Origin of the sequence: Vibrio sp. CK2-1 (assembly GCF_021726515.1) — a bacterium.
Lineage (GTDB): Bacteria > Pseudomonadota > Gammaproteobacteria > Enterobacterales > Vibrionaceae > Vibrio.
The window spans coordinates 173,015-228,694 of the sequence record NZ_JAKKCJ010000002.1; the positions used below are offsets into that span (position 1 = coordinate 173,015).

Consider the following 55,680-nt stretch of genomic DNA (forward strand, 5'->3'; position numbering starts at 1 on the left):
GCTACTTGAGAATGCTGCAAGTGATATGGCGACCATTTCTGGTCAAAAGCCACTTATCACTAAAGCACGCAAATCTGTTGCTGGTTTCAAAATTCGTGAAGGCTACCCAATTGGTTGTAAAGTAACCTTGCGTGGCGAGCGTATGTGGGATTTCTTTGAGCGTTTGATTTCTATCGCTCTTCCACGAGTACGTGATTTCCGTGGTGTTAGCGCTAAGTCTTTTGACGGACGCGGTAACTACAGCATGGGCGTTCGCGAGCAAATCATCTTCCCGGAAATCGACTACGATAAAGTCGATCGTGTACGCGGTCTTGATATTACTATCACGACGTCTGCAAACACTGATGAGGAAGGCCGAGCTCTGCTGGCTGCCTTTAACTTCCCATTCCGCAAATAAGGTGAAGGGTTACTGTTATGGCTAAACAATCAATGAAAGCACGTGAAACTAAACGTGCAAAGCTTGTAGCACAATACGCTGAAAAGCGTGCTGCGCTTAAAGCAACAATCAGTGATGTTAACGCATCTGAAGAAGATCGTTGGAACGCAGTTCTTAAACTGCAAGCTCTTCCACGTGATTCAAGTGCATCGCGTCAGCGCAACCGTTGCAACCAAACTGGTCGTCCACACGGTTACCTACGTAAATTCGGTCTAAGCCGTATCAAAGTTCGTGAAGCTTGCATGAAAGGCGAGATTCCTGGACTTCGTAAGGCTAGCTGGTAATTGCCACTTAATCATTTGGAGTAAATCATATGAGCATGCAAGATCCGATTTCGGATATGCTGACCCGCATTCGTAACGGTCAGGCAGCAAACAAAGTTGCTGTGAAAATGCCTTCTTCAAAGCTTAAAGTTGCAATTGCTACTTTACTAAAAGCTGAAGGCTACATCGCTGACTTCGCTGTTGAAGGCGAAGTAAAACCAGAGCTAGAAGTTACTCTTAAGTACTTCCAAGCAAAACCAGTAATCGAGCAAATCCAACGTGTTTCACGTCCTGGTCTACGCGTCTACAAGAAAAAAGACGAGTTACCATCAGTGATGGGCGGTTTGGGTGTTGCTGTTGTTTCCACTTCCAAGGGTCTGATGTCTGACCGTGCTGCTCGTAAAGCAGGTCTTGGCGGTGAAATCATCTGTTACGTAGCTTAAGGAGTAGAATATGTCTCGTGTTGCTAAAGCACCTGTCGCTATTCCAGCTGGCGTAGAGGTGAAACTGAATGGTCAAGAAGTTACTGTTAAAGGTGCTAAAGGTGAGTTAACTCGCGTTTTACACAATGCAGTAGTGATCGCTCAGGAAGAAAACAACCTGACTTTCGGTCCACGTGAAGGTGTAGTGAATGCTTGGGCTCAAGCAGGTACTGCGCGTGCACTTGTAAACAACATGGTTGTTGGTGTTACTGAAGGCTTTACGAAGAAGCTAGTTCTTAAGGGTGTAGGTTACCGTGCTGCTATTAAAGGCAACTCTGTAGCTCTAACTCTAGGCTTCTCTCATCCTGTAGAGCATGAATTGCCTTCAGGTGTTAAAGCTGAATGTCCAAGCCAAACTGAAATCGTATTAACTGCTTGTGATAAGCAATTAGTCGGTCAAGTTGCTGCTGACATTCGTTCTTACCGTGAGCCTGAGCCTTATAAAGGCAAAGGTGTTCGTTACGCAGATGAAAATGTGCGTACTAAAGAAGCTAAGAAGAAGTAAGGTAACACTATGGATAAGAAAGCATCTCGCATCCGTCGTGCTACACGTGCACGTCGTAAGATTGCTGAGCTAGGTGCAAACCGCCTAGTAGTACACCGTACTCCGCGTCATGTGTACGCTCAGGTTATCGCACCAAACGGCTCTGTGGTTATCGCTTCTGCTTCTACTGTAGAAAAGGCGATCCGTGAGCAAGTTAAGAATACTGGTAACGTTGACGCTGCTAAAGCTGTAGGTAAAGCTATTGCTGAGCGCGCTATCGAAAAAGGCATCTCAGATGTGGCTTTCGATCGTTCTGGTTTCCAATACCACGGTCGAGTGGCGGCACTTGCAGATTCTGCACGTGAAGCTGGTCTGAAATTCTAAGGTAGGGTTGGAAGATGGCTAAACAAGAACAACAAGCTTCAGATTTGAATGAAAAGCTAATCGCTGTTAACCGTGTTTCTAAAACGGTTAAAGGTGGTCGAATCTTTAGCTTTACTGCACTAACTGTAGTTGGTGACGGTAATGGTCGCGTTGGTTTCGGTTACGGCAAAGCTCGTGAAGTACCAGCTGCGATTCAAAAAGCAATGGAAAAAGCGCGTCGTAACATGGTTACTATCGCACTTAACGAAGGCACTCTTCACCACTCGGTGAAAGGTCGCCACACAGGCTCTAAAGTTTACATGCAACCAGCTTCTGAAGGTACAGGTATCATTGCCGGTGGTGCAATGCGTGCAGTACTTGAAGTTGTAGGTGTTCATAACGTACTTGCGAAAGCGTACGGTTCTACGAACCCTATCAACATCGTTCGTGCAACGATCGATGGTTTGAGCGGCATGAAGTCACCAGAAATGGTTGCTGCTAAACGTGGTCTAACTGTTGAATCTATTTCGGAGTAAGAACACATGGCAACTATTAAAGTAACTCAAACTAAAAGCTCAATTGGACGCCTACCAAAGCACAAAGCTACTTTGCGTGGACTAGGCCTTCGTAAAATCAACCACACTGTAGAACTTGAAGATACTCCGTGCGTGCGCGGCATGATCAACAAAGTTCACTACATGGTTAAAGTTGGGGAGTAATCAGAATGCGTTTGAATACTCTATCACCGGCTGCGGGTTCTAAACCTTCTAAGAAGCGTTTAGGTCGTGGTATCGGTTCTGGACTAGGTAAAACTGGTGGCCGCGGTCACAAAGGTCAAAAATCACGTTCTGGCGGCTCTGTTCGTCCAGGTTTTGAAGGTGGTCAAATGCCTTTGAAACAACGTCTACCAAAATTCGGTTTCACTTCTCGTAAGAGCCTAGTGACTGCTGAAGTTCGTCTAGCTGAGCTAGCGAAAGTAACGGCTGACGTTATCGATCTTGACAGCTTGAAAGCTGCTAACGTAATCACTAAGAACATCGAGTTTGTTAAAGTTGTTCTTTCTGGTGAAATCAGCAAGCCAGTAACTGTTAAAGGTCTACGTGTGACTAAAGGTGCTGTAGCTGCTATCGAAGCTGCTGGCGGTAAAATCGAAGCTTAATCTTCGAAGGATAGGTACAGATGGCTAAAAAACCAGGACAAGATTTCAGTACTGCTAAACAGGGTACTGGTGAATTAAAATCGCGTTTATTATTCGTAATCCTCGCGCTTTTGGTATTCCGAGCTGGCTCTTTTGTGCCGATTCCTGGTATTGATGCGGCTGTACTTGCCGATTTGTTCGAACAGCAAAAAGGTACCATCATTGAAATGTTTAACATGTTCTCTGGTGGTGCTCTTTCGCGTGCATCTATATTAGCGTTGGGCATCATGCCGTATATTTCGGCCTCGATTGTTGTCCAATTGCTAACTGTAGTTCATCCAGCGTTAGCGGAACTCAAGAAAGAGGGTGAAGCAGGCCGTCGTAAGATAAGCCGATACACACGCTATGGCACGCTTGTACTAGCAACTTTCCAAGCAATTGGTATTGCAACTGGTCTGCCGAATATGGTCCAAAATCTGGTCGTTATCGATCAAACCATGTTCACAATCATTGCTACCATCAGTTTAGTAACCGGCACCATGTTCTTAATGTGGTTAGGTGAACAAATTACTGAGCGCGGAATTGGTAACGGTATCTCGTTGATTATTTTCACGGGTATTGTTGCTGGGTTGCCAGCTGCAATCGGACATACAATTGAGCAAGCGCGTCAAGGTGAATTGAACGTGCTTCTTCTATTGTTAATCGCTGTGGTTGCGTTCGCTGTTATTTATTTCGTTGTTTTCATGGAACGTGGTCAACGTCGTATTGTCGTTAACTATGCGAAGCGTCAACAAGGTCGTAAAGTGTTTGCAGCACAAAGTACGCATTTACCATTGAAGATAAACATGGCGGGTGTAATCCCTGCTATATTTGCTTCAAGTATTATCCTGTTTCCAGGTACTCTAGCTCAATGGCTTGGCCAGAACGGTGAGAGTAAAACATTTGGTTGGTTAACGGACGTGTCTTTGGCACTAAGCCCAGGTCAACCTTTGTATATAATACTTTATGCGACAGCAATTATTTTCTTCTGTTTCTTTTATACAGCGATGGTGTTTAACCCTCGTGAAACAGCAGATAATTTGAAGAAGTCCGGTGCATTCGTACCCGGCATCCGCCCAGGTGAGCAGACAGCTAGATATATAGATAAAGTAATGACTCGTTTAACACTCGTTGGTGCTTTATATATTACCTTTATTTGTCTAGTCCCACAGTTTATGATGACCGCGTGGAACGTTAAGTTCTATTTCGGTGGTACTTCACTACTTATCGTAGTGGTAGTAATCATGGACTTTATGGCACAGGTACAGACTCATCTGATGTCTCAACAGTATGATTCTGTGTTGAAAAAAGCGAATCTGAAAGGCTATAACCGCTAATAACAGCGAGTATAGTTCAGATTTCATTACGGAGTTTAGCAATGAAAGTTCGTGCTTCCGTTAAAAAAATCTGCCGTAACTGTAAAGTTATCAAGCGCAACGGTGTTGTGCGTGTAATTTGCAGTGAGCCAAAGCATAAACAACGCCAAGGCTAATTAGCAGAAATTTTTACTTGAAATATGAGGGCAGGCCGAGTATATTCCTCGGCCTACCTTTTGCGTGCAAAAGAAGTAGTATGCCGCTGCGTATCCTCGACGGGCTTTGCAGCGGATAATTCTTTATATAAGTACTAGGAGTGAATAGTGGCCCGTATAGCAGGCATTAACATTCCTGATCATAAACACGCTGTTATCGCATTAACTGCGATCTACGGCATCGGTAAAACTCGTTCTCAAGCTATCCTAGCTGAGCTGAGTATTGCTGAAGATGTTAAGATCAGTGAACTAACTGAAGAGCAGATTGATCAACTGCGTGATGGTGTAGCTAAATACACTGTAGAAGGTGATCTACGTCGTGAAGTATCGATGAACATCAAGCGTCTTATGGACCTTGGCTGTTACCGCGGTCTTCGTCATCGTCGCAGTCTACCACTACGTGGACAGCGTACTAAAACCAACGCACGCACTCGTAAGGGTCCGCGCAAGCCGATCAAAAAATAATCGGATAAGGTAGAGAGTACAATGGCAAAACAACCAACACGCACGCGTAAACGCGTTCGCAAGCAAGTAGCAGATGGCGTAGCGCACATCCATGCTTCTTTTAACAACACAATCGTGACCATCACTGACCGTCAAGGTAATGCTCTTTCATGGGCTACTGCAGGTGGTTCAGGTTTCCGTGGTTCTCGTAAATCTACGCCGTTCGCTGCACAGGTTGCTGCTGAACGCGCAGGTGAAATGGCCAAAGAATATGGCCTAAAGAACTTGGAAGTTATGGTTAAGGGCCCTGGTCCTGGTCGTGAGTCTACTATCCGTGCTTTAAACGCATTGGGTTACCGCATCACTAACATCGTTGATGCAACTCCGATCCCTCATAACGGTTGTCGTCCACCTAAGAAACGTCGCGTTTAATTCGTTTCTAGGAATATTGGAGAAAGATCATGGCAAGATATTTGGGCCCTAAGCTGAAGCTTAGTCGTCGTGAAGGTACTGACTTATTCCTTAAGTCAGGTGTCCGCGCGATCGATACCAAGTGTAAAATTGATAACGCACCAGGTGTACACGGCGCTCGTCGCGGTCGTCTATCTGAGTTTGGCGTTCAGCTTCGTGAGAAGCAAAAAGTTCGTCGTATGTACGGCGTTCTAGAAAAACAATTCCGCAACTACTACAAAGAAGCTGCACGCCTTAAAGGCAATACAGGTGCAAACCTGCTTCAACTTCTTGAAGGTCGTTTAGATAATGTTGTTTACCGTATGGGTTTTGGTGCGACTCGCGCTGAATCACGTCAACTAGTTAGCCACAAAGCTATCTTAGTAAACGGCAAAGTAGTTAACGTTCCTTCATTCAAAGTTACGGCTAACGACGTTGTTTCTATCCGTGAGAAAGCTAAACAGCAATCACGTATTAAAGCTGCTCTAGAAGTTGCTGAACAACGCGAAAAACCAACTTGGATTGAAGTAGATGCTAGCAAGATGGAAGGTACTTTCAAACGTATCCCAGAGCGTTCTGATCTATCTGCTGACATCAACGAACACTTGATCGTCGAACTTTACTCTAAGTAAGGTTTAAACAAAAGAGAGGACACAATGCAGGGTTCTGTAACAGAATTTCTTAAGCCACGTCTTGTTGACATCGAACAGATCAGCACGACACATGCAAAAGTAACTCTTGAGCCTTTAGAGCGTGGTTTTGGCCACACTTTAGGTAATGCACTTCGCCGTATTCTTCTATCTTCTATGCCAGGTTGTGCTGTAACAGAAGTTGAGATTGAAGGCGTTCTACACGAGTACAGCACCAAAGAAGGCGTTCAAGAAGATATCCTTGAGATCCTTCTTAACCTGAAAGGTCTTGCTGTGAGCGTTGCCGAAGGCAAAGATGAAGTGTTTATTACACTAAAAAAATCAGGCTCGGGCCCTGTTGTTGCAGGTGACATCATCCATGATGGTGATGTAGAGATCGCTAACCCAGAACACGTTATTTGTCACCTAACGGATGACAAAGCTGAAATCGCTATGCGTATTAAAGTTCAACGTGGTCGTGGTTACGTTCCGTCTTCAGCTCGTATCCATACTGAAGAAGATGAGCGTCCAATCGGTCGTCTACTTGTTGATGCTACATACAGCCCGGTTGATAAAATCGCCTACGCTGTAGAAGCAGCACGTGTAGAACAACGTACTGACTTAGACAAGCTTGTTATCGATATGGAAACAAATGGCACTTTAGAACCTGAGGAAGCTATCCGTCGTGCAGCTACAATTTTAGCTGAGCAATTGGATGCATTCGTAGATCTTCGTGATGTACGTGTTCCAGAAGAGAAAGAAGAGAAGCCGGAGTTCGATCCTATTCTACTGCGTCCTGTAGACGATCTTGAACTAACAGTTCGCTCTGCTAACTGCTTGAAAGCAGAAGCGATTCACTACATCGGTGATCTTGTACAGCGTACTGAGGTTGAGCTTCTTAAAACGCCAAACCTTGGTAAGAAGTCTTTAACAGAGATTAAAGATGTTCTAGCGTCGCGCGGTCTGTCTCTAGGTATGCGCCTAGAAAACTGGCCACCAGCGTCGATTGCTGAAGATTAATTGATATTAGTTAGAAGGATTAGGTCATGCGCCATCGTAAGAGTGGTCGTCAACTCAACCGCAACAGCAGCCATCGTAAAGCGATGTTTAGCAACATGGCTAGCTCTCTAGTTCGTCATGAAGTTATCAAGACAACTTTGCCTAAGGCAAAAGAGCTTCGCCGCGTAGTTGAGCCTTTGATTACACTAGCTAAGACTGACAGCGTTGCTAACCGTCGTCTAGCATTTGCTCGCACTCGTGATAACGAAGTTGTAGCAAAATTATTTAATGAATTAGGTCCACGTTTTGCTGCCCGTCAAGGCGGTTACACTCGTATCCTAAAAGCTGGCTTCCGTACCGGTGATAAAGCGCCAATGGCATACATTGAGCTTGTTGACCGTCCAGAAGCAGCAGCTGAAGAAGCTGCTGAATAAGCAAAAAGTTAAATAAATAAAAAACGCCGAGTATTAATTACTCGGCGTTTTTTTATGTCTAAAATATAAAGTGAACGATTAATACTAAGCGTAATAAGTAACGATCTTATTAGCTTGTTAAAAACTCGCTAACTAGGTTATAAAATTAGCTATTTCCAAAGGCTAGTTAATGAGCTTAACAGTCCATTACTTGCCCCTTCTTCACCTAAATAATCCAGTACGATTGGTACATACTGTTCTACCATCGAGCTATCTAGGCCTAATTTTTCGAAAGCACTCTTTACTGCTGCCATGCTATCTAGTGTGCTACCTGCTGATTTGGCACTGTCTAAAATACCACTCAGGTTAGACGATAATCCTGAAAACTCTTCTCCAGTACTACCAGATAATTCATTTGAAGCAATTGCTAATAGAGCTCCTGCTCCACCGGCAGCTTGCTCGGTAGACACCCCTAATTGATCTTTTAGTGAGTTGACTAATTCGCTGCTACTTTGTGCTTGAGAAGCAAGTTTAGTTACAGCATCGGTGTTTTCTTCTCCTAGTCCAAATAATGCATAGCTTGGTGATGAGATGACAAGGCTGGCGGAGATAAGGGTAAGGGCGAGCTTTTTCATAACTGAATTCCATTTGTATTGATGTAGAATCTAGTTATAACTGTTTTTTATGTATAAAAAAAGCAGCGATCGCTGCTTTTATACTTATTAACAATCTAAAAACACTTGTTATAGGATAGCTAGAAGCTCAACTTCAAATACTAGAGCTGCAAAAGGAGGGATTGCTGCACCTGCGCCACGCTCACCGTAAGCAAGATCTTGTGGGATGTACAGTTTCCATTTTGAACCAACAGGCATAAGCTGTAGTGCTTCAACCCAACCAGCGATAACGCCAGTTACTGGGAATTCTGCAGGTTGACCGCGAGATACAGAGCTATCAAATACAGTACCGTCAGTTAATTGACCGTGGTAGTGTACGCGTACTTGCTTGTCTGATGTTGGGATTTCACCAGTACCTTCAGTGATTACTTCGTATTGAAGACCAGACTCTAGAACCGTTACTTCAGAACGTAGAGCATTGTCTTTTAAGAATACTTCGCCATCTGCCGCAGCTGCTTTAGCCGCTTCAGCGCGTAATGCTTCAGCGCGAGTATGAAGCTCACGAAGTGCATTGTTAATTTCATCAACTTCGATTTCAGGCATGTCACCTGTTAATGATGTTGCGATACCTTTAGCGATAGCGGCAACATTTAGACCTTCTAGGCCACTTCCTGCAAGTTGTTGACCCATTTGAAGACCAATACCGTAACTTGCTTTTTGTTCAATAGTTTCTAATTTAACGTCAGACATGCGAATCTCTTGTTTGCTTAAATGAAGCACTAAGAATATCAGTTCTGATTCATAGATGAAACTTTGTTAGCAATACGAGGTTAACAGTTACAGCTATAGAAAATTTTGTAATATACTGACAAAACGATTAGTTTATTGAATATCCTTGACGCAAATAACATTAGGATGATGCAACGTGAACCAACGTAAAAAAAATAACCAAAGCCGTACACAAGTCATAAAGGATAAGTTTATCCAATCAGAGCTTGTGATTAGAGTTATTGATGCTTGGCATTCTTTGCCTAAATTGCATCAGCGTATTTTGATGGTGCTTATTCCACTAGTCATTGTCTTGCTGTTACTTCCTAGTGAAAAATCCCCAGAACCTCAAACTCAAGAGGTTAGCGCTAAGCCAGATAAGCCGTCACGTATGACGGTGCCTTTGGTGATTAACGGTGAAGAAACGGCAGCAACCAAACCTAAGCCGAAAGTTGAGAAAAGTGAAAAGCGTGTACAGCTAAGTGGGCCTGAGGCGGATGCAGAAGATAAACCCGAGCGTAAGGTGAGCAATAATGCAGGGCCTGAACCTTGGAATGACTACACAGTACAGAAAGGTGATACCCTTTCGCAGATCTTCCGCAACAATGATTTGCCACTATCTGATTTGAATCAATTGGTTGAAATTCAAGGTAAGGATAAACCGCTGAGCCACATTCAACATGGTCAATTGGTGCGGTTTAAACTCACTAATCGTGGTGATTTAGATATTCTAAGAATAGAAAAAGAAGATGGCCCAGTAATGTTTTTCCGTTTATCTAGCGGCGGCTTTGCACGTAGTACTCCACAGTAACTTACGACTGCTAGACACTTCTTGTCATATCAATATGAGGAATATCATCTTCTAGGTATTCCTCTGAAACCTTCTTGAATCCATGTTTAGCATAATACTGCTCAAGATGAGATTGTGCGCCAATGGTAATATCAACATCTCCCCATAATTGAACACTATACTCAATCGCGGTTTGAATCAGTTGATGTCCTAAGCCGTTACCGCGGTGATTTATATCCGTGGCTACTCTTCCAATACTGGCATTATCAAAGCTTATGCCTTTTTTAAGCAAACGAGCGCAAGCAATTAATTGATTGTCTTGGTAGCCTAACAGTTGATAAACCCCTTCAAGTTGATCTTTGCCATCGAGCTCTGGATAAGGGCATGTTTGCTCAACCACAAACACATCTACACGTAGTTTTAGTAATTGGTAGAGTTCGTGAGTAGTAAGTTGGTCGAAAGATTTACAAATCCATTGCATAAAAACACTTCTCTTTGGCTTAGTCGGTCAGTAAGACAAACTAAGATAATCGACTCAAGCGCCCAGTCAAGCTATATCCCACCTGTATTTGTCGTCTATTTGTTTTCATTTATAAATGTCTTTTATATTCCCTTAGCAGTTATTCGAATAAAAAATGAAATTTTAGCATTTCAGGTAATAACATCTGATCGTCATAATGATTGCCTAATAAGCATTCAGTCGAGAAGAGCTAGTAGTATGGATACGATCACTTTATTCCCAAACAGGAAGGGAAGCAGCGCAGCAGCAAATCAAGCTAGCCAAACAAAGAGCTTGCTGAATTTTAGTCATAGTCAATTGAAGCAAGGTCAAGTTGCGCTAATTGGTGCGGGGCCTGGTGATGCTGAGCTTTTAACCTTGAAAGCTTTGTCTTACCTACAACAAGCGGATGTAGTGCTGTATGACTACTTGGTCTCCGATGAAATTATGGCGCTTATTCCTAGTGATACCATTTTAGTTTGCGTCGGTAAGAAAGCGGGACATCACAGTGTGCCTCAGCATAAAACCAATCAGCTATTAGTCGACTTTGCACAGCAAGGCTACAAGGTCGCCCGCATTAAAGGTGGCGATCCATTTATGTTTGGTCGTGGCGGTGAAGAGCTGGAAGTGCTTGCAGATGCAGGTATTGGTTTTGAAGTTATTCCTGGCATTACCGCGGCGGCAGGTGCGACTGCTTATGCTGGGATCCCGCTGACACATCGTGACTACGCCCAATCCGCCATGTTTATCACTGGCCATTTAAAATCTGAAGATGATCAGATGGAGTGGTCGACACTTGCTCGTGGCCATCAAACTCTCGTGATCTATATGGGCTTGATGAAGTCTTCTCATATCCAGCAGCAATTGATTGAAAATGGTCGAGCAACCAATACCCCAATTGCCATCATTGAACGCGGAACGCAAGCCAAACAAAAAGTGCTTATTGGAACATTATCCGAGTTAGCGAGCCTCGCCGAGCATGCTCAATCACCGTCTTTAATTGTGATTGGTGAAGTGGTGAACCTGTCATCAAAGCTTTCTTGGTTTGGCTCTCAAGCTCAACAACAAAATTCAACTCAGCCGATCGCGATTTAGCTCTAGTTAGGAGCCGCATCGTTGAATATTAAACGCATTTAGCGCAAGGACATGAATCATGGAACAAGAACGTTTAACCCATTTACAGCAACTTGAGGCGGAGAGTATTCATATTATCCGTGAAGTTGCTGCCGAGTTTGATAATCCGGTAATGATGTATTCAATCGGTAAAGATTCAGCGGTTATGCTGCATCTGGCACGTAAAGCTTTTTATCCTGGCAAGATCCCTTTCCCACTTTTGCATGTGGATACCGATTGGAAATTCAAAGAAATGATTGAATTTCGTGATCGCACCGCGAAGAAATATGGCTTTGATTTATTGGTGCACAAGAATCCAGAAGGGCTAGAGATGGGTTGTAATCCCTTCGTTCATGGCTCATCGAAACATACCGATATCATGAAAACCCAAGGCTTGAAGCAAGCATTAAACAAATATGGTTTTGATGCAGCATTTGGTGGCGCTCGCCGTGATGAAGAAAAGTCTCGTGCTAAAGAGCGTGTCTACTCATTCCGCGATAAGCACCATACTTGGGACCCGAAAAACCAGCGCCCAGAGCTTTGGCATACTTATAACGGCCAGGTGAATAAAGGCGAAAGTATTCGTGTATTCCCACTTTCAAACTGGACGGAATTGGATATTTGGCAATACATCTACCTAGAAAATATTGAGATTGTTCCTCTGTACCTTTCAGCTGTAAGACCTGTGGTTAATCGTGACGGCATGCTGATCATGGTTGATGATGAGCGTTTTCAATTCGAAGAAGGTGAGAAGGTTGAGCATAAGAGTGTGCGTTTCCGTACTTTAGGTTGCTATCCATTAACTGGCGCGATCGAATCGGAGGCGGCGACTTTGCCAGAGATCATTCAAGAAATGTTGGTGGCGACATCCAGTGAACGTCAGGGCCGAGCGATCGACCATGATCAGTCAGGATCGATGGAATTGAAAAAACGCCAAGGCTACTTCTAAGCCAGTTAAGTTATCAAAAGGATTTTATTATGAACGCAGTTATTGAAGCCGAACTGGCTGAATTGGGTATCGAAGGTTATCTCACCCAGCATCAATATAAATCATTGATGCGTTTTTTAACCTGTGGCTCTGTTGATGATGGCAAAAGTACCTTAATCGGTCGCCTGCTCCACGATTCAAAGCAGATTTATGAAGATCAATTAGCCGCAGTAAATAGCGATAGCCAACGTGTTGGTACTACTGGTGAGCGACCTGACCTAGCATTACTAGTCGATGGGTTACAAGCCGAACGTGAACAAGGCATCACTATTGATGTCGCGTATCGTTATTTCTCAACCAAGAAACGTAAATTCATCATTGCCGATACTCCGGGCCATGAGCAATACACCCGTAATATGGCAACCGGTGCTTCGACTTGTGATGTTGCCGTGATCTTGATTGATGCCCGTAAAGGGGTATTAGATCAAACTCGTCGTCATTCATTTATTTCCAGTTTATTAGGAATTCGCCACTTTGTGGTTGCGGTTAATAAAATGGATTTGGTGGAATACTCTGAACAACGTTTTAACGATATCCGTGAAGAATACTTAGAGTTCTCGAAGAATCTCAATGCAGATATCAACATTCAACTGATCCCGATTTCCGCATTGGAAGGCGATAACGTTGTCGATCAGACTGAGAATCTCGCTTGGTATCAAGGTCAGCCATTACTGAAAATCTTAGAAGATATCGATTTAAGCCAAGAACATACTCAAGGTGAGTTCCGCTTACCGGTGCAATATGTCAATCGCCCTAATCTCGATTTCCGTGGTTTTGCTGGCACCATTGCCAATGGCACGATTGCTGTTGGTGATAGTGTGACCGCTCTGCCTTCTGGTAAAAGCTCTAAAGTTGCTCGCATTGTTACCTTTGATGGTGATTTAGACTCTGCTCGAGCAGGCCAAGCGATAACCGTTACTTTAGAAGATGAAATTGATATTAGCCGTGGTGACTTATTAGTGCCAACAGGCGCGACCATCAAAGCCACTAATCAGTTTTTAGCCGACGTAGTATGGATGACCGATCAGCCTTTCGCTGCGGGTCGTCAATACGATATTAAAGTGGCTGGTAAACAAACGGTAGGGCAACTGGAGTCGATTAAGCACCAATACGATATCAACAAGTTAGAAGAGTTTGATGCGACGGAATTGCCATTAAATGGTATTGGTTTATGTGAAATATCATTAACTGAAACCGTTGCTTTGGATAAATACACTGACTGTGCAGATACCGGTGGTTTTATCATTATCGATCGCTTAACCAACGTTACTGTTGGTGCAGGTATGGTGCGTGAGCGTTTAACCGAGCAGCAAGCAACAACGCCTGCTTCATCAAGCTTTGAAGTTGAACTCAATGCGCTGATCCGCAAGCATTTCCCGCATTGGGGAGCGAAAGATATTAGCCAGCTTTTTGATTCGTCTTCTCTTAACGATCAAAAGAAGTAAGGCAAGGTGATGGTGGAGTTTGCCATGTGGGATAAATGGTTGGTGTTACTGCTGTTGATCGCCATTATTGGTAGTTTAATCTTCACCAAGATTAAGCCGAGCTTTATTTTCGCTACCGCCGCGTTAGTCGCTTTTATGACTGGCGCGGTGGATCTTGACGGCATAGCAAAGAACTTTACGAACTCATCATTATTGACGTTAGTACTGTTGATCTTAGCCTCATGTGCCTTAGAGAAAACCCGTTTGATCAGTTGGATCAGTCGCCATATTTCATCAGGTCGATTGGGTAGTGTAGTAGCCAAGCTTGGTTTTTCGACGGCTTTTCTTTCTTCTTTTACCAATAATACTGCGGTAGTGGTGGCCTTGATTGGTGCGATTAAGCGTAATAACTCTCATGCCCCATCGCGATTATTAATTCCATTATCTTACGCCGCAATTCTTGGTGGTACTTTAACTTTAATTGGCACTTCGACCAATTTAATTATTAATAGCTTTGTCGTGGATGCTGGATTGCCGAGCCTTGGCTTTTTTGCTCCAACCTGCATTGGCTTAGCGATTTTAGTGGTTGGCGTTTTAGTACTGATTCCATTGAGTTATTTACTGCCACATAGCGATTCGCATGAGCAAGATGATCTCCCTTATTTTTTAGAGGCGCGAGTGGAAGCCGGATCGCCTTTAATCGGTAAAAGTATTGCGCAAAATCACTTGAGAGCGTTACGTAAGTTATTTTTAGCTGAAGTGATCCGAGATGGAGTGACTATCGCATCGGTGACGCCAGATCTGGTATTGCTCGAAAATGATCGTCTGTTGTTTTGTGGTGACGTTGAAAGTGTTGCCACATTACAAGAGATCCCCGGCATTACCTTATTTGGCCAGCATCACCTGAACGGACAAAGCTTCATTGAGGTAGTGGTGAGCCAGTCGGCTTCAATTTGTAATAAGACTTTAAAGTCGAGCCAATTCCGTGATCGTTTTGATGCGGTAGTCGTGGCGATTCGTCGCGGTCACGAGCGTTTAGAAGGTGGCTTAGGCAATGTAAAACTGGCCGCTGGCGATACCCTAGTCTTGGTTCCAGGCAAAGGCTTTCATTCTGCGCGTCAAGATCATGGCAAAGAGTTTGTGTTGATCAACGATCTTGATTCGAGTGCCAAGCTAGATAGAACTAAATCAGCGATTGCTTTGTTCGGTTTTGCCGCGGTTATAGGGCTATCACTGGTAGGAGCGATTCCGATTATCAAAGGATTAGCTGGCTATATTGTAGTGATGTTAGTGCTCGGGGCGGTGGGCATTAGTGAACTCAGACGTCGTTTCCCTATCGATATTGTGGTGATCGTGGGATCTGCTTTGTGTTTGGCGCAGCTCATGATGTCTTCAGGTTTATCTAAACAAATGGGGGACTTGTTCATTTATTTGTTTAATGGTGGTGGGCCAATGGGCGCAGTGATTGCCACCTATTTACTGACGCTTATTTTAACCGAGTTGATTACTAATAATGCCGCGGCCGCGTTAGCTTTTCCGATTGGTTATAGTATGGCGATAGGTTATGGCGTCGATCCAATGCCGTTTATTATGGCGGTATTGTTTGGGGCGAGCGCCAGCTTTATTTCGCCTTATGGCTATCAAACCAACCTATTGGTTTACAGTGTCGGTAATTACCATATTAACGATTTTATTAAGATAGGAGTGCCAATCTCGATTGTTTATTCGATCGTGACATTGACGCTAATCCCTTATTTCTTCCCTTTTTAACGCTGACTCTTCGATATGAATCGTAAGGCTAGGCTAAGTAGCATGGAATCTATTAATGACTGTTTTGAATAAAGATGAAAATGTCATTTGGCACCAGCATCAGGTGACCAAGCAAACGCGATCTGAATTAAAAAAGCAAAAGCCAGTGGTGCTTTGGTTTACTGGTTTATCGGGTGCGGGAAAATCGACGGTTGCTGGGGCATTAGAGTCTCAATTGGCTAGCTTGGGCTATCACACCTATTTGCTGGATGGCGATAATGTGCGCCATGGCTTATGCAGTGATTTAGGCTTTTCCTCTCAAGATCGCCGAGAAAATATTCGTCGTATTGGTGAGCTAGCTAAACTAATGGCTGATGCCGGTTTGATTGTACTGTCGGCGTTTATTTCTCCACATCGCGCTGAACGCCAAATGGTGCGTGACTTACTACCCGATGGTGAGTTTATCGAAGTGTTCGTTAATGCGCCTTTAGAAGTGTGTGAAAAACGCGATCCGAAAGGTTTATACAAGAAAGCGAGAGCCGGTGAGATCCCAAATTTCACAGGTATTGATTCTGAGTATCAAGCGCCACAAAATCCTGAAATTGATTTGCCAGCAGGCGATAAATCATTGGATGAGCTGGTGGAGATTTGTCTACATCAGTTACGAGAGAGAGCGATAATTGCTTAAGCTAGTTAACCGATAGTAGAAGCAAAAAGGGAGCCGTTGAGCTCCCTTTTCGTTATTTACTTAGTTATTTGATTTGTTATTTGGGCTGCCTACATATCGTCATATTCTTCGATGGCATCACCTTGTAAGGTATATCCCGTTTGAGCCAGCTCATGATCTAGTACTTGAGTTTCTAATTTTCCTACTACGTACACCACATCCCATAGCTGCTGAACAGGCGCGCCTTTAGGAAATTTGACATAAATAATCTGATTCGGTGGCGGTGGCGGCACATGGATACAAGCTCCAAAATATGGCACCAGTAAAAACTCGGTAATAGTATTCTCATCGCCCTCTAGCGGAATAACAAAGCCGGGAATTTTGACATAACTGTTATTGAGTTCAGGACGAGTATGACCAATTGGATTTTGTTTTGCCTTGCCACCAGTATGATTGCCGGGAGCAGGCATGCCGAGTTTATCAAAGTTCTTTTGTTCATCGACTGGAACTAAGTCTATCCAGTCAAGTTTCAATGGTTCTTGTTTTTGTTCGGCATGAGCGGCGAGAGGCACGCAAAGGCACACCAACAGCATAGTCAGCCATAAGAATCTATTGACGAGATGGTTGGATTGAAAAGGTTGAATGGCGATAGTTTGCATCTTTATACCTTTATGGTCATGCCATCAGCGACAGAATGACGATATGCCTTAAGTGATGGGAATAGTCCGATCACGACTCCTGAAATTTGTACCAGTAGTAGTAACATAAGGTCATGTTGGGATAAAGCGGTTAACGCAATTTTGACGCCATATTGATGTTCTATGATTGGTGCACAAGCGGCTAACACAAGGTAGAGTATTCCAGTGCCAGCCGTGATACCAAGCAAGGTTAATAAACTCGCTTCACTCATCAATAAAAAGAAGATGTGTTTAGGTTGTGCCCCCATAGCACGCAAAATTGCCATCTCGCGACGACGTTCTTGTAGCCCAGTAAGTAAACTCGTCAACATACCTAGTAGACCAGCAATGACCACAAAACCCGAGATGACCATTAAGGCTTGTTCTGCTACCGACATCATGCCCCACAATTCACTTAATGCGATACCGGGTAAAATGGCGCTCAACGGTTCTTTGTTGTAATTATTGATTTGCCTTTGCAGCATAAAGGTTTGGATTTTAGAGTTCAGACCCAGCATAAACGCGGTGATTTCTTTGGGCTCAAATTGTTGGTTCTCTAATACTTGTTTATCAGGAGTGTGTCCTAGGTGTGCACCGGATTCCCAGCCAACATGAATCGCTTCAATGGCACCTAATGAAACATGCACGGTTTTATCCACCGGCGTACCGGTTGGCGCTAAAATACCCGTAATGGTGAAGGGTAAGTTTTTGTGGCGAGTAAAAGACTTATCACTGATGCCATGAGCAATAATGATCTCATCACCAATTTGGTAGTTGAGTTTCTTAGCTACATCCGAGCCAATTACAGTTTCAAATAAGCCATGAAACGCTTGCCCTTGAGAGAAAGTAAGTGGTTGCTTACTTCCATAGCGATAGAATGTAAAGTAGTCCTGATTGGTGCCCATCACACGGAAGCCACGGTGTGAATCTCCTAGAGAAATCGGAATTGCCCACTTAACTTGTGGTAGAGCTGCGATATCTTGATAGCTCTGCCAGCCGATATTATTGGTGGCATTACCAATACGAAATACCGAATAAAGCAATAAATTCACTTCACCCGAGCGTGCGCCAACGATGAGGTCGGTACTTGAAATGGTGTTAGCAAAACTGCTTTTCGCTTGGGTACGAATTTTTTCGACACCGAGTAATAGCACCACTGAAATTGCCACGGTAATGATGGTTAATATGGCGGTAGTTTTACGGTTGAGTAAGCTCTTCCAAGCAAGAGAGATAATCGCACTCATTAGTTTGCCTCTGGTTGTGGGTTCACTAGGCTGATTTGGTTAATGGCTGGCAGGTCAACATAGACCTCAAAATATCGACGCAAACTAGAATCATGGCTAACAAAAATCACCGTGGCACCTGATTGATTGGCTTCTTCAATTAATAGCTCAATAAAAGCTTGGCGATTATCTTGATCTAGGGCTGAAGTAGGTTCATCGGCAATGATGATTTCGGGTTGACCGATTAATGCTCGGGCGGCGGCGACTCGTTGTTGTTGACCAATACTCAATTCATTGATCGGTTGCTCAAAACACGATGCAGGCAAATGTAACCGAGTAAGTAGTTGCTTTGCTTGTTGCTCTAGAGAGGAACTTTGCTGCTCAGTTTTGGCTTTACGATCGCGAGAAAAGCGGCAAGGCAGCAAGACGTTTTCTAGCACTGATAAGTAAGGCAGTAGATTAAATTGCTGAAAGATATAGCCAATATGTTGAGCGCGAAATTTGTCTCGCTCTGCTTGCGATAACAAGTTGAGTTGCTTATCGAGAATACGAACTTGACCTGATTGAGGCGTCATTATTCCGGTTAATAAGCTTAACAAGGTCGATTTTCCACAACCGCTGGGGCCTTGAATAAATACATGTTGCTGAGGCTTAATTGCCAGTTGATCTATCACTAGGGTAGGTGTGGATTGTTTCGGCCAAGTAAAGCTGACCTGTTTAAGTTCTATCGCAAGAGGCATCGTCATCTTGGTCTCTTTTCAGCTTGTCTTTTGAACAAATAACGACGCGATTAATCCTGAGACTAATCGCGCAACGTTAATTTTTTGAGCCACTATTTTACCATGTAATGGTTTGCTGTGGTTGCTTGAGTTCAATGTGTTTTTGAGCGCTGTCAGTTAATAGATTAACTTCAATGGTTTGACTTGCTGGGAAGTGACTAAACCATTGAGTATCAATTTGAGATAACTGAGAAATATTTTCACATTGATACTGGTATTGCAGGGTAAATGCGCCATGATTTTGGTCGTGGTCGTGGTCGTGGTCGTGGTCGTGGTCGTGGTCGTGGTCGTGGTCGTGGTCGTGGTGATCATCATGGTCGTTATCTTGATGAGAGTCGTGATCATGCTCATCATGATGTTCTGCATGGTTCTCATGATCGTGTTCATCTTGACCTATGTTGTCTTTGACTAAGAAATCAACAGGTTGGCAATTAGCCGCAGCCGCTAAAGTGAATAACTGGTTAGGTTGCTTAAGTAAGGCAACAGCTTGTTGATAGGCTTGCTTTTCTGCTTGGCTACTTGGTGCATGCTCAAAGCCTAAAATGTCTTGTCCTGGAGATTCAATTTCGATTAGAAAATCATTGCCATCTTGTACCATGTTGAAGGTGACAACCCCGTGAACATGGGCTTGATGTTGACTAAATTCATGTTGAGACTCTGCGACAGCAGCACTAGATAAGCCGAATAGACTTGCAGATAAGATAGAAGGAATAAGAATATTTTTATGCATTGTCGAGCTCTCACTGAATAAATATAGAATGTGAGAGTCAGCGTTATGGCTTAAATTCTCACCAGATGGGTAACTGTTATACTATAACAATTACGCATCTGGCAAGAGAATGTTATGTTATTACAATATGCATCAACTACAGATTTTGTTTGATGAGTTGTAGAACTTGGTCAATTTGTTGCTCAGTCAGCTCACCATCTTGATTGAAAAGAACTCGACCAGTTTTGTCTTGGACGATAATGGTTGAAGACTTAGGTGTTAGTTGCCATTGCTTTGCCACTACCCCTTCTTGATCTAATACCATTGAAGACCAAGAAAAATCTTTCTTACCATCTTCTGCTGATGATTTTACAAATGAGCTAGTACCCCAAATCGCATCATCTTGGTTCACAATAGTGGTGGTTTGGTATTTATCTTCTGGGAATTTTGCATGAGTAATTGCATCCATTAGAGGAGCATTCATGGCTTTCGCTCCACTTCTTCCTGCAATCGCTTGAATCACACGAACTTTGCCGAGTAGTAATTCAGTATTCCAAGGTAGGTAGTTGAAATCATCATTTTGCATGAAAATCTCGCCACCTTTTTCTACTGTTACTGCCGGTACGCTACGACCAATTTGGATGTTATTTGCACTTGCAGCGAGTGACACCATGCTCAAAAAGAGGGCAATGGATAGTTTTCTTATCATAGTTGTCTACCTAGTTAGATGCTGGAAAAGTGAGAAAGTCCTCATATATTCATATGATAGCGCATAAATAGATTTGAAAAGTGTGAAATGTAGGTTGGCTCTAATTTTGCTTAACTTTTATTAACTATAACCAATAACTGAAAAATTTTGAATTTGCTCTTTGTCACGAATTTGCAGCAATTTTACTGTATCAATGTGGCTCTATTGAGTTTTAGGCACTATATATTTATTAACAATTATAAATAGTAATAGCACATCAATATGTGGCACTTCGTCACTATTGAAATGCTTTCTGGGCCTGTTAAGACGTTATCGCAAATAACAATAATCTGGATAGACTAATGAACATGCAGCCAATTTTTAATCGTTATCGCCCACTTCAAATTGCCCGTTTTGTCAAAGTAGTATTTAAAGGGCACTTTGGAATCAAAGGGGTAGGGGAATTTTATTTCGATCAAGGTAAAGTGCTATTGCCGGATGTGTCGAATAAGAAACAGCTGAAGATTATGAAAGAGGTCAACTTGGCGATTCATCAATTATCGATGGAGTCTTGAGCGGGGATGTAAAAAAACAGGCTTAGAACGTTAAGCCTGTTTATGCAGAACCTCTTAAGCGAAGTGTATTAAGCTAGACTCGGAGGGAAGCACACTCCAGTGCCGCCAATGCCACAGTAGCCTTGCGGATTTTTGGCTAAATATTGCTGGTGGTAGGTTTCGGCTAGGTAGTAGTCACCCATTACCGCCAATTCAGTAGTGATATTTTTACTTAAAGATTCACCGATTGCTTGTTGGTAGGTTGCTTTACTTTGTTCTGCAATCGCGAGATCGTTTTGGTCTTCGGTATAAATCACTGAGCGATATTGAGTGCCAATATCATTACCTTGGCGCATACCTTGGGTTGGGTCATGTTTCTCCCAAAAGATCACCAGTAACTCTTGTAGAGTCAATTGACTAGGATCGAAAATCACTCGTACTACTTCAGCATGTCCGGTTTCTCCGCTACACACTTCTTGATAAGTCGGGTTCGGAGTATAACCACCGCTATAACCAACTGATGTGCTGATTACGCCATCAAGCTGCCAGAAAACACGCTCTGCTCCCCAGAAGCATCCGAGTCCTAATAATATTTCTTTACTGCCTGCTGGTTTGTCGGCGGTTAAATCTGTTTGATTAATATAATGTAACTCTGTGATGAGCATTTTTTCATCACGGCCAGCTAATGCCGTTTCTTGGGTCACTAATTTATCTTTATTCGACATATATAATCCTTATCTGGCTTTTGAGAACCGGGAAAGTCTGGTAGTTTAAGTTGCATACCATATATTGGGTGCAAAGAACCTAACCATAGACCGACGAATCCCTGTGGTCATTTCAAATCTATGAATATTTTGAAATGACAAACTACAGCAGTTTTGACAATGAGTACAAATATTCACTTATGAAAAAGAGTCACCTCACTTCATTGTTGACCTGTTTGCTGATTTTTTCGGCAACGCCGAGTTATGCGGAAACCGAACTCACCATTGAAGGTTTAGATGGTGAGCTAGAGGATAATGCGTCTTCATATTTATCGGCGATTAAAGAAAGTGAATATTCCACCTCATTGCGTTTTCAATCGCGAGTTAAGCAAAATATTGTCGATGCCCTTAAAGCTCTCGGTTATTACAACCCTACTATTCAGTTTCAAATTGAAGGTGATACGGATGATCCTGACGCGGATAACGAATTAATCGTGACCGTGGATGCTGGCATTCCTACCATCATTTATGAAAGTGATATTGTGATTGAAGGCGATGCAGCCACCGATGTGGACTTTATGCGCTTGGTAGACCGATCTAAATTAAATTTAGGCCAAGTACTCAATCATGGGAATTATGAAGGGCTAAAAAGTGCTTTGCGTAATCTCGCATTACAGAAAGGCTATTTCGATGGCCAGTTTATTGATACTCGTTTGCAAGTCTCACCAAGTCGTAATCAAGCTTTTGTGCACCTTCATTATCAAAGTGGTCAACGCTATGTGTTTGGCCAGACGACTATTACCGGTAGTCAAATCGAGCAGAAGCGGGTTCAATCACTAGTACCGTATGAAAACGGCCAACCGTACCAATCGGTTTTAGTCGGTGAGCTTAACCAAAACTTATCGAGTTCTGAGTGGTTTGCTAATATTTCGGTGGAGCCAGATATTGAAAGCGTTAATGAAGATAAATCATTACCGATGAAGGTTCGAGTGTCACCGCAGACACGTAATCAAATCGAAACCGGTTTAGGTTATTCCACCGATGTTGGTCCGCGTGGCAAGCTTTCATGGAAAAAACCTTGGCTCAATAAATATGGTCATAGTGTCGGTGCCAGTGTGATGTTATCGGAACCTGAAAAAACCTTTACTGCCAACTATAAGATCCCATTGGAAGATGTATTACACGATTACTATCTCGTGCAGTACGGCTTTAAAGATGAAGATGATAATGACACCGATAGCCAGGAACAAAACCTATCGTTTGAACGTCATTGGCTCTACGATAATGGCTGGCATCGAACCATTTATTTACGTTTGTTGTATGAAGACTATGTGCAAGCATCCGAATCTGGCCACTCTTTATATGTGTTACCGGGAGTTTCCTTTTCCCGAGTAAGAACGCGTGGTAACACCATGCCGATGTGGGGCGATAAACAAAGTATCAGTTTTGAATATGGCGATCCGTCACTACTCTCTGATACGCGAATTATCCGTGTGGTAGGTCATACTGGTTGGGTTCGCGGAATTGGTCGTAATCACCGCTTCCTTACTCGCTTAGATGCGGGGGGCGCTTTTGCCGATGATTGGTCGGAAGTACCACCATCATTACGCTTTTTTGTCGGTGGGGTGAACTCACTGCGCGGCTATGGTTATGAAGAAGTATCGCCAAGAGATAGTAACGATGAACTAGAAGGTGGTGCCTATATGGCAACGTCTAGTTTGGAATATCAATATCGAGTAACCGGCAATTGGTGGGGCGCGGCATTTTTAGATGTTGGTGATGCTTGGACTGATACCCCAGAATGGAAACGAGGTGTTGGCCTTGGAGTGCGCTGGGCTTCTCCGGTGGGGCCAGTGCGTCTAGATTTTGCTTATGGGTTAGATGCCGATGATGGTGATGAATTCCGTATCCACTTTACCTTAGGTCCTGAGTTGTAATGAAGCGATTACTTAAATGGCTACTTGGCATTATTTTATTGATCCCAACGACGGTTTTGGTTGCTTTGCTATTAGTCGCACTATTGTTGTTTACCAATGTCGGTTTAAACAGTGGTTTGTGGGTGGCGCAAAAATTAGTGCCAGAGCTAAAGGTAGGCTCCACCGAAGGTAGCTTATTACCCGCTTTTACTTTGCACGATGTTCAATATAACGATGAAGCGTTAGGCATTGCGACGGAATTAAAGCGCTTTGATTTCTCCACCTCAATTGACTGTCTATTTGAGCACTCAGTGTGTATTGATACTATCGCGGTCAATGGGCTGAAGTTTTCAATGCCGGATGCACCTGCTTCTGAAAATAGTGAGCCAGACGATAGTAGCTCATTAATGCCAGCCATTTTTATCCCTATTCCAGTGTCACTGACGCATCTAACTCTTAATGATATTGATTTGAATATCTTGGGCTATAAAGCCTCTTGGAAGCATTTTTCTACCGGGCTTTATATGCAAGGCCGCAGGCTGACATTGCGTCCAACTAATTGGCAAACCATACGTTTAACTTTAGCGCCCGATGAGGCTGACAAAACCCCTGAGCCGGTCGATAAAACCCCTCTAGCACAGCGGCCCGATATTCTTCTACCTAAAGTCGCATTGCCTATCAATTTGCAAGTCGAACAATTTAATGTTGATGACTTTATTTTGCAGCAAGACTCACCGGTTAAAGTGAATCACCTAGGCTTTAAAGGCTCATTGACGGGGAGCCAAGTCGATATACGAGATCTTAAGCTTGATATGCCACAGGCCGATTTAGACTTAAATACCAAGCTAACGATGTCTGGAGACTACCCGTTAACGCTGCAAGCGAAAGGTCTAGTCAAAATGGCGGAGTATTCTGGCCAGACGATAACCTTGGATGCCAAAGGCAGTGTCGCTAATCTTAATTTATCGAGTGAACTTTCGGGGGGAGTAGAAGCGAAAATAAATGCTCATCTCAAACCGCTGAAAGCCACGTTACCATTTGGCTTATCTATTAAAGATGCGAAAGCTCAATGGCCAGTTAAAGGACAAGCCGACTATAAGGTTAATGTTGAACATTTAGATGGCAGTGGCTCATTAGAGGGCTATCAATTTGACTTAAACTCACAAGTTTCAGGCAAGGATATTCCTGCCTCAGATATTGAATTTGATGCAAAGGGCGATCTTGATCAGATTGAATTACATAAATTAAATATTGCGACGCTCGGTGGCAATGTCACCGGTCAGGCAATGGTGAATTGGCAAGCGCCATTAAATTGGAAAGCAACCTTAGGCTTGAGCGATATTCAGCCCGGCATGCAATGGCCACAAGCGGAAGGTATCCTCAATGGCAGCTTAATAAATACCGGAAACTTAACGTCACAAGGAGGTTGGAAGGTACAGTTTCCAAGCTTGGCGATAGATGGCAAGTTACGTGGTTATCCTCTGTCTTTAAAAGGTCAGTTAAATGCCAGTGATCTTCATGGCAAAGGCCAATACATTGTCAGAACTCGCGGATTAAAACTCTCTCACGCAAAAAATAGTGTCAGAATTAAAGGTAGGCTTGAGCAGCAGTGGGATATGGATATAGCGCTTCATATGCCAAAACTGGAAACCACCATTCCAGATCTAAAAGGCCAAGCGATGGGCGATATTCAGCTACGTGGTGAACAAAAGTCGCCGCAAATCTTGACCGACTTATCGATCAGCGACATCGACTGGAAGCAAGGTGAAGCCAAATTGAAATCGCTGCTGGTTAAAGGGCAAGTTTCTCCTTTGCCATCACCAAGTGGTGATATTCGTTTGAGTGCTCAAGGCGGTTTATATCAAGAACATCAACTCAAAGATCTTACTTTAGCTTTTAAAGGCAATGAGCAAGATCATCAACTCGATCTTGATATGATGACGGATTTATTTTCAACCAACCTAGCTGTTAAGGGTGGAATGGAAAATAAGTCACAGCAAATGTGGCAAGGGCAATTAGCGTCGGCGCAAATTACCTTAATGGAGCCAAATACCAACCAACAAACCAACCCAATCTGGCAGATTGATCACCCAGTTGATATCGGCTATCAATTGGCATCGCAACGCGTGGATGTGCAAGCGCATTGTTGGCAACACCTACCTTCGAAAATTTGTCTAGATAAAGACCTTTCAGCCGGCAGCGATGGCGAGGCGACGTTGTCGATTCAACAATTTTCTTTTAATGAGTTGGCGGTATTCCTCCCAGAAGATACTGAGATTAATGGTGAGCTAAACGTTAATGCTTGGCTGAAGTGGGCAAACAATAAAGCGCCGCAGATTAAGCTAGATGTCGATATTCCCCAAGGTAATGTCGTTCAGAAATTGGATACACCACTCACCATTCCATGGGACAACATCAAGTTATCGGCTAATTTGAAGCAGAATAAGCTCGATATGAGTTGGCTGTTGGCGTTAACCAATAACGGCCAAGTTAAAGGCCAAGCCACGATTCCCAATGTGCAAGCTCAGCAGATGTCGATTGATGGTGATAATACTATCGAGGGCATTCATCTCGGTTTTCTGCGTCCTTTGCTAGGCGAGCAAAACCGGCTTAATGCTAATCTGAATTCCAAGCTCGACTTTAATGGCCCTATTTTAAACCCTAAAGTATTGGGCAATTTTGATATTGAGGATTTTCAATTAGAGGGCCCGATGTTCCCCGTCGATATTCATCAAGGGGAAGTTAAAACGCAATTTAATGGTTATTCGGCGACCCTGAATAGTGTATTAGAAACCGATGATGGTGATTTACAGCTACAAGGGGATGCCAATTGGGCGCAACGTAATAACTGGTATGCCAATTTACGTGCCTTTGGTGATGAACTGAAAGTCGAAGCTCCGCCTATGGTCGCTTTAAAAGTGAAGCCAGATCTCACCATTGCGATTACGCCTACACTGGCAAAAATCACCGGTAATATTGATATTCCTTGGGGGCGTATTTTAGTCGAAGACCTACCAGAAAGTGCAGTAGGACTATCGAAAGATGAAATTATTTTGGATGAAGAGCTAAACCCAGTCGAAGAGAATAATGGCCTACCAATGGCGCTAGAAAGCGATATCACCATCAATATTGGTGATGATGTCAGCTTGTCGGCATTTGGTCTAAAAGGTTATTTAGTGGGAAGCTTGAAAGTTTCTCAGAAAGATAAAGGTCCATTTATTCTAGGGGAAGTAAGAATCGAGGAAGGTTATTACCAATCCTTTGGGCAGGATTTGATCATTCAAGAAGGTAAGATTTTAATGAATGGGCCTGCCGATCAACCTTATGTGGCAATTAAGGCGATTCGAAATCCAGACAATACTCAAGATGATGTGATTGCCGGGATCCAGGTGAATGGCCCAGCTGATGAGCCAGAAGTGAAAGTGTTTTCTGAGCCCGCGATGTCGCAAACCAATGCGTTATCTTATCTATTGCGTGGTCAAGGGGTAGAAGATGGCGCAAGTGGCAGCACCATGACCACTGCATTAATTGGCTTAAGTTTGGCTAAAAGTGGCAAGTTAGTTGGTGAGCTTGGTGAAGCGTTTGGTGTGCAAGACTTGCAACTGGGAACCGCGGGTTCGGGTGATGATTCTCAGGTTACGGTAAGTGGTTATATTGCTCCGGGTCTACAGGTCAAATATGGCGTCGGAATATTTAACGCACTAGGCGAGTTTACCGTGCGTTATGAATTACTCACCGATTTCTATGTTGAAGCGGTGACCGGAGTCGACAGTGCCGTCGATTTCCTATACCAGTTTAGTTTTAATTGATGGCAAATAAGCAATATGGTGATGAATAGAAAAGGAAAAACGATGTCACACCGTGTTTTAGTTTATGGCACGTTACGCCAAGGCGAGTCGAATCATCACTTATTAACGAATAGCCAATTTTTAGGCAATGTCGTGACGCAAGCGCAGTTTCAGTTGTTTGATTTAGGGCCTTATCCCGCGGCGATAAAAGGGGAGCAAGCTTTAGTGGCTGAAGTGTATTTAGTTGATGATGAAACGATGCAGCAATTAGATATATTGGAAGACTACCCCCATGAATATGACCGAGAGTTAGTCACGACGCCACATGGACAAGCGTGGATATATTTATATCAAAACAAACGCTTATTGACGAAAGTCATACCGTCTGGCGATTGGTGTCAGCGGGATAATGATTATTGCGATAAAAACAAAGTGAACTTTTTGCCTAGCTAGGCGTATTTAACTATGTCGTATACTTATTGAGTCGTCCTAATAATAAATGGAGACAGACATGAAACAGATAAATGTAATAAAACAGACCCTCGCAATGTTAGCCTTATTGGTTGTGGCAGGTTGTGCATCTCACAACGATATGCCGAATACCGCCGATAGCCAAGCATGGCAAAGTTATGGTGAGCAAACAGCAGCTAAAGGTTTTGTTGAACATAGCCAGCATCAGCTTGCTAAAAGCGCATCTAATTTAACCGATGAAGCTTATATGGCTTATCAAAAAGGTTACGCTAACGGACAAAAGCAGTATTGTAGCCAGAATGCCTCTTGGCTAGGTTCGACCGGACAAGCCTATCGTGGTATTTGCGATAATATTGATCCCTTCTTCCGCCAAGATTACACCGCTGGTGTCCAATCTCACGCTGGTGGAATGTAGCCTTAACGTTTAATTCTCCGCATGAAAATATCATCTAATAAAAAAGAGCCTATAGTAGGCTCTTTTTCATGGTTACCAGTTCGAATTGGTAATAGGTATTACTTCTGAGCGCGCTCGTAAGATTCTAAAATCTCTTTACGTGCTGCTGCGACATCTTCCCAGCCATCAACTTTTACCCACTTGCCTTCTTCAAGATCTTTGTAGCGCTCAAAGAAATGGGTGATTTGTGATTTTAGTAACTCAGGTACATCATTGATGTCTTGAATGTGCTCGTATTCTTTAGATAGCTTGCTGTGAGGTACCGCAATTACTTTGGCATCTTCACCAGACTCATCCGTCATTTTTAATACACCAACCGGGCGGCAACGAATCACAGAACCTGGCATTAATGGGAATGGCGTTGGAACCAAAACATCTACTGGGTCGCCATCTAAAGATAGGGTGTCATTCACATAACCATAGTTACATGGGTAGAACATTGGTGCCGACATAAAGCGGTCAACAAATACTGCGCCGCTGTCTTTATCGACTTCATATTTAATTGGGTCTGCATTCGCAGGGATTTCGATCACGACATATAAATCGTCTGGTAGTGATTTACCAGCAGGTACATTATTCAAGCTCATTGGGCTTCCTTTCTCTATTTTGCTATCAATTAGATTTGAAATTAACGCTTTGATTATAACGTGACTTGTTAAGGGGTTGTAAAGGGCTTGAGTGAAATATGCGAAGGAAATTCTAACGAAGAGATAAAAGAGAACAGACAAAAAAAGACAAGTGACAAGAGAAAAAGATAAGAGGAATACGCTCCTCCTATCTTTATCGTAGGTCGAGGCAATTCGCTATTCAGGATATTGCTCTAAAAAGCTTTCTACTTTATCGACCATTAATGGTGAGCCAACGACAAAAGGAACTCGCTGATGTAGCTCGGTTGGTTTTAAATCCATGATACGGTTTTTACCATCGCTCGCTTTGCCGCCCGCTTGCTCCATTAGAAAAGCAATCGGGTTGCACTCGTACAATAAGCGTAACTTACCATTTGGATGGCTTTCAGTGCTTGGGTAGAGGTAGACCCCACCTTTTAATAAGTTACGGTGAAAGTCAGCGACTAAAGAGCCAATGTAGCGAGACGTATAAGGGCGTTTATCTTCTGGCACATTCTCTTGGCAGTACTTGATGTATTTTTTGATGCCAGTAGGGAAACGAATGTAGTTACCTTCGTTGATTGAATAGATGGTGCCAGATTGTGGGATCATCATCTGTTCGTGAGATAGGCAAAATACCCCAAGCGATGGGTCGTAAGTAAAGCCATGTACGCCATTGCCAGTCGTGTAAACCAACATAGTAGAAGAGCCGTAAATAATATAACCGGCTGCCACTTGTTTATGGCCTGGCTGTAGGAAATCTTCTTCGGTTGGTGGAGTACCAATTGGAGAAACGCGGCGATAAATTGAGAAGATGGTGCCAACGGAAACATTCACATCAATGTTAGATGAACCATCAAGTGGATCCATTAACACTACGTATTTGGCATTTTTATTAAGATCTTTATTAAAGGCAACCGCCTCATCTTCTTCTTCACTGGCTACGCCACAGACTTGATCGCGCGCTTCTAATGCCGCTTTAAATTTGTCATTAGCGTATAAATCGAGTTTTTGTTGTTCTTCTCCTTGAACATTCTCTGCGCCCACCGAGCCAGTAATATCAACCAGTCCGGCTTTATTGATTTCCCTGTTGACTATTTTAGCAGCCAATTTAATAGAACCGAGTAGAGAAGATAAGTCTCCACTGGCGTGAGGGAAGTGGTGTTGATTTTCAACAATAAATTCACCAAGTGTACGCATGGTCGACATGTTTAGTCCTTTTGTGTCGTTAAGCGGTATACACCTATTACGGGTGTGTTCGGGGCTAACTCATTGTAAAAGGATAAACTTTTTTATGGTAATGAAGTAACTATGCCAACAGTAGAAAATGTTTAATTTTTATTTCAGTTTATATCCTTTCAATTCTAACCATACTTTTCTTTGTGTTTACGGTACTATTCAGAATTATCGTACATTCATTTTTTTAGATCCTAATAGTTGGATTGGAACCATTGTTATGCATATTCATATTCTCGGTATTTGTGGCACATTTATGGGTGGAGCTGCCGTTTTAGCACGTCAACTCGGACATAAAGTGACAGGTTGTGATGCTAATGTTTATCCGCCGATGAGCACATTACTTGAATCTCAAGGTATTGATATTATTGAAGGCTTTGACCCTTCTCAGCTTGAGCCTGCGCCGGATCTTGTTGTGATAGGTAATGCAATGAGCCGTGGAAATCCTTGTGTTGAATATGTTTTAAATAACAACTTGAAATACACCTCTGGGCCACAGTGGCTACAAGAGTTTTTATTGCATGACCGTTGGGTTCTTGCCGTATCGGGTACTCATGGCAAAACGACGACTTCGAGTATGTTGTCTTGGATTTTAGAAGATTGCGGTTATGCACCGGGCTTCTTAGTCGGAGGCGTATTGGGCAACTTCGGTGTGTCGGCTCGTTTGGGCGAAAGTATGTTTTTTGTGGTCGAAGCAGATGAATATGACAGTGCTTTTTTCGATAAGCGTTCTAAGTTTGTGCATTACCACCCACGAACATTAGTGATGAACAATTTAGAGTTCGATCATGCAGACATCTTCGACGATCTGGAAGCGATTAAGCGCCAATTCCATCATCTAGTCCGCACTGTACCGGGCAATGGTCGTATTTTGACGCCAAGCAATGATGATGGTTTGAAAGATGTAATTAAGCGTGGTTGCTGGAGTGAATTAGAGTACATCGGCGACGATGGCCACTGGAAAGCTGAAAAAGTGAAAAAAGATGGCAGTCACTTCCAAGTGTATTTAGATGGCAAACATCACGGCGATGTAGTGTGGGATTTAGTTGGTGAGCATAATGTGAATAATGCATTGATGGCGATTGCCGCGGCGCGCCATGTAGGTGTTACGCCAGATCTAGCTTGTGAGGCATTGGGTAAATTCATCAATACTAAGCGTCGTTTAGAGCTCAAGGGTGAAGTGAAGGGCATTAAGGTCTATGACGATTTTGCTCACCATCCAACCGCGATTGATCTCACGTTAGAAGGGTTACGTAATAAAGTCGGTGACAGCAAAATTATCGCGGTGTTTGAGCCTCGTTCAAGTACTATGAAAATGGGCGTGCATAAGCAAACTTTAGCCGCCGCTTTTAAGCATGCCGATCAAGTTTGCCTCTATCAGCCAAGTAATATTCAATGGTCGGTAGAAGAGGTGGCGCAACAGTGCTCTCAACCAAGTTATGTCGATGACAATATTGACAGCTTTGTGGAACATATTGTGGCTCAAGCGCAAACAGGCGATCAGATCTTAGTGATGAGTAACGGCGGCTTTGAAGGGATCCACGCCAAGTTATTACATGCTTTACAGCAAAAGTAGTAAAAAGATCACCATAAGCCTAAAGATCATGGCAAGCAAAAAGATCATTAGTGGTAAAAAGATCACTATGATCCTTTTGCTCGCCAAACTCATTCTCTGTTGAGGAAGTGAACATGTCTCAATTGATGGAAAAGAAAATCACTCTAGCTTTCACTGGTGCCTCTGGCGCACCTTATGGACTACGTCTATTAGAGTGTTTGCTAGCGGCGGACTACACCGTTTATTTGTTGATCTCATCAGCGGCCCGTGTCGTGATGGCAACCGAGCATGATTTAAAGTTACCAAGTGGCCCAGAAGCGGCGCAAAAAGCTTTGGTTGAACACCTTAAATGCCGCAGTGATAAGTTAATCGTATGTGGTAAAGAGGATTGGTTTTCGCCTGTTGCCTCAGGATCGGCTGCGCCAAAACAAATGGTAGTGTGTCCATGTTCTGCGGGTAGTGTGGCTTCGATTGCTCACGGCATGTCGGATAATTTAATTGAACGCGCTGCCGATGTGGTAATGAAAGAACGTGGCCAATTATTATTAGTGGTACGCGAAACGCCATTTTCAACTTTGCATTTAGAGAATATGCACAAGCTATCGCAAATGGGCGTCACCATAATGCCGGCGGCACCGGGTTTTTATCATCAACCGAAAACCATTGAAGATTTAGTTGACTTTATGGTGGCGAGAATTCTCGATCATTTAGGTATTGAACAAGGTTTAGTGCCTCGTTGGGGCTATGATCAACGCTCTAGCTAACAGTATTATTATTAATAGCGGAGAACTACTCGCCTCCTGCTAAGCAACACTTTACAATTTATACAACTCATCGGGGTGCTGAATCATGTGATTTAGCTGAGATAACACCCGTGACCTGAACCAGATAATGCTGGCGTAGGAATTGAGTGGGTTTTTCCTCCTTTTCCCTGTGCCGCTCACTAAATAAGGATTAATCTAGTGAACTTCACACCTAAAGCGCTTACTTTTCTTGCTCTCTCTTGTGCGGCGACCTTTTCTACTTCAGCGCTTGCTAGTTCAGAGCTTTCTACTTCAGAGTCAGCTAAGCAAAAGCCTACCTTAACCGTTTATACCTACGACTCTTTTACGTCTGATTGGGGCCCAGGTCCGAAAATCAAACAAGCTTTTGAAAGCCAATGTGACTGTAATCTGAATTTTGTTGCCTTGGATGATGGCGGTTCGGTGTTAAGTCGTATTCGTTTGGAAGGCAACAATACCAAAGCAGATGTGGTACTAGGGCTCAATAACAACATTATGGCGCAAGCTCAGCAAACGGGACTACTTGCCAAGCATGATGTTGATACTTCTCAAGTCACCATTCCTGGTGGTTGGAATAATCCTTATTTTGTGCCTTTTGATTACGGTTATTTTGCCTTTGTGTACAACAAAACCAAAATGAACAACCCACCGAAAAGCTTAAAAGAATTAGTCGAGCGTGATGATTTTAATATCATTTATCAAGATCCACGTACCTCGATTACTGGCCAAGGTTTATTGCTGTGGGTGAAAGCGGTTTATGGTGATGACGCGGCGCAAGCATGGCAAAAAATTGCCGATAAAACAGTTACGGTGAGCAAAGGTTGGTCAGACTCTTACCCTATGTTCTTAAAAGGGGAGAGCGATATGGTGTTGTCTTATAGTACCTCTCCGGCTTATCACATTATTGCTGAAAATGATGACCAATATGCAGCGGCTAATTTTGTTGAAGGCCAATATGCTCAGATAGAATTGGCAGCCAAAGTGGCAAGTACCAAGCATCCTAAATTAGCCGATGAGTTTATGCATTTTATCTTAACCGATGATTTCCAATCCGTGATGGCAACCGGTAATTGGATGTACCCAGTAACCGATGTTGAGTTGCCGAAAGGTTATGAGCAATTAACGGTGCCAAGCAAGATGTTGTCGTTAGAGCCAGAAACCGTTGCTAAGCAGTTGAAAGGTTGGACTCGTGAGTGGCAGATGGCTTTGTCGCAATAACCTCATGGTAACTCTTTTCGTTTTTAAGGATCTAGTAGGTTGCTAGTGTGATTAATGTTCCGGTTCCTAAGTTAGGTATTGCGGTTGCGCTGGCGATTGCTACGTTTGTCTGTGCAACCATTGGGGCACTAGTTCAGCACGCTCCAACGCTGAATATTAGTTGGATTTTATCCGATCCTTATTATCGACATATCACCTTCTTTAGCTTCTATCAGGCATTCTTTTCGACTTTGTTGAGTGTCGGTTTGGCGATTCCGGTTGCTCATGCGTTATCTCGACGAGAATTTATAGGCAAGTCGCTGTTATTGAAACTGTTTGCTTCAACATTGGTATTGCCGGTGTTGGTTGGGGTATTCGGTATTTTAGCAATTTTAGGTAACAGTGGCTTGGTCGCCAGCGTATTCAAAGCTTTTGATGCTCGTTTACCCTTTTCGATTTATGGCCTAAGTGGCATTCTAGTCGCTCATGTCTTTTTTAACTTACCTTACGCCTGTCGCTTGTTATTGCATGCTTTAGAGTCGATTCCTAATGAGCAACATAAATTGTGTTCTCACTTGGGAATGAATGGATGGCAGAAGTTTCGCCAAGTTGAGTGGCCCCGTATGAGACAGCAACTTCCACATGTCGCTGGCCTAGTGTTTATGCTGTGCTTTACTAGCTTTTCGACGGTTATGGCATTAGGTGGCGGGCCTAAGTCGACCACGATTGAACTGGCTATCTACCAAGCGATTAAGTTTGATTTTGACCTACAAGCTGGCGCGATTCTCGCGTTATGGCAAATGCTGCTATGTGGTGGGTTAAGTTTACTATTATTGCGTTTAGCGAAAACCTTGCCAGCTTCGACTCAGGCTAGCCAACAAGTGTTACCGGTGTGGTCAGATTCTCGTTTAGCGAAAGTTTGGGATAGCATTTGGATCATAGCGGCAATGTTGCTTGTGCTACCACCTTTATTGATGGTGATATGGCAAGGTTTGAATCCTCAATCATTGAGTGTGCTGCAAGATGCTAAGTTTTGGCAGGCGTTGATGGCCTCGCTGAAAGTCGCAACATTAGCCAGTTCACTTGCCTTGCTGATGGGCATCGCAATTTTATTTACCAGTCGCGCTTGGCATTTGAAAGGGCGTAGTCAGTGGGCAGGGCGTTTAGAATTGATGGGCACGATTATCTTGGTGACACCGGGAATTGTGATTAGTACCGGACTGTTTTTATTACTGCGTAATCAAGTTGACGTATTCAGCCTTGCTTTTGTGATGGTGATTTTAGTGAATGGCCTAATGGCGTTGCCTTACATCATCAAAACCTTGTCGCAGCCAATGTTACAAACTGCCCAGCAATATCAATTTTTATGTCAAAGCCTAGGTATGACAGGTTGGACTCGTTTTAAAATGGTTGAATGGAAAGCGCTGAATAAACCCATAGCTCACGCCTTTGCGATTAGCTTTATGTTTTCGATGGGCGATTTAAGCGCCGTGGCACTATTTGGTAACCAATCTTTCACTACATTGCCTTTGTATTTATTTCAACTACTGGGAAGCTATCAAATGCCTGCGGCGGCGATGGTCTCACTGTGTTTATTGGTGTTTAGTGTCATCTGTTTTAGCTTGATTGATGTCGTGTTTAAACGAAGTAGCCGTTAATTATGAAGAAGAATTACCATGTCTGATAGTGCCATTGAGATCCAACAAGTCATTTATGATTATCAAAGTGAAACCTTTCATTTTGACTTACAGGTAGAGCGTGGCTCGATTATGGCTTTGATGGGGCCTAGTGGCTCTGGCAAATCAACCTTACTCAGTTTAATCGCCGGTTTTATTGAACCTAAACAAGGGAAGATTAACGTCGATGGTTTAGCTGTGGTTGGTTTACAGCCTCACCAAAGGCCACTGGCAATGCTGTTTCAAGAGCATAATTTATTCAGCCACTTAACGGTAAGGCAAAATATTGGACTGGGTTTACATCCCGGCCTGAAATTAACGAGCCAGCAAAAACAGCAAGTGGAACAAGCCGCTCAGCAAGTTGGTATTGTTGAACTATTAGATCGCCTGCCTGAGCAGTTATCGGGCGGACAGCGGCAACGCGTCGCACTGGCAAGATGCTTTGTACAGCCACATTCGATTTGGTTGTTGGATGAGCCTTTTTCAGCGTTAGACCCTATTTTACGTCAAGAGATGTTGTCGCTGGTGGCAAGGCTAGCTAAAGAGCGCAATATCACGGTATTGATGGTGACGCATCATTTGTCAGATGCTAAATCGATAGGTAGTCATTTTGCCTTTATGGAGCAAGGACAAGTGACAGAGTGCGATCAAATCTCACAGTTAACCCAACAAAGTACTAACGCTCACTTAAGAGAATTTCTTAAAGCGAGCGGAAATTAAAACAGCCTTTGATATCGTCAATATCAAAGGCTGTGAGTTTATCTTTTATATTAAAAATGAGGTTAAGATTTTTTCGTCAGACGATCGGTAAAAAACTGATTTCGCTTACCGATAAATTCAGAGTAACTTTCACCTTCGAGACGATATTTACGCCAAGTTAAGAAGCTTTGTAGGTAGCCTAATGATGAATAGAAAATGACGGTATAGCCTAGAACCTCTAGCCCTTCTTCTGCAACGCGTTTGATGATTCTATTGTATTCCGGCCCGAGAATACCTTGCCAAAAATGCCCCATACCAAATAAGCGCGAAAATACCAGTAGTAATGCCATCCCTATACATAGTGAGAAGAAATGGCGACTTTGAGTAAAATGCGAAAATGTGTGTATGGTTTGTTTGATATTTCTTGAGGCGAATATCGTACAGGTTACAGCAAGAATGAGTGCAGGAACGACCCAAAACCCATGAAATATTTGATCAAATAAGCCATCTAATTCTCGGATAAACATACAACCGAAAAAGCCAGCCACTAAAGTGCAAAAATGTCGAGTAGAAGGTTCTTTATAAGCGGTATAAGCAAAAGATAGTGAGCTAAGTAGTAGGATGATTTCCTGAAAGTATTCAGTTAATGAGGTTTCACCGATCCCTTGTTTGAGGTAGATCAGATCATAGCTAAGAGTGGCAACCGGCAAAGTAACAAGCAAAGCGAGCAATAGAAATTGGCCAAACCCTTTGAGAATAAAACGTATATCAGTAGACATAATCACTCCGAAACAAAAGCTGCCTTATTTTTATATTCTAGTCCGTTTTAGTGTAGCAGTCCGTGTGATACTGGCAGAGGGAGGGGGATTCTATAGTTGATATCGTTTAAAGGCTAATATTTTTTGGTTTTATCAAATAAAGTTTAATAATATTCAATTCTAAGTTATTCACTAGACAATCAAGGCACACTGTGTGCACCTTGATTGCTATTATTTCCTTTGTTTTAGCGTTGTTATAGGTTTTCTTCGGCGAACTCCGCTAAACGGCTACGAACCACGCCATTTAAGTGAATGTTGGCACTACCTTCGAAGTTTTTAAAACGTTCAACCATGTAAGTTAACCCTGAAGTGACAGGCGTTAAGTAAGTGGAATCGATTTGCGCCAGATTACCCGAGCAGACAATTTTGGTGCCTTCACCACAACGAGTAATGATGGTTTTGATTTGAGAAGCAGTCAGGTTTTGGCATTCATCAAGTAATACAAACGCATTTTGAATCGAGCGGCCACGCATAAAGTTGATGGATTTGAATTGAATATTAGCTTTATCACAAATGTACTTTAATGAGCCTTCAGTACAATGATCGTTTTTATGCAGCGCTTCTAGCGTATCGGTAATTGCCGCCAGCCAAGGCATCATTTTTTCTTCTTCCGTGCCAGGTAAGAAACCAATGGCTTCACCGATATCGGGGGTATTGCGAGTGACGATGATCTTATCGAACATTTTTTTCTCGATGGTCATCTCTAACGCCGCGGCCATGGCAAGCATAGTTTTACCACTACCCGCTGCACCGGTTAAAATCACCAAATCAATTTCAGGATCAAGCAAGGCATCCATTGCCATTCCTTGATAGACATTTTTCGGATAAATATCCCAAGCATGTCGGTGCATCAGCCGTTCTCGGCTAAGGTCTTTAATTTTGGCACTTGTCGGATGCAGCTCTTCAACACGGCCAGCAAAGTCGGTATCTTCATCGATAATATATTGATTAATAAAGGTTGGCTCTAAGCCTTCTCGATCAACGGTATGAAAAGTTTTACTGCCGCAGTTGTGGCTTTCTACTTGTTTAAAGTTATCCCAAAAGCTGCCTTGGTATTCATTAAAGCCTTTAGTTAGGAACTGCACATCATCAATTAATTGGTCAGTTCGGTAGTCTTCAACATATTGAACACCAGCGCCTTTGGCTCGTAAGCGCATATTGATATCTTTGGTGATCAATACGACTTCTCGTGGTGCGCGACGGTTTTGCAGGGCAATCACACCATTTAAAATGCGGTTGTCGCCGGCTTTATCGGCAAAGGCTTTATCACTATCTTGGATATCAAAATCGGCCAGAATCGAAATGGTGCCAGTAGCTTGATTATCCTTAGCAAAAGGAATGCCTTGAGATATTTCATCGGGCGTTGCATCGTGGAAAATTGCTTCTAGGGCTCGAATGGCAACTCGGGCATCTCGAGCAACATCACGTTTGCTGTCTTTGATGCGATCAAGTTCTTCTAATACTGTCATTGGAATGACGACATCGTGTTCTTGGAATGAGTATATGGCGTGGGGTTCGTGGAGTAGGATGTTGGTATCAAGGACAAAGATTTTGCGCGATGATTTATCGTCGTGTGAGTTACGGCTGGTTAGCGTTCTGTCAGTCGAGCCCATAGCGTCTCCTTGTTCCGCGGTGCGGAAGGCTAGCAATGTTTGATTGCTAGAGGCAGCTACAGTATATAGGGAACGTCCTGTTCCTATTTTCGCTATCGAGAGTGTCGGTAGCGTGCAGCTACATAACGATCAAACCCTTTTCATTGATAAGCAACGATAGATTTTTAATGCAAAACTATCTGAATGCTTAAGTTGAGTATATGAAAGATTTTTACTTTCAGCTCTAATTTACCTCTCAAATATTGACACTTTTATGTCAAGGCGAAAATTAACTTCAAATCAGGATGATATATCTAGGCTCATCAAGTAAGATGTGCGGCTTTTTCCTTGTCGGGAAAGCGTATTTAAATGGGGTTTGAGGGAAGAATATTTCTTTAAAAACCACTAAAATAGATTTCAATAAAGTTAGATTCATAAGGTAGTCGATTACATGGCATTTGCGTTAGGTCAGCGTTGGATTAGTGATACAGAAAGCGATTTAGGATTAGGGACAGTCGTCGGGCTTGATGCTCGAACTGTAACCTTGATGTTTGCTGCATCAGAAGAAAACCGTTTGTATGCCCGTAATGATGCGCCGATCACTCGAGTGGTGTTTAATGTCGGTGATGTTATTGAAAGCCAAGAAGGTTGGACTTTAAAAGTTGAGCATATCGAAGTACAAGATGATGTGATCAGCTATATCGGTACTCGCCAAGATAACCAAGAAAGCGATGTTGTATTACGTGAGATTTTCTTAAACCACCAAATTCGCTTTAATAAGCCGCAAGATAAATTGTTTGCCGGTCAAATTGATCGTATGGATAACTTTGTCCTACGCTACAACGCATTAACCAATCAATATCAGCAGCATAAAAGCCCAATGCGTGGTCTTTGTGGTATGCGTGCTGGCCTTATTCCGCATCAGCTTTATATTGCCCATGAAGTGGGGCGTCGTCATGCGCCTCGCGTGCTACTGGCCGATGAAGTTGGCCTAGGTAAAACTATTGAAGCGGGCATGATCATTCACCAGCAAGTATTAACCGGTCGTTCTGAGCGTATCTTGATTGTGGTGCCGGAAACGTTGCAGCACCAATGGTTAGTCGAAATGATGCGTCGCTTCAATCTGCATTTTTCGGTGTTCGATGAAGAACGTTGCCTAGAGTCGCAAGCCGATGCATTGAATCCATTTGATACTCAGCAATATGTCTTATGTTCACTCGATTTCTTGAAAAAGAATGAAAAACGTTTCAATCAAGCCTTAGCCGCTGATTGGGATTTATTGGTCGTCGATGAAGCCCATCACCTAGAGTGGAGTGTTGACGCACCAAGCCGTGAATATCAAATGATAGAAGGCTTAGCGGCAAAAATCGCTGGCGTGCTTCTTCTTACTGCAACCCCTGAGCAACTAGGCCATGAGAGTCATTTTGCTCGACTGCGTTTACTTGATTCAGACCGCTTTTTTGACTACCCAACTTTTGTGAAAGAAGAGCAGCAATACGCACCGGTAGCTGAAGCGGTCGCAAGCTTAGAATCTGGCAAGCCGCTGACTAACGACCAAAAAAATAGCATTACTGAGTTGCTATCAGAGCAAGATGCCGAGCCGCTATTTAGAATTTTAGATGGTTGTAGCTCACAAGCTGAATTTGATATTGAGCAGAAAACCTTAGCTCGCCAAGAGTTGATTGATAACTTAATGGATCGTCATGGTACTGGACGCATATTGTTCCGTAATACTCGTGCCGCGATCCAAGGTTTTCCTGAGCGCCACGTGCACATGCTAGAAATGCCAATGCCTGAGCAATACACTCGAGCAATGCGTGTTTCTAAGATGATGGATGGCGAATTGCCTGAGCAAACTCAAGCGCTGAAAAACTTGTATCCAGAAGAGATCTTACAAGATCTAGAAGGCGATAAAACCTCATGGTGGACGTTCGATCCTCGCGTAACTTGGCTTATCGATAAAGTATTAGAAAAACGCTCTGAAAAGATCTTAGTGATCGCATCACGCTCTTCTACTGCCTTGCAACTAGAGCAAGCTTTGCGTGAGCGTGAAGGTATTCGTGCCACAGTATTCCATGAAGGTATGTCGATTCTTGAGCGTGATAAAGCCGCTGCATATTTTGCGCAAGAAGAAGGTGGAGCGCAGGTACTGATCTGTTCTGAAATTGGCTCTGAAGGACGTAACTTCCAGTTTGCCAATCAGTTGGTGATGTTCGACTTGCCATTCAATCCAGACCTACTAGAACAACGTATCGGCCGTTTAGACCGTATTGGCCAAACTCGTGATATTGAAATTTTCGTTCCGCATTTAGAAAATTCAGCGCAATCAATTTTGGCTCATTGGTATCACCAAGGTTTGAATGCGTTTGCAGAAACCTGCCCAACAGGTCACGCGGTGTATGATGAATATTCTGCCAATTTAATTGCCATGCTAGCCTCTGGCGACATGAGCGAATTGGACCATTTAGTCGAGCAATCGGCAGCGCTCAATAAACAATTGAAATCGAAATTAGAACAAGGCCGTGACCGTTTGCTAGAAATTCACTCGAACGGTGGCGAAAAAGCGCAAAAAATCACGGAAACTATCGCATCTGGTGATAATGATACTAACTTGGTGACCTTTGCACTCGGCTTGTTTGATACCATAGGTTTAAACCAAGATGACAAAGGTGAAAATGCACTAGTGGTGACGCCATCAGAACACATGATGGTGCCAAGCTACCCTGGTTTACCTTATGAAGGTGCGACCATTACTTTTGATCGCGATACTGCGCTTTCTCGTGAAGATATGAACTTTATGAGTTGGGAGCACCCAATGATCCAAGGTGGTATTGATCTACTGCTTAGCGAGAATGTCGGTACTAATGCAGTTTCGTTATTAAAAAACAAAGCGCTACCGGTTGGCACTATGTTCTTAGAGCTAGTGTATTTAGTGGATGCTCAAGCGCCAAAACGCAGTGGCATTAACCAATTCTTGCCAAAAACGCCAATTCGTTTATTGATGGATGGCAAAGGTAACGAACTTTCAGAACAAGTACCGTTTGACACATTTAACCGCCAACTTAGCCCGATTAATCGTCATATGGCGAGTAAAGTGGCGAGTTCAGTGCAAGATCAGATTCACTCGTTAATTGAAAGTGCTGAGCAAGCGGTATTGCCTAAACTGGATGAAGTGCGCCAAACCGCGAAATCTGAGATGCAGCAAAAGCTTAACTCTGAGTTAGAACGTTTATTGGCACTTAAAGCCGTCAATCCAAACATTCGTGATGAAGAAATTAGCGCCATTGAAACGCAAATCGAAACGCTGTCTGGTTACATCGAAACCGCGCAGCTACAGCTTGATTCTCTGCGTTTGATCGTGGTTGCTCATCAGTAATACGTCACTCGGAAAATTCGTTGCTCGTAGCTCGATGTTATCTTTTCGAGTTACGAGCAACGAGCTGCCGAGAAACGTTTTATTTAACCACTTTTCTTACTTTAGTTCGTAGAATCTAACCTAGAACCCAGGAACCCTTTCATGGCCCTACTTGAATACCTTCCACCCACCGACCCTTGGACGGATATCGTCTATCAAGATGAGCATATTCTGGTGGCGAATAAGCCTGCGGGTTTGTTGTCGGTACCGGGGCGCTTGGCAGAACATTACGACAGTATTTGGAGCCGCTTACGTGAGACTTATCCAAATATTGAAGTGGTGCATCGTTTGGATATGGCAACCTCTGGTTTGATGTTATTTGCTTTAACCAAAGAAGCAGAACGTCATATTAAGAAGCAATTCCAGTATCGCCTCACTCATAAAATTTATTATGCGCGAGTATGGGGAAGTGTAGAGCAAGACCAAGGTGAGATTGATTTGCCTCTGATTTGTGATTGGCCAAATCGCCCGAGGCAGAAAGTGTGTCACCAAGATGGCAAGCCTTCTTTAACCCGTTATCAAGTAGTGGCGAGAGAAGAGCAGACGACCATAGTTCGTTTGCTACCGATCACAGGACGCTCACACCAATTACGAGTGCATATGATGGCGCTTGGTTATCCGATTGTTGGTGATGAATTCTATGCGACTCCAAAGGCGTTAGAGTACTCCGAGCGGTTGCAATTGCATTCTGCTGAACTGAGTTTCTATCATCCCAAAGATAATCAATTAGCAACGGCGTTTGTTGAATGTGATTTTTATCCCGACGTAAAAGCGCAAATTTTGCAACACTTTAGCGCTGAACCTGAGTTGCCAGATTATAAAACTTTGGTATCGTCGTAGAGGTTATTTACTTTCAGGCCGAAAAGGATTTTACATGCCGATCCCTCCCACTCATTTACCTAGCAAACCAACGGTGGTTTTTTTAGATCACGCGACCATTCCTGAACATATTCGCGTGCCAAACTTAACCTTTGAACATCAATGGCAACAGTTTGATTTAACGCCAGCGGAGAAGGTGGTTGAGCGTATTGCATCGGCCGATATTGTGATCACCAATAAAGTGCAATTAACTGCAGACGTTTTGGTTCAAGCCCCGAAACTCAAGTTAATTGCGGTCGCGGCGACAGGAACCAATAACGTTGATTTAGACTACTGTCGAGAGCATGGAATAGTGGTAACCAATGTACAAGGTTATGGAACGCGCTCTGTACCAGAACATGTGGTGGCGATGATGTTTGCGCTAAAGCGTAATTTAGTCGGTTATCACCAAGATATCGCGGCTGGTGAGTGGCAAAAACAAAAGCAGTTCTGTTTCTTTACTCATCCTATTACCGATGTGGCCGATTCAACCATAGGGATCATTGGCAGTGGTAGTCTAGGACAAGCCGTTGGCGTGTTAGCCAAAGCAATTGGCATGAAGGTGGTGTTTGCGGAACGTAAAGGGGTAAAACCTGCGCGTCCTGGCTATATGGCATTTGAAAAAGTGATTGAAACGGCTGATGTGCTGACTTTGCATTGTCCACTTAGTGATGACACGCAAGATTTAATTGCGATGCCAGAACTGACAGCGATGAAATCGAGCGCAATTTTAATTAATGCTGGCCGCGGTGGACTAGTTAATGAGTCGGACTTGGTGGAAGCATTAAAAACCAAACAAATTGCCGGTGCAGGGTGTGATGTATTTACTCAAGAGCCTGCTGATGAGTCGAATCCGCTTATCGCCAATATGGACTTACCAAACTTACTTCTCACTCCACATGTCGCGTGGGGGAGCAATTCTTCTATTCAAGCACTGTGTAATATCTTGATGGACAATATTGAAAAATACCAACAAGGTGTTGAACAAAACCGAGTCTGCTAACGATTTAGCTTATTCTCTAAGGGAGTAATCCAACTTCTTTATAATAACGAATAGCGCCCGGATGCAGTGGCGCGGAGATGCCATCTTTAATCATATTTTCTTTCTTTAACATCGCGAAAGCAGGGTGCAGACGCTTAAAGGTATCAAGATTCTCAAATACCGCCTTGGTGATGTTATAAGCAAGCTCATCAGACATGCGCTTATCGGCAAATACAACCGATAGGGTGCCGAACGTTTTGATGTCTTTCTCGTTGTTTGGGTAGAGATTTGCCGGAATGCTAGTCTCAGCATAATAAGGCGTATTATCGACTAATTTATCGATTTTAGGGCCTGTTACGGGAATTAATTTGGCCTGACAAGAGGTAGTCGCTTCTTTTATCGAGGCATTAGGATTACCTAAAATAGAAACAAAAGCATCAATTTGATTATCACATAACGCTTGAGCTCGGCTCGCTCCGGTAAATTCAGTTGCTCGTGAGAAACTTTTCGGTGACCAACCAAATTGCTGCATGATCCTATCCATGGTCGCTCGATCGCCAGAGCCTTTATTACCTATATTGACTCGTTTGCTTGCTAAATCTGCGACACTTTTGATGTTTGAATCTTTACGAACGATGAGATTAAAGGGTTCATTGTGTAAAGAGAAGAGGGCGCGCATGTTGGAGTATGGCGCTTTAGGGGTAAATTCCTTACTACCTTGATAAGAAAAGTATTGCCAATCTGATTGCGTGATCCCTAAATCATTCTTACCTAGTCTCACTTGATCAATATTATCGACAGAGCCTGCAGAAGGTTCGACTGAACAGCGAATATTATGCTGTAAACGGCCTTTATTGATTAACTTGCATATAGAACTACCAGCAGGGTAATAAACGCCCGTTACCGCGCCAGTAGCAATTGTGATATAGCTTTTATTATCTTCTGCTTTTACCGCTGTGGTTGAAATAGCCAATAGGCAAGCCAGTAAGATTTTATAGAGGCGCTGAAATAAAAAGTGATGAAAATATGATGCAGAGGCAGTCATGGCGTATTCCTTTATGCCAATAAAATGAGAAATGGCGATCCTTGCCATTGTATATCAACAATAGGTGAGAGGTTGATTTATTGTTAATAAACATACTGGGAGTGGGGGTTATAAAGATAGATAATTATTGAAGATTATATGAAAAATGAGAAGGCGTTCACGACAAGTGGGAAAAAAGAGTCAAAAGAACGCCCTAGGATAGAGGGAAGTTTTAGGTTTTAACCTGCGTATTCAAATAATTCGCACACAGAATCGAATAGTTGTTTGGTACTAATATTTAAGGTTGGCGTAATGAAAATCGTATCATCACCTGCAACGACTCCAAGAATACCTTCTGATTTGCCAAGAGAGTCAAGCAAACGAGCTATCAATTGAGCCGCTCCCGGGCCAGTATGAATCACAACCAAAGCATCGTTATGACCAACATCGAGCACTAGTTCACGTAAAGAGCTTGAGGCGGTAGGAACACCTAACTCTGCCGGTAAGCAATACACCATTTCCATTTTCGCATTACGCGTTCTTACCGCACCAAACTTAGTCAGCATTCGAGAGACTTTTGATTGGTTGATATTGACAAAGCCTTCTTCTCGCAGCGCATCAACAATTTCGCCTTGGGAGCCAAAACATTCTTCTTTTAGTAGGGCTTTAAAAGAGCGGACTAAGTTATCTTGTTTGTCACTATTTCGCATAATGGATTCTTTTAGTGGTACATATAATTTCAATATTTTCGCATAGATGCTCAGTGATCACCAAACGATTAGGTCAAATTTTCGCTAAAAAAAGATTGTGATCATTATGTTAACTTTTCCCCTGTAAGTGTTGTTAAAACTAGCTGGATTGTGCTTTGGCTTTTAATTTTAGTTATTGAATTTATATATGATTTTATAAGGGATGAGTTCAATATCGCAAAGCTGATGTTGAATAATTGTAATTATAATCGAGTTATTGTACTTTCGAAGGTATTAAGATTAGGCCCCATAAATTTCTTAGGGAGTGTCGTTCCAACTCCTTAAACTCAGACCTAAATAATGTAAAAAAATAATCAAATTTTTCGAAGGAGAAAGGCTCATGAAAGTAGCTGTAATTGGTGCTGCTGGTGGTATTGGTCAAGCACTTGCTTTATTGCTGAAAAACGGACTTCCTGCAGGATCAGATCTTGCTTTATACGATATTGCTCCAGTTACACCAGGGGTTGCTGCTGATTTAAGCCATATACCTACTCCGGTTTCAATTAAAGGTTATGCGGGTGAAGATCCAACGCCAGCATTAGAAGGTGCCGACGTGGTACTAATTTCTGCCGGTGTTGCACGTAAACCAGGCATGGATCGCTCGGATCTTTTCAATGTCAATGCAGGGATCATTAAATCTCTAGCTGAAAAAATTGCGAATACTTGCCCAACCGCGTGTGTTGGTATCATTACTAACCCAGTTAATACAACCGTGCCAATTGCTGCTGAAGTATTGAAAAAAGCGGGTGTTTACAATAAAAACCGCCTATTTGGTATTACGACACTCGATGTGATTCGTTCTGAGACTTTTGTTTCTGAATTGAAAAGCGTTTCTCTTGACGGCTTAGAAGTTCCGGTTATCGGAGGTCACTCTGGTGTGACGATCTTACCTCTACTTTCTCAAGTAAAAGGCGTGGAATTCTCTGATGATGAGCTAGCTTCTCTAACTAAGCGTATTCAAAACGCTGGTACCGAAGTCGTAGAAGCTAAAGCGGGCGGTGGTTCTGCAACGCTTTCTATGGGCCAAGCGGCTTACCGTTTTGGTTTATCTCTAGTAAAAGCACTGAACGGCGAGCAAGGCATTGTTGAGTGTGCTTACGTTGAAGGTGATGGCGAGCACGCACGCTTCTTCGCGCAACCTATTCGTTTAGGTAAAGAAGGCGTAGAAGAAATTCTAAGCTTTGGTGAGCTAAGTGCATTTGAACAACAAGCGTTTGATAGCATGCTAGATACACTTAAATCAGATATTGCTCTAGGTGAAGAGTTCGCGAAGTAAAATTAGGCGAATCTCGTTTCTCGAAAGCTCGTTTCTTGAAAAAGAGACGAGCTTTTTTTATTCGATAAACGAGTAGCGAAGCGAACGAGAAGCTTTGCGTTCGAGCTTCGGAAATCTATTTCGTCCTTCTAACTGCCATGTGCGCAAGAGTAACAAGAGCTTGTTTGTAGTCTGACTCTGGAATAATAGCCAGTTCTGCAATGGCTTTATCTGCTTCTTCTTCAGCACGTTGTGTCGTGTATTCGAGTGAACCCGTTTCATGCATGGCGGCCATAATAGCGTCCAGTTTTTCCATGCCATTCGAGTGTTCAATCGCATCACGAATCATAGCGGCTTGTTCTGGTGTACCGTTTTGCATCGCATAAAGTAGAGGTAGGGTAGGTTTACCTTCGGCAAGATCATCACCGACATTTTTGCCCATCTCTTTACCATCAGATGTGTAATCCATGACATCATCAATTAACTGGAAAGCGGTGCCTAAGTACTTACCGTAATTTTGCAGTGCGACTTCGGTTTCTTTTGGCGCATCAACCAATAAAGCACCAATTTGAGTCGCCGCTTCAAATAGACGCGCCGTTTTCGAATAGATCACTTGCATGTAGCTTTCTTCGGTGGTGTTCGGATCGTTGCAATTCATTAATTGCTGAACTTCACCCTCGGCAATTACGTTTACCGCATCACTCATTAACTTGAGGATCTTTAAAGATCCTAGGCTAGTCATCATTTGGAAAGAACGAGTGTAAATGTAGTCACCAACCAAAACGCTAGCGGCATTACCAAACGCAGCATTAGCGGTTTCTTTACCACGACGCATATCCGATTCATCAACCACATCATCATGTAGCAATGTCGCTGTATGGATGAATTCTACAAACGCAGCAGCAGTGATGTGGTCTTTGCCTTGATAGCCTAAAGCCTTGGCTGATAGTAACGCTAAAAGAGGGCGTAGGCGTTTGCCACCACCACTAACAATGTAGAAACCTAGTTGATTAATAAGGCTAACTTCTGAATTCAATTGTGCATGAATGGTTTCATTCACTTTTACCATGTCGTCGGCAGTGAGTGCCTGGATAGCTTTAAAATCCATTGTTCTTCCAGCTGAGAATAGGGCGTGCTAGGCCTAAATTTAAAAAATAATCATGGATTCTACACTAAAAAACATTGATAAACACGAGTGTAAACGGCATCATTAGCGCACTTTAATCAGGCGATGATCTTTTCGCCATTTTTTTTAATATTTATCTTGTCAAAGGCCAAGCTCTCAAGTAGAATCTGCGCCCTATTGATGACAAGTTTAAGCGCACACCTGATATGTTTAAAATAACTAACATGATGCTGTGCGGAAAAAGCGGAGTAAAATATGTACGCTGTTTTCCAATCTGGTGGTAAACAACACCGTGTAAGCGAAGGTCAAACTCTTCGTTTAGAAAAATTGGACGTAGAAACTGGCGCAAACGTTGAGTTTGATTCAGTTCTTATGGTTGCTAATGGTGAAGAAATCACTATTGGTGCACCTCTGGTTGCTGGCGGTAAAGTAACTGCGGAAGTAGTTAAGCACGGTCGTGGCGATAAAGTAAAAATCGTTAAGTTCCGTCGTCGTAAGCATTCTCGTAAGCAAATGGGCCACCGTCAGTGGTTCACTGAAGTCAAAATTACTGGCATCAGCGCTTAATTTAACTAAGGAGAAGCTAACATGGCACATAAAAAAGCTGGTGGTTCTACTAATAACGGTCGCGACTCAGAAAGCAAACGCCTAGGTGTTAAGCGTTTTGGTGGCGAATCTGTTCTAGCTGGTAACATCATTGTTCGTCAACGTGGTACTAAATTCCACGCTGGAACGAATGTTGGTATCGGTAAAGACCATACTCTATTTGCTTTATCTGAAGGTAAAGTTAAATTTGAAGTTAAAGGTCCTAAGAACCGTAAGTTTGTAAGCATCGAAACTGCATAAGTTTCTGTTTACTATTGAATTCAAAGCCCTGCCTTTATGGCGGGGTTTTTTATTTATAGCAAAGTTATATAATTAGACCCTAGACCCTAGACCCTAGACCCTAGACCCTAGACCCTAGACCTTATCCTCGAGAGCCGAGAGCCGAGAGCCGAGAGCCGAGAGCCGAGAGTAGAAAGTTGGGATTTACAGTCTGTGGTCTACACTCATAATAACTTGCCAATAATGCAGGTGGAGTAGCAAATGAAGTTCGTTGATGAATCAACCATAAAAGTAGAAGCTGGCGATGGCGGTAATGGCGTTGTTAGTTTCTGGCGTGAAAAATTTGTTGAAAAAGGCGGTCCTGACGGCGGTGACGGTGGTGACGGCGGTGATGTATACATGCAAGCCGACGAAAACCTCAACACACTAGTCGATTACCGCTTTGAACGTTTCCATAAAGCGGAACGTGGTAAAAATGGCAGTGGTGGTAACTGTACGGGTAAACGTGGTGCAGATAAAACCATCAAAGTACCTGTCGGAACTCGCGCGATTGATATTCATACCAATGAAGTGGTAGCAGAAGTTACCGAGCATGGCCAAAAAATCATGATCGCAAAAGGCGGTTGGCATGGTTTAGGTAACCAACGCTTTAAATCTTCAGTTAACCGTGCACCGCGTCAAAAGACTATGGGTACTAAAGGTGAAGTTCGTGAGTTACGTTTAGAACTATTGTTGCTTGCTGATGTTGGTATGCTTGGTCTACCAAATGCAGGTAAATCAACCTTTATTCGTGCTGTGTCTGCGGCGAAGCCTAAAGTGGCTGATTATCCATTTACGACCTTGATCCCAAGCTTGGGTGTGGTTCGAGCAGGCTCTGAACGCAGTTTTGTTATTGCTGACATTCCTGGTCTAATTGAAGGTGCCGCGGATGGCGCAGGCCTTGGTGTTCGATTCTTAAAACACTTAGAGCGTTGTCGTGTTCTATTGCATATGATTGATCTATTGCCGATTGATGGTTCAGATCCAATTGAAAATGCACTGACGATCATTGATGAACTTGAGCAATACAGTGAAAAAGTCGCGGCTAAACCTCGTTGGTTGATCTTTAACAAAGTCGATCTTCTGCCAGAAGAAGAAGTGGATGAAAAGATCCAGCAGATTATCGATGCATTAGGTTGGGATGGTCATTACGCAAAGATCTCTGCTTCTAATAAATTAGGTACCAAAGAGTTGGCTTTCCAATTAGCTGAGTTTATGGAAACTTTGCCTAAAGAAGAGCAAGTGATTGAAGAAGAAGAGAAAGTCGACTTCAAGTGGGATGATTACCATAAAGATGCCATGAGCGGTAAAGATGTGATTACCGAAGAGTGGGATGATGATGACTGGGATGATGATGAAGATGACGGTCATGTTATCTACGTTCGTGACTAGTCAGTACAATCACTAGTCAGTGCAATCAATCGATATATAAGCTGTGATTCTTTAAGGATCACAGCTTTTTTTTATCCTAAATCATGCTATTGAGGGAAGTTTTAGTGCACAATTTAAGCACTAACCCTGATTGTAGATAAGCTGATAACTCTTATCTGCAACACAGGCTAATTATCAATGGATTGATGAGAATATAATGATGGATGAAAAACAACGAATAATTACTCGGATGATTATTCAAGCAGGTCAAATGCTGCTTGCACATGGTGCTGAAAGTACTTTAGTCGGAGACTTAACTCGCAGGTTAGGCCTAGCAAGTGGAATGTCGGATGTTGAAGTCTCAATGTCGGCCAGTTCATTGGTGGTAACCACTGTTATGAATGAGCATTGTATTACTACCGCGCGCCGTTGCCCTGATCGTGGCATCAATATGAAGGTTGTTACGGAAGTTCAGCAAATCTGTATTATGCTCGAGCGTAAAATTATTGATTACCGATTAGCGCTCCATAAACTCGAACAAATTAAGCCCGTTAGATATAACCGTTGGTTGGTTCTATTTATGATTGGCTTATCTTGTGCTGCATTCGCTCGTTTAGCGGGTGGAGATGTAATGATATGTGCGATTACCTTTATCGCATCTTGTTGTGGCATGTTTGTTCGCCAAGAAGTGGGTCATCGTAACTTTAATCCACTCGTCAATTTTGCAGTGACTGCATTTGTGACCACAGTGATTTCCTCTCAAGCGGTTATCCACCAATTAGGCAATGCTCCATTTACTGCCATGGCATCTTCAGTGCTGATGCTAGTGCCTGGTTTTCCTTTGATTAATTCTGTGGCAGATATGTTGAAAGGTTATATCAACATGGGAATTGCTCGATTTTTCATGGCAAGTTTATTGACCTTTGCTACCTGCTTAGGAATCGTGGCTGCAATGACAGTAACCGGGACATGGGTATGGGTGAGATAATGGATTTCTTGATTGCTTTGCTTACTGATATGTCTCTTGCCGCTATTCCCGCCGTCGGGTTTGCTTTGGTATTTAATGTTCCGGTTAAAGCTCTAAAATATTGTGCTTTGGGAGGAGCGATTGGGCATGGAATTCGATTTGTACTGATGACGTATAATATACCTATTGAATGGGCAACATTTTTTGCAGCAACTATAGTGAGTATGGTTGGAGTTCATTGGTCACATCGTTTTTTAGCTCACCCAAAAGTCTTTACTGTTGCCGCCATGATTCCAATGGTACCGGGAGTTTATGCATTTAAAGCGATGATCGCTCTAGTTGAAATAAACCAAAATGGCTATGATGCACAATTATTTAGTATTCTGATCGATAACTTTTTACAAGCCATGTTTATCATTGCAGGGTTAGCAATTGGCCTCGCAATGCCAGGTTTGTTATTTTATCGAAGACGATCCATTGTTTAAAAAGGACGAAATGTGAAGATCAGCATGATTGCCGCGATGGCAAACAACCGTATTATTGGTAAAGATAATCAAATGCCATGGCACCTACCGGCCGATTTTGCTTGGTTTAAACGCTGCACCATGGGAAAGCCGATAGTGATGGGACGTAAGACCTATGAATCGATTGGACGACCATTGCCGGGACGTTTAAATATCGTGATTTCAAGAGATGCTTCACTCGCTATTGAAGGAGTCACTACTGTAACTAGTATTGAACGAGCCAAACAAGTGGCGGGTGATGTTGATGAATTGATGATTATCGGTGGTGGCACCATCTATGATTTCTGCCTACCTCAAGCTGATTGTCTTTACTTAACCTTTATCGATGCCGATATTGAAGGTGATACTCAATTTCCAGATTGGGGAGATAATTGGCAAGTTGTTGATCAAGAAGAATATCTTAAAGATGATAAGAATGCCTACAACATGCGCTTTGTGTGTTTAGAAAAGATTTGATGATCGGATGAAAAGCTCGTCGGCTATCTCTAGTTTGGAACTGTGGTTTTTCAAGTACTACCGCTTGGTGCATAGTGCGCGTATTGCGGTGGCTTTTGTGGTGATGTTTGCCGCAACGCGTACGTTAGATCTCCACGACATCACTTGGCCATTGATTACCTTAGTGGTAGTGATGGGGCCAATTTCTTACTGGGGTAATGTGTTCCCAAGGGCGCTTCAGCGTATTTCAGGAACCTGTATTGGCGCGCTTTCCGGTATCGTAGCCCTCTATTTGGAAACGATTTCTATCCCATTACTCATGATTTGGTGTAGTGGTGTCATGTTTGTTTGTGGCTATTTAGCATTAGGCAAACAACCTTATGCCGGCTTATTAATTGGTATTACGCTTGCGGTAGTATTAGGGGCTCATGAAGGGAATTTTACTCAGGCTTTATGGCGCAGTGGTGATGTGGTTTTAGGCTCTGCCGTTGCATTGTTTTTTTGCAGTATTTTTCCGCAAAGGGCTTTTATTCATTGGCGTTTAAAGGTGAGCGCTAACTTATTGGAAATTAGCAAAGTTCATCACACGTTGCTTTCTCCTAATATGGTGGAGCGACCAAATATTCAATCAAAACAAGATCAGTTGCGTAGAAACATTATTGGATCTCGTAGTTTATTGTCAGCTGCCAGCGCTGAAACTAAATTAAACTTTTCCCTATTAAGTCGGATTCAAACGGGCATCGTAAATAGTCTCTATGCCATTGAACGTTTATCAGATACTTATTGGAGTGATCGAAAAAGTCATTTTACGCTTTTGAATTCATCAGCATTAAAAGAATGCCATCAAGCTACCGAGTCGATGATTATTCAGTTATCTGAGATGATAAAAACAGGCAAGGTTGAAGCCGATGAATGGCAGTTTGATAACATTAATGAGGTGATTGAAGAGCTGCAAATTTTAGCGAAAGCCAATCAAGTGCAGTCTCAAGCTTCATTATATGGTTATGTGTGGTTGAGTATTCAGTTAATGGAAGAAATCTCACGTCTACACAAACTGATTGCTCTGGCGCTAAACTTGACCAGTAAGTCGCGATAAGTGGGGGTGTTATTGTAGACTTGCTTGAGTAAACATTTGCTTATCTTCCCAGCGCAACATAGACAAATGCTCTCCCCACACGCAACCAGTATCCAGTCCTATCACATTTGCTTCATCATCATGACACCCCATTAGCGCTGCCCAATGGCCAAAAATGACGGTTTTATTTAATGGGATACGTTCGCTTACTTTAAACCAAGGTACTAGGCTACTATTGTCGACTTTAGCCGGAGGAAGCTTGCACTCCATATCTAATTGACCTTGCTGATCGCAAAAGCGCATTCGAGTGAAGGCGTTGATAATAAAACGATAGCGCTCAATGTCTTGTAAATTAGCATCCCATTGAGTCGGTTGATTGGCGTACATGTTTTTGATTAACCAAGCCCACTCATCACTTTGCAAAATGTCGCTAATTTCTTGGCTCGATTGTCTAGCTGTTGCGAGATCCCAACTGGGCGCTATTCCTGCATGACACATGACAAATTCTTCATGCTCTGCCATTAACGGTTGTTGGCGTAGCCAGTCGATTAACTCTTGGCGATCGGCTGCTTGCAGTATCGGGAATGTTTTATCTTTAGGCTTAGCATTGAAGTAACCTAAATGCACCGCCAGTAGGTGTAGGTCATGGTTGCCGAGGATACACTTTGCAGAATCGCCTAAGTCTTTGACAAAGCGTAATGTTTCTAGCGACTTGGGACCGCGAGCGACTAAGTCTCCAGCCAACCATAGTTGATCGACTTGTGCGTTGAAATTGACTTGTTCTAGTAGGGCTTGTAATTCATCAAAGCAGCCTTGGATATCACCAACTATGTAGGTCGCCACAAAACCTCGCTTAATTTAAAATATTTGGAATAGCCATGCGAAATGGCGCGACTTCAGCAAGAAATTGCTCACTTTGTTCATCGAGCATCACATAATGCCCTTGCATTACACCGAGTGGGGTTTCTAAAGCGGTGCCACTGGTATAAGTATACTCTTGCATCGGTTCAATCACGGGTTGCTCACCGACCACGCCATCGCCTTCAATAGTTAACTGTTTGCCGTTAGCATCGGTAATTAACCAACGACGGCTGATTAGTTGAACTGGCTGCTGGCTGAGATTACGAATGGTAATGGTATAGGCAAAGATATAGCGACTTTTTTCCGGCTGGGATTGTTCTTCTATATAACGAGTATGGACTTGGCAAGTAATGCTTGGTGATTGTTGTTGAATCACAAATGTCTCCTATCCTTAGAGATTTAAATAATAAGAGCACCTCATTGTGCTCTTATTATTTAGTGATGATTGGAGTTACTTATCTTTAGCATCAAGGTAGTTTGCTAGAGAAACAAACTGCACTAAAGTTAAGTTCTCAGGGCGTACACTTGGGTTAATATCAAGTTGCTCTAACTCTTCCGCTGACACTAAATTCTTAAAGCAGTTTCTCACCGTTTTACGGCGTTGGTTAAAACCTTCGCGACATACGCGATCTAACCATTTCAAGCTAGTAGCAGGGTGAGGTAGTACTTCATAAGGCATCAAACGCACGACCGCTGAATCCACTTTCGGTGGCGGTATAAATGCGGTTGGTGGTACTTCAAGTACTGGCATGACTTTACAAAAGTACTGAGCCATCACGGTTAAACGACCGTAAGCTTTTGAACCTGGGCCAGCTGCCAGACGATTAACCACTTCTTTTTGCAACATAAAGTGCATGTCTTGAATGTCTTTATGAAATTCAAACAAGTGGAACATCAATGGTGTTGAGATGTTGTAAGGCAAGTTACCGAAAATACGCAGCTTATTATTTGGCTTCACTAATTCATTGAAGTCAAAGCGCATGGCATCGCCTTCATGAATGGTTAACTTGCTGGATAACTCGGGATGATTTCTTAAGCGCTCAGCCAGGTCTCGGTCAAGTTCGATAACCGTTAATTTATCAACTTCACGACCAACAGGTTCAGTGATTGCACCTAAGCCAGGACCGATTTCAACCAGGTTTTGTCCTGGCAGTGGGTTTATTGCAGAAACAATACCATCAATAATATAGGGATCATTTAAAAAGTTTTGGCCAAAGCGTTTACGGGCTTTATGACCTAGATGGACATCATTACTCATTGATTACTCTCTTGTTGCTTTGATTCTGGTTGCTTTGAGCTTTCTACCAGTTGTAAAGCATGGGTGATTGCAGTTAAAAAACTGCCTATATCGGCATTCCCTGTGCCAGCTAGATCCAGTGCAGTACCATGATCAACCGAGGTACGAATAAAAGGTAACCCCAATGTAATATTGACTGAATTACCGAAGCCTTTGTATTTTAGCACGGGTAATCCTTGATCATGATACATCGCCAATACGGTATCGGCTTTTTCTAAATATTTTTGATTGAAGATGGTGTCCGCCGGTAGTGGGCCAACTAAATTCATACCATCTTGTTGACGCATTTTTTCTAAGGTAGGCGTGATGGTTTCAATTTCTTCACGCCCTAAACAACCATCTTCACCCGCATGAGGGTTAAGACCACATACGTAGATGTTTGGTTGTTCAATACCAAATTTATTGACTAAATCGGCATGCAAGATTCGAATGATACTTTCCAGGCGTTCAGCGGTCACCGCTTGGCTAACA

62 protein-coding genes and 1 riboswitch (2 of these 63 only partly in view) are annotated in these 55,680 nt (G+C 42.9%); of the genes, 42 read left to right on the forward strand and 20 right to left on the reverse strand.

Going from position 1 to position 55,680, the window contains the following annotated elements; translation table 11 throughout:
* From rplE to rplQ, 15 genes are all read left to right on the forward strand, one after another.
* On the forward strand, positions 1-397 hold the 3' portion of the coding sequence (gene rplE / locus L3V25_RS05625) for a 50S ribosomal protein L5 (RefSeq protein WP_027697920.1). 143 nt of this gene lie to the left of the window's left edge; the window shows 397 of its 540 coding nt (coding positions 144-540); its start codon lies off the left edge, out of view; the stop codon is at positions 395-397.
* Between the two features lie 17 nt (positions 398-414).
* Positions 415-720: a 30S ribosomal protein S14 gene (gene rpsN / locus L3V25_RS05630; RefSeq protein WP_027697919.1), complete on the forward strand. Its 306-nt coding sequence runs from the start codon at positions 415-417 to the stop codon at positions 718-720.
* A 29-nt stretch (positions 721-749) separates the two neighbouring features.
* Positions 750-1,142 carry a 30S ribosomal protein S8 gene (gene rpsH / locus L3V25_RS05635; RefSeq protein ID WP_089122135.1) on the forward strand — a complete coding sequence of 131 codons (393 nt, stop codon included), beginning with the start codon at positions 750-752 and terminating at the stop codon, positions 1,140-1,142.
* A gap of 10 nt (positions 1,143-1,152) precedes the next feature.
* Positions 1,153-1,686: a 50S ribosomal protein L6 gene (rplF, locus tag L3V25_RS05640; protein WP_089122136.1), complete on the forward strand. Its 534-nt coding sequence runs from the start codon at positions 1,153-1,155 to the stop codon at positions 1,684-1,686.
* 9 nt (positions 1,687-1,695) lie between these two features.
* Complete coding sequence (gene rplR / locus L3V25_RS05645; RefSeq protein ID WP_027697916.1) at positions 1,696-2,049, forward strand: 50S ribosomal protein L18; 354 nt, start codon at positions 1,696-1,698, stop codon at positions 2,047-2,049.
* Positions 2,050-2,063: 14 nt separating this feature from the next.
* Entirely contained in the window at positions 2,064-2,564 is a 501-nt protein-coding gene (gene rpsE / locus L3V25_RS05650; protein WP_017026378.1) for a 30S ribosomal protein S5, read from the forward strand.
* A 6-nt stretch (positions 2,565-2,570) separates the two neighbouring features.
* Positions 2,571-2,747, forward strand: a complete 177-nt coding sequence (gene rpmD / locus L3V25_RS05655; protein WP_089122137.1) for a 50S ribosomal protein L30 — start codon at positions 2,571-2,573, stop codon at positions 2,745-2,747.
* 5 nt (positions 2,748-2,752) lie between these two features.
* Positions 2,753-3,187, forward strand: a complete 435-nt coding sequence (gene rplO, locus L3V25_RS05660) for a 50S ribosomal protein L15 (RefSeq protein ID WP_027697913.1) — start codon at positions 2,753-2,755, stop codon at positions 3,185-3,187.
* Positions 3,188-3,207: 20 nt separating this feature from the next.
* Complete coding sequence (gene secY, locus L3V25_RS05665; RefSeq protein ID WP_237294497.1) at positions 3,208-4,542, forward strand: preprotein translocase subunit SecY; 1,335 nt, start codon at positions 3,208-3,210, stop codon at positions 4,540-4,542.
* 41 nt (positions 4,543-4,583) lie between these two features.
* On the forward strand, positions 4,584-4,697 hold the full coding sequence (gene rpmJ, locus L3V25_RS05670; protein WP_000868186.1) for a 50S ribosomal protein L36: 114 nt from the start codon (positions 4,584-4,586) through the stop codon (positions 4,695-4,697).
* Positions 4,698-4,844: 147 nt separating this feature from the next.
* Positions 4,845-5,201, forward strand: coding sequence for a 30S ribosomal protein S13 (rpsM, locus tag L3V25_RS05675; protein ID WP_027697911.1), 357 nt, complete (start codon positions 4,845-4,847; stop codon positions 5,199-5,201).
* Between the two features lie 21 nt (positions 5,202-5,222).
* The gene (rpsK, locus tag L3V25_RS05680) at positions 5,223-5,612 is read left to right on the forward strand and encodes a 30S ribosomal protein S11 (protein WP_027697910.1); all 390 of its coding nucleotides are present in this window, start codon (positions 5,223-5,225) and stop codon (positions 5,610-5,612) included.
* 29 nt (positions 5,613-5,641) lie between these two features.
* Complete coding sequence (gene rpsD, locus L3V25_RS05685) at positions 5,642-6,262, forward strand: 30S ribosomal protein S4 (protein ID WP_237294498.1); 621 nt, start codon at positions 5,642-5,644, stop codon at positions 6,260-6,262.
* Positions 6,263-6,286: 24 nt separating this feature from the next.
* Positions 6,287-7,279 (forward strand): DNA-directed RNA polymerase subunit alpha, encoded by a 993-nt coding sequence (rpoA, locus tag L3V25_RS05690; RefSeq protein WP_017026372.1) that lies wholly within the window; start codon positions 6,287-6,289, stop codon positions 7,277-7,279.
* Between the two features lie 26 nt (positions 7,280-7,305).
* Positions 7,306-7,692 carry a 50S ribosomal protein L17 gene (rplQ, locus tag L3V25_RS05695; protein WP_089122139.1) on the forward strand — a complete coding sequence of 129 codons (387 nt, stop codon included), beginning with the start codon at positions 7,306-7,308 and terminating at the stop codon, positions 7,690-7,692.
* A 149-nt stretch (positions 7,693-7,841) separates the two neighbouring features.
* Here rplQ and L3V25_RS05700 read toward each other — a convergent pair whose 3' ends face one another.
* Positions 7,842-8,306, reverse strand: a complete 465-nt coding sequence (locus tag L3V25_RS05700) for a DUF2780 domain-containing protein (protein ID WP_237294499.1) — start codon at positions 8,304-8,306, stop codon at positions 7,842-7,844.
* 108 nt (positions 8,307-8,414) lie between these two features.
* Complete coding sequence (locus L3V25_RS05705; RefSeq protein ID WP_237294500.1) at positions 8,415-9,035, reverse strand: FKBP-type peptidyl-prolyl cis-trans isomerase; 621 nt, start codon at positions 9,033-9,035, stop codon at positions 8,415-8,417.
* Between the two features lie 175 nt (positions 9,036-9,210).
* On the opposite strand from L3V25_RS05705, the gene L3V25_RS05710 reads away from it, so the two are divergent.
* Positions 9,211-9,864: a LysM-like peptidoglycan-binding domain-containing protein gene (locus L3V25_RS05710; RefSeq protein WP_237294501.1), complete on the forward strand. Its 654-nt coding sequence runs from the start codon at positions 9,211-9,213 to the stop codon at positions 9,862-9,864.
* 10 nt (positions 9,865-9,874) lie between these two features.
* Here L3V25_RS05710 and L3V25_RS05715 read toward each other — a convergent pair whose 3' ends face one another.
* Positions 9,875-10,324, reverse strand: a complete 450-nt coding sequence (locus L3V25_RS05715) for a GNAT family N-acetyltransferase (RefSeq protein WP_237294502.1) — start codon at positions 10,322-10,324, stop codon at positions 9,875-9,877.
* Between the two features lie 237 nt (positions 10,325-10,561).
* On the opposite strand from L3V25_RS05715, the gene cobA reads away from it, so the two are divergent.
* Genes cobA through cysC form a run of 5 tightly spaced genes read left to right on the forward strand, consistent with a single transcriptional unit; the run spans position 10,562 to position 16,304 of the window.
* The gene (gene cobA / locus L3V25_RS05720) at positions 10,562-11,437 is read left to right on the forward strand and encodes a uroporphyrinogen-III C-methyltransferase (RefSeq protein WP_237294503.1); all 876 of its coding nucleotides are present in this window, start codon (positions 10,562-10,564) and stop codon (positions 11,435-11,437) included.
* 58 nt (positions 11,438-11,495) lie between these two features.
* Entirely contained in the window at positions 11,496-12,404 is a 909-nt protein-coding gene (gene cysD, locus L3V25_RS05725; protein ID WP_237294504.1) for a sulfate adenylyltransferase subunit CysD, read from the forward strand.
* A gap of 29 nt (positions 12,405-12,433) precedes the next feature.
* Positions 12,434-13,888 (forward strand): sulfate adenylyltransferase subunit CysN, encoded by a 1,455-nt coding sequence (cysN, locus tag L3V25_RS05730; RefSeq protein WP_237294505.1) that lies wholly within the window; start codon positions 12,434-12,436, stop codon positions 13,886-13,888.
* A gap of 24 nt (positions 13,889-13,912) precedes the next feature.
* Positions 13,913-15,637 (forward strand): SLC13 family permease, encoded by a 1,725-nt coding sequence (locus tag L3V25_RS05735; RefSeq protein ID WP_237294506.1) that lies wholly within the window; start codon positions 13,913-13,915, stop codon positions 15,635-15,637.
* A 55-nt stretch (positions 15,638-15,692) separates the two neighbouring features.
* A complete protein-coding gene (gene cysC / locus L3V25_RS05740) occupies positions 15,693-16,304 on the forward strand; it encodes an adenylyl-sulfate kinase (protein WP_237294507.1) in 612 nt (203 codons plus the stop codon).
* Between the two features lie 89 nt (positions 16,305-16,393).
* On the opposite strand, the gene L3V25_RS05745 is transcribed toward cysC, so the two are convergent.
* The 5 genes from L3V25_RS05745 to L3V25_RS05765 form a co-directional block, all read right to left on the reverse strand.
* Complete coding sequence (locus tag L3V25_RS05745; RefSeq protein ID WP_237294965.1) at positions 16,394-16,876, reverse strand: DUF3299 domain-containing protein; 483 nt, start codon at positions 16,874-16,876, stop codon at positions 16,394-16,396.
* Between the two features lie 68 nt (positions 16,877-16,944).
* Entirely contained in the window at positions 16,945-18,204 is a 1,260-nt protein-coding gene (locus tag L3V25_RS05750; RefSeq protein ID WP_237294508.1) for an ABC transporter permease, read from the reverse strand.
* Complete coding sequence (locus tag L3V25_RS05755; protein WP_237294966.1) at positions 18,204-18,923, reverse strand: ABC transporter ATP-binding protein; 720 nt, start codon at positions 18,921-18,923, stop codon at positions 18,204-18,206. The genes L3V25_RS05750 and L3V25_RS05755 overlap by 1 nt, the downstream gene beginning before the upstream one ends.
* 97 nt (positions 18,924-19,020) lie before the next feature.
* Positions 19,021-19,692 carry a DUF2796 domain-containing protein gene (locus L3V25_RS05760; protein ID WP_237294509.1) on the reverse strand — a complete coding sequence of 224 codons (672 nt, stop codon included), beginning with the start codon at positions 19,690-19,692 and terminating at the stop codon, positions 19,021-19,023.
* Positions 19,693-19,828: 136 nt separating this feature from the next.
* Positions 19,829-20,380, reverse strand: a complete 552-nt coding sequence (locus L3V25_RS05765) for a YtfJ family protein (RefSeq protein ID WP_237294510.1) — start codon at positions 20,378-20,380, stop codon at positions 19,829-19,831.
* Positions 20,381-20,727: 347 nt separating this feature from the next.
* Here L3V25_RS05765 and L3V25_RS05770 point away from each other — a divergent pair, with 347 nt between their 5' ends.
* The gene (locus tag L3V25_RS05770) at positions 20,728-20,934 is read left to right on the forward strand and encodes a DUF1107 family protein (protein WP_027697893.1); all 207 of its coding nucleotides are present in this window, start codon (positions 20,728-20,730) and stop codon (positions 20,932-20,934) included.
* Positions 20,935-21,002: 68 nt separating this feature from the next.
* Here the strand turns inward: L3V25_RS05770 and msrA are convergent, their stop codons facing one another.
* Positions 21,003-21,638, reverse strand: a complete 636-nt coding sequence (gene msrA / locus L3V25_RS05775) for a peptide-methionine (S)-S-oxide reductase MsrA (RefSeq protein ID WP_237294511.1) — start codon at positions 21,636-21,638, stop codon at positions 21,003-21,005.
* Positions 21,639-21,817: 179 nt separating this feature from the next.
* Between msrA and L3V25_RS05780 the strand changes: the two genes are divergently transcribed.
* Genes L3V25_RS05780 through L3V25_RS05795 form a run of 4 tightly spaced genes read left to right on the forward strand, consistent with a single transcriptional unit; the run spans position 21,818 to position 28,207 of the window.
* Positions 21,818-23,554: an autotransporter assembly complex family protein gene (locus L3V25_RS05780; protein ID WP_237294512.1), complete on the forward strand. Its 1,737-nt coding sequence runs from the start codon at positions 21,818-21,820 to the stop codon at positions 23,552-23,554.
* Entirely contained in the window at positions 23,554-27,342 is a 3,789-nt protein-coding gene (locus tag L3V25_RS05785; protein ID WP_237294513.1) for a translocation/assembly module TamB domain-containing protein, read from the forward strand. Before L3V25_RS05780 ends, L3V25_RS05785 begins: the two co-directional genes overlap by 1 nt.
* 42 nt (positions 27,343-27,384) lie before the next feature.
* Entirely contained in the window at positions 27,385-27,774 is a 390-nt protein-coding gene (locus L3V25_RS05790; RefSeq protein WP_237294514.1) for a gamma-glutamylcyclotransferase, read from the forward strand.
* Between the two features lie 58 nt (positions 27,775-27,832).
* Positions 27,833-28,207: a DUF2799 domain-containing protein gene (locus L3V25_RS05795; protein WP_237294515.1), complete on the forward strand. Its 375-nt coding sequence runs from the start codon at positions 27,833-27,835 to the stop codon at positions 28,205-28,207.
* 98 nt (positions 28,208-28,305) lie between these two features.
* Here the strand turns inward: L3V25_RS05795 and ppa are convergent, their stop codons facing one another.
* Both ppa and fbp read right to left on the reverse strand, forming a co-directional pair.
* Positions 28,306-28,833 (reverse strand): inorganic diphosphatase, encoded by a 528-nt coding sequence (gene ppa / locus L3V25_RS05800; protein ID WP_089122156.1) that lies wholly within the window; start codon positions 28,831-28,833, stop codon positions 28,306-28,308.
* A 216-nt stretch (positions 28,834-29,049) separates the two neighbouring features.
* Positions 29,050-30,060, reverse strand: a complete 1,011-nt coding sequence (fbp, locus tag L3V25_RS05805; protein ID WP_237294516.1) for a class 1 fructose-bisphosphatase — start codon at positions 30,058-30,060, stop codon at positions 29,050-29,052.
* Positions 30,061-30,307: 247 nt separating this feature from the next.
* Between fbp and mpl the strand changes: the two genes are divergently transcribed.
* From mpl to thiQ, 5 genes are all read left to right on the forward strand, one after another.
* On the forward strand, positions 30,308-31,663 hold the full coding sequence (gene mpl, locus L3V25_RS05810) for a UDP-N-acetylmuramate:L-alanyl-gamma-D-glutamyl-meso-diaminopimelate ligase (protein ID WP_237294517.1): 1,356 nt from the start codon (positions 30,308-30,310) through the stop codon (positions 31,661-31,663).
* A 113-nt stretch (positions 31,664-31,776) separates the two neighbouring features.
* A complete protein-coding gene (locus L3V25_RS05815; RefSeq protein ID WP_237294518.1) occupies positions 31,777-32,406 on the forward strand; it encodes a flavin prenyltransferase UbiX in 630 nt (209 codons plus the stop codon).
* Positions 32,407-32,467: 61 nt separating this feature from the next.
* Positions 32,468-32,565, forward strand: a riboswitch (TPP riboswitch).
* A gap of 39 nt (positions 32,566-32,604) precedes the next feature.
* Positions 32,605-33,642, forward strand: coding sequence for a thiamine ABC transporter substrate binding subunit (gene thiB / locus L3V25_RS05820; protein ID WP_237294519.1), 1,038 nt, complete (start codon positions 32,605-32,607; stop codon positions 33,640-33,642).
* A gap of 50 nt (positions 33,643-33,692) precedes the next feature.
* Positions 33,693-35,279, forward strand: a complete 1,587-nt coding sequence (thiP, locus tag L3V25_RS05825) for a thiamine/thiamine pyrophosphate ABC transporter permease ThiP (protein ID WP_237294967.1) — start codon at positions 33,693-33,695, stop codon at positions 35,277-35,279.
* Positions 35,280-35,297: 18 nt separating this feature from the next.
* Positions 35,298-36,017: a thiamine ABC transporter ATP-binding protein gene (thiQ, locus tag L3V25_RS05830; RefSeq protein ID WP_237294520.1), complete on the forward strand. Its 720-nt coding sequence runs from the start codon at positions 35,298-35,300 to the stop codon at positions 36,015-36,017.
* 62 nt (positions 36,018-36,079) lie between these two features.
* On the opposite strand, the gene L3V25_RS05835 is transcribed toward thiQ, so the two are convergent.
* Entirely contained in the window at positions 36,080-36,775 is a 696-nt protein-coding gene (locus tag L3V25_RS05835; protein ID WP_237294521.1) for a hypothetical protein, read from the reverse strand.
* 233 nt (positions 36,776-37,008) lie between these two features.
* Complete coding sequence (locus tag L3V25_RS05840) at positions 37,009-38,427, reverse strand: PhoH family protein (RefSeq protein WP_237294522.1); 1,419 nt, start codon at positions 38,425-38,427, stop codon at positions 37,009-37,011.
* A gap of 430 nt (positions 38,428-38,857) precedes the next feature.
* On the opposite strand from L3V25_RS05840, the gene rapA reads away from it, so the two are divergent.
* The 3 genes from rapA to L3V25_RS05855 all read left to right on the forward strand — a co-directional run bounded on the left by rapA (position 38,858) and on the right by L3V25_RS05855 (position 43,682).
* The gene (rapA, locus tag L3V25_RS05845) at positions 38,858-41,782 is read left to right on the forward strand and encodes an RNA polymerase-associated protein RapA (RefSeq protein ID WP_237294523.1); all 2,925 of its coding nucleotides are present in this window, start codon (positions 38,858-38,860) and stop codon (positions 41,780-41,782) included.
* Between the two features lie 141 nt (positions 41,783-41,923).
* Entirely contained in the window at positions 41,924-42,661 is a 738-nt protein-coding gene (gene rluA / locus L3V25_RS05850) for a bifunctional tRNA pseudouridine(32) synthase/23S rRNA pseudouridine(746) synthase RluA (RefSeq protein WP_237294524.1), read from the forward strand.
* Positions 42,662-42,695: 34 nt separating this feature from the next.
* The gene (locus L3V25_RS05855; protein WP_237294525.1) at positions 42,696-43,682 is read left to right on the forward strand and encodes a D-2-hydroxyacid dehydrogenase; all 987 of its coding nucleotides are present in this window, start codon (positions 42,696-42,698) and stop codon (positions 43,680-43,682) included.
* A gap of 16 nt (positions 43,683-43,698) precedes the next feature.
* Here the strand turns inward: L3V25_RS05855 and L3V25_RS05860 are convergent, their stop codons facing one another.
* Together L3V25_RS05860 and argR are read right to left on the reverse strand one after the other, a co-directional pair.
* Positions 43,699-44,706 (reverse strand): TAXI family TRAP transporter solute-binding subunit, encoded by a 1,008-nt coding sequence (locus tag L3V25_RS05860; protein ID WP_237294526.1) that lies wholly within the window; start codon positions 44,704-44,706, stop codon positions 43,699-43,701.
* Positions 44,707-44,924: 218 nt separating this feature from the next.
* Positions 44,925-45,395 carry a transcriptional regulator ArgR gene (gene argR / locus L3V25_RS05865; protein WP_144387537.1) on the reverse strand — a complete coding sequence of 157 codons (471 nt, stop codon included), beginning with the start codon at positions 45,393-45,395 and terminating at the stop codon, positions 44,925-44,927.
* Between the two features lie 379 nt (positions 45,396-45,774).
* Here argR and mdh point away from each other — a divergent pair, with 379 nt between their 5' ends.
* The gene (gene mdh, locus L3V25_RS05870; RefSeq protein WP_237294527.1) at positions 45,775-46,710 is read left to right on the forward strand and encodes a malate dehydrogenase; all 936 of its coding nucleotides are present in this window, start codon (positions 45,775-45,777) and stop codon (positions 46,708-46,710) included.
* 115 nt (positions 46,711-46,825) lie between these two features.
* Here the strand turns inward: mdh and ispB are convergent, their stop codons facing one another.
* Positions 46,826-47,797 carry an octaprenyl diphosphate synthase gene (ispB, locus tag L3V25_RS05875; protein ID WP_237294528.1) on the reverse strand — a complete coding sequence of 324 codons (972 nt, stop codon included), beginning with the start codon at positions 47,795-47,797 and terminating at the stop codon, positions 46,826-46,828.
* 273 nt (positions 47,798-48,070) lie between these two features.
* Here ispB and rplU point away from each other — a divergent pair, with 273 nt between their 5' ends.
* From rplU to L3V25_RS05910, 7 genes are all read left to right on the forward strand, one after another.
* Positions 48,071-48,382 (forward strand): 50S ribosomal protein L21, encoded by a 312-nt coding sequence (gene rplU, locus L3V25_RS05880; RefSeq protein ID WP_089122172.1) that lies wholly within the window; start codon positions 48,071-48,073, stop codon positions 48,380-48,382.
* A gap of 21 nt (positions 48,383-48,403) precedes the next feature.
* Entirely contained in the window at positions 48,404-48,661 is a 258-nt protein-coding gene (rpmA, locus tag L3V25_RS05885) for a 50S ribosomal protein L27 (RefSeq protein ID WP_017026335.1), read from the forward strand.
* 240 nt (positions 48,662-48,901) lie between these two features.
* Positions 48,902-50,071, forward strand: a complete 1,170-nt coding sequence (gene cgtA, locus L3V25_RS05890; protein ID WP_027697873.1) for an Obg family GTPase CgtA — start codon at positions 48,902-48,904, stop codon at positions 50,069-50,071.
* Between the two features lie 199 nt (positions 50,072-50,270).
* Positions 50,271-51,038: a threonine/serine exporter ThrE family protein gene (locus tag L3V25_RS05895; RefSeq protein WP_237294968.1), complete on the forward strand. Its 768-nt coding sequence runs from the start codon at positions 50,271-50,273 to the stop codon at positions 51,036-51,038.
* Positions 51,020-51,502 (forward strand): threonine/serine exporter family protein, encoded by a 483-nt coding sequence (locus L3V25_RS05900; protein ID WP_083962848.1) that lies wholly within the window; start codon positions 51,020-51,022, stop codon positions 51,500-51,502. Before L3V25_RS05895 ends, L3V25_RS05900 begins: the two co-directional genes overlap by 19 nt.
* A gap of 12 nt (positions 51,503-51,514) precedes the next feature.
* Positions 51,515-51,997: a type 3 dihydrofolate reductase gene (gene folA / locus L3V25_RS05905; RefSeq protein WP_237294529.1), complete on the forward strand. Its 483-nt coding sequence runs from the start codon at positions 51,515-51,517 to the stop codon at positions 51,995-51,997.
* 7 nt (positions 51,998-52,004) lie between these two features.
* A complete protein-coding gene (locus tag L3V25_RS05910; protein ID WP_237294530.1) occupies positions 52,005-53,072 on the forward strand; it encodes an FUSC family protein in 1,068 nt (355 codons plus the stop codon).
* 9 nt (positions 53,073-53,081) lie between these two features.
* On the opposite strand, the gene L3V25_RS05915 is transcribed toward L3V25_RS05910, so the two are convergent.
* The 4 genes from L3V25_RS05915 to pdxA all read right to left on the reverse strand — a co-directional run.
* A complete protein-coding gene (locus L3V25_RS05915) occupies positions 53,082-53,894 on the reverse strand; it encodes a symmetrical bis(5'-nucleosyl)-tetraphosphatase (protein ID WP_237294531.1) in 813 nt (270 codons plus the stop codon).
* A 10-nt stretch (positions 53,895-53,904) separates the two neighbouring features.
* Positions 53,905-54,285 (reverse strand): Co2+/Mg2+ efflux protein ApaG, encoded by a 381-nt coding sequence (apaG, locus tag L3V25_RS05920; protein WP_237294969.1) that lies wholly within the window; start codon positions 54,283-54,285, stop codon positions 53,905-53,907.
* Between the two features lie 78 nt (positions 54,286-54,363).
* Positions 54,364-55,170: a 16S rRNA (adenine(1518)-N(6)/adenine(1519)-N(6))-dimethyltransferase RsmA gene (gene rsmA, locus L3V25_RS05925; protein WP_237294532.1), complete on the reverse strand. Its 807-nt coding sequence runs from the start codon at positions 55,168-55,170 to the stop codon at positions 54,364-54,366.
* Positions 55,167-55,680, reverse strand: partial view of a 4-hydroxythreonine-4-phosphate dehydrogenase PdxA gene (pdxA, locus tag L3V25_RS05930; protein ID WP_237294970.1) — the 3' portion only. Its footprint extends 512 nt past the window's final position; only the last 514 of its 1,026 coding nucleotides appear in the window; the start codon falls outside the window, past its right edge; the stop codon is at positions 55,167-55,169. The genes rsmA and pdxA overlap by 4 nt, the downstream gene beginning before the upstream one ends.

What these genes read in the sequence shown, in the direction of transcription:
- rpsN (WP_027697919.1), top strand. Translation starts at nt 415, where the DNA reads ATGGCTAAACAATCAATGAAAGCACGTGAAACTAAACGTGCAAAGCTT.
- rpsH (WP_089122135.1), top strand. Translation starts at nt 750, where the DNA reads ATGAGCATGCAAGATCCGATTTCGGATATGCTGACCCGCATTCGTAAC.
- rplF (WP_089122136.1), top strand. Translation starts at nt 1,153, where the DNA reads ATGTCTCGTGTTGCTAAAGCACCTGTCGCTATTCCAGCTGGCGTAGAG.
- rplR (WP_027697916.1), top strand. Translation starts at nt 1,696, where the DNA reads ATGGATAAGAAAGCATCTCGCATCCGTCGTGCTACACGTGCACGTCGT.
- rpsE (WP_017026378.1), top strand. Translation starts at nt 2,064, where the DNA reads ATGGCTAAACAAGAACAACAAGCTTCAGATTTGAATGAAAAGCTAATC.
- rpmD (WP_089122137.1), top strand. Translation starts at nt 2,571, where the DNA reads ATGGCAACTATTAAAGTAACTCAAACTAAAAGCTCAATTGGACGCCTA.
- rplO (WP_027697913.1), top strand. Translation starts at nt 2,753, where the DNA reads ATGCGTTTGAATACTCTATCACCGGCTGCGGGTTCTAAACCTTCTAAG.
- secY (WP_237294497.1), top strand. Translation starts at nt 3,208, where the DNA reads ATGGCTAAAAAACCAGGACAAGATTTCAGTACTGCTAAACAGGGTACT.
- rpmJ (WP_000868186.1), top strand. Translation starts at nt 4,584, where the DNA reads ATGAAAGTTCGTGCTTCCGTTAAAAAAATCTGCCGTAACTGTAAAGTT.
- rpsK (WP_027697910.1), top strand. Translation starts at nt 5,223, where the DNA reads ATGGCAAAACAACCAACACGCACGCGTAAACGCGTTCGCAAGCAAGTA.
- rpsD (WP_237294498.1), top strand. Translation starts at nt 5,642, where the DNA reads ATGGCAAGATATTTGGGCCCTAAGCTGAAGCTTAGTCGTCGTGAAGGT.
- rpoA (WP_017026372.1), top strand. Translation starts at nt 6,287, where the DNA reads ATGCAGGGTTCTGTAACAGAATTTCTTAAGCCACGTCTTGTTGACATC.
- rplQ (WP_089122139.1), top strand. Translation starts at nt 7,306, where the DNA reads ATGCGCCATCGTAAGAGTGGTCGTCAACTCAACCGCAACAGCAGCCAT.
- L3V25_RS05700 (WP_237294499.1), bottom strand. Translation starts at nt 8,306, where the DNA reads ATGAAAAAGCTCGCCCTTACCCTTATCTCCGCCAGCCTTGTCATCTCA.
- L3V25_RS05705 (WP_237294500.1), bottom strand. Translation starts at nt 9,035, where the DNA reads ATGTCTGACGTTAAATTAGAAACTATTGAACAAAAAGCAAGTTACGGT.
- L3V25_RS05715 (WP_237294502.1), bottom strand. Translation starts at nt 10,324, where the DNA reads ATGCAATGGATTTGTAAATCTTTCGACCAACTTACTACTCACGAACTC.
- cobA (WP_237294503.1), top strand. Translation starts at nt 10,562, where the DNA reads ATGGATACGATCACTTTATTCCCAAACAGGAAGGGAAGCAGCGCAGCA.
- cysD (WP_237294504.1), top strand. Translation starts at nt 11,496, where the DNA reads ATGGAACAAGAACGTTTAACCCATTTACAGCAACTTGAGGCGGAGAGT.
- cysN (WP_237294505.1), top strand. Translation starts at nt 12,434, where the DNA reads ATGAACGCAGTTATTGAAGCCGAACTGGCTGAATTGGGTATCGAAGGT.
- L3V25_RS05735 (WP_237294506.1), top strand. Translation starts at nt 13,913, where the DNA reads ATGTGGGATAAATGGTTGGTGTTACTGCTGTTGATCGCCATTATTGGT.
- cysC (WP_237294507.1), top strand. Translation starts at nt 15,693, where the DNA reads ATGACTGTTTTGAATAAAGATGAAAATGTCATTTGGCACCAGCATCAG.
- L3V25_RS05745 (WP_237294965.1), bottom strand. Translation starts at nt 16,876, where the DNA reads ATGCTGTTGGTGTGCCTTTGCGTGCCTCTCGCCGCTCATGCCGAACAA.
- L3V25_RS05750 (WP_237294508.1), bottom strand. Translation starts at nt 18,204, where the DNA reads ATGAGTGCGATTATCTCTCTTGCTTGGAAGAGCTTACTCAACCGTAAA.
- L3V25_RS05755 (WP_237294966.1), bottom strand. Translation starts at nt 18,923, where the DNA reads ATGCCTCTTGCGATAGAACTTAAACAGGTCAGCTTTACTTGGCCGAAA.
- L3V25_RS05760 (WP_237294509.1), bottom strand. Translation starts at nt 19,692, where the DNA reads ATGCATAAAAATATTCTTATTCCTTCTATCTTATCTGCAAGTCTATTC.
- L3V25_RS05765 (WP_237294510.1), bottom strand. Translation starts at nt 20,380, where the DNA reads ATGATAAGAAAACTATCCATTGCCCTCTTTTTGAGCATGGTGTCACTC.
- L3V25_RS05770 (WP_027697893.1), top strand. Translation starts at nt 20,728, where the DNA reads ATGCAGCCAATTTTTAATCGTTATCGCCCACTTCAAATTGCCCGTTTT.
- msrA (WP_237294511.1), bottom strand. Translation starts at nt 21,638, where the DNA reads ATGTCGAATAAAGATAAATTAGTGACCCAAGAAACGGCATTAGCTGGC.
- L3V25_RS05780 (WP_237294512.1), top strand. Translation starts at nt 21,818, where the DNA reads ATGAAAAAGAGTCACCTCACTTCATTGTTGACCTGTTTGCTGATTTTT.
- L3V25_RS05785 (WP_237294513.1), top strand. Translation starts at nt 23,554, where the DNA reads ATGAAGCGATTACTTAAATGGCTACTTGGCATTATTTTATTGATCCCA.
- L3V25_RS05790 (WP_237294514.1), top strand. Translation starts at nt 27,385, where the DNA reads ATGTCACACCGTGTTTTAGTTTATGGCACGTTACGCCAAGGCGAGTCG.
- L3V25_RS05795 (WP_237294515.1), top strand. Translation starts at nt 27,833, where the DNA reads ATGAAACAGATAAATGTAATAAAACAGACCCTCGCAATGTTAGCCTTA.
- ppa (WP_089122156.1), bottom strand. Translation starts at nt 28,833, where the DNA reads ATGAGCTTGAATAATGTACCTGCTGGTAAATCACTACCAGACGATTTA.
- fbp (WP_237294516.1), bottom strand. Translation starts at nt 30,060, where the DNA reads ATGTCGACCATGCGTACACTTGGTGAATTTATTGTTGAAAATCAACAC.
- mpl (WP_237294517.1), top strand. Translation starts at nt 30,308, where the DNA reads ATGCATATTCATATTCTCGGTATTTGTGGCACATTTATGGGTGGAGCT.
- L3V25_RS05815 (WP_237294518.1), top strand. Translation starts at nt 31,777, where the DNA reads ATGTCTCAATTGATGGAAAAGAAAATCACTCTAGCTTTCACTGGTGCC.
- thiQ (WP_237294520.1), top strand. Translation starts at nt 35,298, where the DNA reads ATGTCTGATAGTGCCATTGAGATCCAACAAGTCATTTATGATTATCAA.
- L3V25_RS05835 (WP_237294521.1), bottom strand. Translation starts at nt 36,775, where the DNA reads ATGTCTACTGATATACGTTTTATTCTCAAAGGGTTTGGCCAATTTCTA.
- L3V25_RS05840 (WP_237294522.1), bottom strand. Translation starts at nt 38,427, where the DNA reads ATGGGCTCGACTGACAGAACGCTAACCAGCCGTAACTCACACGACGAT.
- rapA (WP_237294523.1), top strand. Translation starts at nt 38,858, where the DNA reads ATGGCATTTGCGTTAGGTCAGCGTTGGATTAGTGATACAGAAAGCGAT.
- rluA (WP_237294524.1), top strand. Translation starts at nt 41,924, where the DNA reads ATGGCCCTACTTGAATACCTTCCACCCACCGACCCTTGGACGGATATC.
- L3V25_RS05855 (WP_237294525.1), top strand. Translation starts at nt 42,696, where the DNA reads ATGCCGATCCCTCCCACTCATTTACCTAGCAAACCAACGGTGGTTTTT.
- L3V25_RS05860 (WP_237294526.1), bottom strand. Translation starts at nt 44,706, where the DNA reads ATGACTGCCTCTGCATCATATTTTCATCACTTTTTATTTCAGCGCCTC.
- argR (WP_144387537.1), bottom strand. Translation starts at nt 45,395, where the DNA reads ATGCGAAATAGTGACAAACAAGATAACTTAGTCCGCTCTTTTAAAGCC.
- mdh (WP_237294527.1), top strand. Translation starts at nt 45,775, where the DNA reads ATGAAAGTAGCTGTAATTGGTGCTGCTGGTGGTATTGGTCAAGCACTT.
- ispB (WP_237294528.1), bottom strand. Translation starts at nt 47,797, where the DNA reads ATGGATTTTAAAGCTATCCAGGCACTCACTGCCGACGACATGGTAAAA.
- rplU (WP_089122172.1), top strand. Translation starts at nt 48,071, where the DNA reads ATGTACGCTGTTTTCCAATCTGGTGGTAAACAACACCGTGTAAGCGAA.
- rpmA (WP_017026335.1), top strand. Translation starts at nt 48,404, where the DNA reads ATGGCACATAAAAAAGCTGGTGGTTCTACTAATAACGGTCGCGACTCA.
- cgtA (WP_027697873.1), top strand. Translation starts at nt 48,902, where the DNA reads ATGAAGTTCGTTGATGAATCAACCATAAAAGTAGAAGCTGGCGATGGC.
- L3V25_RS05895 (WP_237294968.1), top strand. Translation starts at nt 50,271, where the DNA reads ATGGATGAAAAACAACGAATAATTACTCGGATGATTATTCAAGCAGGT.
- L3V25_RS05900 (WP_083962848.1), top strand. Translation starts at nt 51,020, where the DNA reads ATGGGTATGGGTGAGATAATGGATTTCTTGATTGCTTTGCTTACTGAT.
- L3V25_RS05910 (WP_237294530.1), top strand. Translation starts at nt 52,005, where the DNA reads ATGAAAAGCTCGTCGGCTATCTCTAGTTTGGAACTGTGGTTTTTCAAG.
- rsmA (WP_237294532.1), bottom strand. Translation starts at nt 55,170, where the DNA reads ATGAGTAATGATGTCCATCTAGGTCATAAAGCCCGTAAACGCTTTGGC.